At 30.6% G+C, this 57,671-nt stretch carries 59 protein-coding genes and 5 tRNA genes (1 of these 64 running past the window's edge); 54 read left to right on the forward strand and 10 right to left on the reverse strand.

What is annotated here, in order from left to right; genetic code table 11:
- The 12 genes from E0K96_RS06500 to E0K96_RS06555 form a co-directional block, all read left to right on the forward strand.
- The coding region (locus E0K96_RS06500) for a hypothetical protein (RefSeq protein ID WP_168082047.1) at positions 1–977 on the forward strand (977 nt) is incomplete at its 5' end.
- A 302-nt stretch (positions 978–1,279) separates the two neighbouring features.
- Positions 1,280–2,236 carry a type II toxin-antitoxin system death-on-curing family toxin gene (locus E0K96_RS06505; RefSeq protein WP_206080630.1) on the forward strand — a complete coding sequence of 319 codons (957 nt, stop codon included), beginning with the start codon at positions 1,280–1,282 and terminating at the stop codon, positions 2,234–2,236.
- A gap of 178 nt (positions 2,237–2,414) precedes the next feature.
- Positions 2,415–2,615: a hypothetical protein gene (locus E0K96_RS06510; RefSeq protein WP_168082049.1), complete on the forward strand. Its 201-nt coding sequence runs from the start codon at positions 2,415–2,417 to the stop codon at positions 2,613–2,615.
- A gap of 552 nt (positions 2,616–3,167) precedes the next feature.
- Positions 3,168–4,031, forward strand: coding sequence for a GGDEF domain-containing protein (locus tag E0K96_RS06515; RefSeq protein WP_206080632.1), 864 nt, complete (start codon positions 3,168–3,170; stop codon positions 4,029–4,031).
- A gap of 25 nt (positions 4,032–4,056) precedes the next feature.
- On the forward strand, positions 4,057–5,106 hold the full coding sequence (locus E0K96_RS06520; RefSeq protein ID WP_168082053.1) for a glycosyltransferase family 2 protein: 1,050 nt from the start codon (positions 4,057–4,059) through the stop codon (positions 5,104–5,106).
- 83 nt (positions 5,107–5,189) lie between these two features.
- Positions 5,190–7,310, forward strand: a complete 2,121-nt coding sequence (locus E0K96_RS06525; RefSeq protein ID WP_168082055.1) for a glycosyltransferase family 2 protein — start codon at positions 5,190–5,192, stop codon at positions 7,308–7,310.
- Positions 7,307–9,070, forward strand: a complete 1,764-nt coding sequence (locus E0K96_RS06530; protein ID WP_168082057.1) for a hypothetical protein — start codon at positions 7,307–7,309, stop codon at positions 9,068–9,070. The genes E0K96_RS06525 and E0K96_RS06530 overlap by 4 nt, the downstream gene beginning before the upstream one ends.
- A gap of 4 nt (positions 9,071–9,074) precedes the next feature.
- On the forward strand, positions 9,075–9,992 hold the full coding sequence (locus tag E0K96_RS06535) for a LysR family transcriptional regulator (protein ID WP_168082059.1): 918 nt from the start codon (positions 9,075–9,077) through the stop codon (positions 9,990–9,992).
- Positions 9,993–10,137: 145 nt separating this feature from the next.
- The gene (locus E0K96_RS06540) at positions 10,138–10,986 is read left to right on the forward strand and encodes an aldo/keto reductase (RefSeq protein ID WP_168082061.1); all 849 of its coding nucleotides are present in this window, start codon (positions 10,138–10,140) and stop codon (positions 10,984–10,986) included.
- A gap of 80 nt (positions 10,987–11,066) precedes the next feature.
- Positions 11,067–11,276 carry a hypothetical protein gene (locus tag E0K96_RS06545; protein ID WP_168082063.1) on the forward strand — a complete coding sequence of 70 codons (210 nt, stop codon included), beginning with the start codon at positions 11,067–11,069 and terminating at the stop codon, positions 11,274–11,276.
- A 32-nt stretch (positions 11,277–11,308) separates the two neighbouring features.
- Positions 11,309–11,743 carry an MmcQ/YjbR family DNA-binding protein gene (locus tag E0K96_RS06550; protein WP_168082065.1) on the forward strand — a complete coding sequence of 145 codons (435 nt, stop codon included), beginning with the start codon at positions 11,309–11,311 and terminating at the stop codon, positions 11,741–11,743.
- 286 nt (positions 11,744–12,029) lie between these two features.
- Positions 12,030–12,413, forward strand: coding sequence for a hypothetical protein (locus E0K96_RS06555; RefSeq protein ID WP_168082067.1), 384 nt, complete (start codon positions 12,030–12,032; stop codon positions 12,411–12,413).
- Between the two features lie 186 nt (positions 12,414–12,599).
- On the opposite strand, the gene E0K96_RS06560 is transcribed toward E0K96_RS06555, so the two are convergent.
- The 4 genes from E0K96_RS06560 to E0K96_RS06575 are packed head-to-tail and all read right to left on the reverse strand — an operon-like array spanning position 12,600 to position 15,194.
- Positions 12,600–13,133: a transposase gene (locus E0K96_RS06560; protein WP_370519886.1), complete on the reverse strand. Its 534-nt coding sequence runs from the start codon at positions 13,131–13,133 to the stop codon at positions 12,600–12,602.
- An 8-nt stretch (positions 13,134–13,141) separates the two neighbouring features.
- The gene (locus E0K96_RS06565) at positions 13,142–13,444 is read right to left on the reverse strand and encodes a hypothetical protein (RefSeq protein WP_168082069.1); all 303 of its coding nucleotides are present in this window, start codon (positions 13,442–13,444) and stop codon (positions 13,142–13,144) included.
- 32 nt (positions 13,445–13,476) lie between these two features.
- Entirely contained in the window at positions 13,477–14,325 is an 849-nt protein-coding gene (locus E0K96_RS06570) for an aldo/keto reductase (protein ID WP_168082071.1), read from the reverse strand.
- Positions 14,322–15,194, reverse strand: coding sequence for an aldo/keto reductase (locus tag E0K96_RS06575; protein ID WP_168082073.1), 873 nt, complete (start codon positions 15,192–15,194; stop codon positions 14,322–14,324). The genes E0K96_RS06570 and E0K96_RS06575 overlap by 4 nt, the downstream gene beginning before the upstream one ends.
- A 107-nt stretch (positions 15,195–15,301) precedes the next feature.
- On the opposite strand from E0K96_RS06575, the gene E0K96_RS06580 reads away from it, so the two are divergent.
- The 23 genes from E0K96_RS06580 (at position 15,302) to E0K96_RS06690 (ending at position 37,094) form a co-directional block, all read left to right on the forward strand.
- Complete coding sequence (locus tag E0K96_RS06580; RefSeq protein WP_168082075.1) at positions 15,302–16,201, forward strand: LysR family transcriptional regulator; 900 nt, start codon at positions 15,302–15,304, stop codon at positions 16,199–16,201.
- A gap of 15 nt (positions 16,202–16,216) precedes the next feature.
- Complete coding sequence (locus tag E0K96_RS06585) at positions 16,217–17,992, forward strand: DUF885 domain-containing protein (RefSeq protein ID WP_168082077.1); 1,776 nt, start codon at positions 16,217–16,219, stop codon at positions 17,990–17,992.
- Positions 17,992–18,591 carry a bis(5'-nucleosyl)-tetraphosphatase (symmetrical) YqeK gene (gene yqeK / locus E0K96_RS06590; protein ID WP_168082079.1) on the forward strand — a complete coding sequence of 200 codons (600 nt, stop codon included), beginning with the start codon at positions 17,992–17,994 and terminating at the stop codon, positions 18,589–18,591. The genes E0K96_RS06585 and yqeK overlap by 1 nt, the downstream gene beginning before the upstream one ends.
- Positions 18,588–19,214 carry an HAD family hydrolase gene (locus E0K96_RS06595; protein ID WP_168082081.1) on the forward strand — a complete coding sequence of 209 codons (627 nt, stop codon included), beginning with the start codon at positions 18,588–18,590 and terminating at the stop codon, positions 19,212–19,214. The genes yqeK and E0K96_RS06595 overlap by 4 nt, the downstream gene beginning before the upstream one ends.
- Positions 19,215–20,582, forward strand: coding sequence for an MATE family efflux transporter (locus E0K96_RS06600; protein ID WP_168082083.1), 1,368 nt, complete (start codon positions 19,215–19,217; stop codon positions 20,580–20,582).
- Between the two features lie 68 nt (positions 20,583–20,650).
- Positions 20,651–21,319 carry an N-acetylmuramoyl-L-alanine amidase gene (locus tag E0K96_RS06605; RefSeq protein WP_168082085.1) on the forward strand — a complete coding sequence of 223 codons (669 nt, stop codon included), beginning with the start codon at positions 20,651–20,653 and terminating at the stop codon, positions 21,317–21,319.
- Between the two features lie 75 nt (positions 21,320–21,394).
- Positions 21,395–21,471: transfer RNA gene (locus E0K96_RS06610), tRNA-Ile, on the forward strand.
- 26 nt (positions 21,472–21,497) lie between these two features.
- Positions 21,498–21,574, forward strand: a tRNA-Ile gene (locus tag E0K96_RS06615).
- A gap of 16 nt (positions 21,575–21,590) precedes the next feature.
- Positions 21,591–21,666 (forward strand) — tRNA-Ala (locus E0K96_RS06620).
- A gap of 84 nt (positions 21,667–21,750) precedes the next feature.
- Positions 21,751–22,707: a choloylglycine hydrolase gene (bsh, locus tag E0K96_RS06625; RefSeq protein ID WP_168082087.1), complete on the forward strand. Its 957-nt coding sequence runs from the start codon at positions 21,751–21,753 to the stop codon at positions 22,705–22,707.
- Between the two features lie 144 nt (positions 22,708–22,851).
- Positions 22,852–24,141 (forward strand): PTS sugar transporter subunit IIC, encoded by a 1,290-nt coding sequence (locus E0K96_RS06630; RefSeq protein WP_168082089.1) that lies wholly within the window; start codon positions 22,852–22,854, stop codon positions 24,139–24,141.
- Between the two features lie 43 nt (positions 24,142–24,184).
- The gene (locus E0K96_RS06635) at positions 24,185–24,919 is read left to right on the forward strand and encodes an alpha/beta hydrolase (RefSeq protein WP_168082091.1); all 735 of its coding nucleotides are present in this window, start codon (positions 24,185–24,187) and stop codon (positions 24,917–24,919) included.
- 11 nt (positions 24,920–24,930) lie between these two features.
- On the forward strand, positions 24,931–26,397 hold the full coding sequence (locus E0K96_RS06640) for a family 1 glycosylhydrolase (RefSeq protein ID WP_168082093.1): 1,467 nt from the start codon (positions 24,931–24,933) through the stop codon (positions 26,395–26,397).
- 42 nt (positions 26,398–26,439) lie between these two features.
- Entirely contained in the window at positions 26,440–27,282 is an 843-nt protein-coding gene (locus tag E0K96_RS06645; RefSeq protein ID WP_240924459.1) for a helix-turn-helix transcriptional regulator, read from the forward strand.
- A gap of 51 nt (positions 27,283–27,333) precedes the next feature.
- Positions 27,334–28,239, forward strand: a complete 906-nt coding sequence (locus E0K96_RS06650) for an ROK family protein (protein ID WP_168082097.1) — start codon at positions 27,334–27,336, stop codon at positions 28,237–28,239.
- Positions 28,239–28,994 (forward strand): ChbG/HpnK family deacetylase, encoded by a 756-nt coding sequence (locus tag E0K96_RS06655; protein ID WP_168082099.1) that lies wholly within the window; start codon positions 28,239–28,241, stop codon positions 28,992–28,994. Before E0K96_RS06650 ends, E0K96_RS06655 begins: the two co-directional genes overlap by 1 nt.
- Positions 28,995–29,059: 65 nt before the next feature.
- A complete protein-coding gene (locus tag E0K96_RS06660; RefSeq protein ID WP_168082101.1) occupies positions 29,060–29,809 on the forward strand; it encodes a putative ABC transporter permease in 750 nt (249 codons plus the stop codon).
- Entirely contained in the window at positions 29,796–30,812 is a 1,017-nt protein-coding gene (locus tag E0K96_RS06665) for a PTS sugar transporter subunit IIC (protein WP_168082103.1), read from the forward strand. Before E0K96_RS06660 ends, E0K96_RS06665 begins: the two co-directional genes overlap by 14 nt.
- A gap of 32 nt (positions 30,813–30,844) precedes the next feature.
- Complete coding sequence (locus E0K96_RS06670) at positions 30,845–32,305, forward strand: UDP-N-acetylmuramoyl-L-alanyl-D-glutamate--2,6-diaminopimelate ligase (protein WP_168082105.1); 1,461 nt, start codon at positions 30,845–30,847, stop codon at positions 32,303–32,305.
- Between the two features lie 38 nt (positions 32,306–32,343).
- Positions 32,344–33,738, forward strand: a complete 1,395-nt coding sequence (locus E0K96_RS06675) for a polysaccharide deacetylase family protein (RefSeq protein WP_087244808.1) — start codon at positions 32,344–32,346, stop codon at positions 33,736–33,738.
- Positions 33,739–33,837: 99 nt separating this feature from the next.
- A complete protein-coding gene (locus tag E0K96_RS06680; RefSeq protein WP_168082107.1) occupies positions 33,838–34,464 on the forward strand; it encodes a hypothetical protein in 627 nt (208 codons plus the stop codon).
- A gap of 83 nt (positions 34,465–34,547) precedes the next feature.
- Positions 34,548–35,891: a glycoside hydrolase family 1 protein gene (locus tag E0K96_RS06685; RefSeq protein WP_087936434.1), complete on the forward strand. Its 1,344-nt coding sequence runs from the start codon at positions 34,548–34,550 to the stop codon at positions 35,889–35,891.
- A gap of 183 nt (positions 35,892–36,074) precedes the next feature.
- Positions 36,075–37,094, forward strand: coding sequence for a LacI family DNA-binding transcriptional regulator (locus tag E0K96_RS06690; protein WP_168082109.1), 1,020 nt, complete (start codon positions 36,075–36,077; stop codon positions 37,092–37,094).
- A gap of 15 nt (positions 37,095–37,109) precedes the next feature.
- Here E0K96_RS06690 and gltX read toward each other — a convergent pair whose 3' ends face one another.
- Positions 37,110–38,519, reverse strand: coding sequence for a glutamate--tRNA ligase (gene gltX, locus E0K96_RS06695; protein ID WP_168082111.1), 1,410 nt, complete (start codon positions 38,517–38,519; stop codon positions 37,110–37,112).
- A 48-nt stretch (positions 38,520–38,567) separates the two neighbouring features.
- Here gltX and E0K96_RS06700 point away from each other — a divergent pair.
- From E0K96_RS06700 to E0K96_RS06715, 4 genes are all read left to right on the forward strand, one after another.
- A tRNA-Gln gene (locus E0K96_RS06700) sits at positions 38,568–38,643 on the forward strand.
- 720 nt (positions 38,644–39,363) lie between these two features.
- Complete coding sequence (locus E0K96_RS06705; protein WP_168082113.1) at positions 39,364–39,582, forward strand: hypothetical protein; 219 nt, start codon at positions 39,364–39,366, stop codon at positions 39,580–39,582.
- A gap of 1 nt (position 39,583) precedes the next feature.
- Positions 39,584–39,844 (forward strand): hypothetical protein, encoded by a 261-nt coding sequence (locus tag E0K96_RS06710; RefSeq protein WP_129737999.1) that lies wholly within the window; start codon positions 39,584–39,586, stop codon positions 39,842–39,844.
- Positions 39,845–40,020: 176 nt separating this feature from the next.
- Complete coding sequence (locus tag E0K96_RS06715; RefSeq protein WP_168082115.1) at positions 40,021–40,260, forward strand: hypothetical protein; 240 nt, start codon at positions 40,021–40,023, stop codon at positions 40,258–40,260.
- 155 nt (positions 40,261–40,415) lie between these two features.
- Here E0K96_RS06715 and E0K96_RS06720 read toward each other — a convergent pair.
- Positions 40,416–40,491: transfer RNA gene (locus tag E0K96_RS06720), tRNA-Glu, on the reverse strand.
- A gap of 289 nt (positions 40,492–40,780) precedes the next feature.
- On the opposite strand from E0K96_RS06720, the gene E0K96_RS06725 reads away from it, so the two are divergent.
- Both E0K96_RS06725 and rpmE read left to right on the forward strand, forming a co-directional pair.
- On the forward strand, positions 40,781–42,046 hold the full coding sequence (locus E0K96_RS06725) for a UDP-N-acetylglucosamine 1-carboxyvinyltransferase (protein WP_087244800.1): 1,266 nt from the start codon (positions 40,781–40,783) through the stop codon (positions 42,044–42,046).
- 101 nt (positions 42,047–42,147) lie between these two features.
- Positions 42,148–42,351 (forward strand): 50S ribosomal protein L31, encoded by a 204-nt coding sequence (rpmE, locus tag E0K96_RS06730; protein ID WP_087244799.1) that lies wholly within the window; start codon positions 42,148–42,150, stop codon positions 42,349–42,351.
- A 36-nt stretch (positions 42,352–42,387) separates the two neighbouring features.
- On the opposite strand, the gene E0K96_RS06735 is transcribed toward rpmE, so the two are convergent.
- Entirely contained in the window at positions 42,388–42,981 is a 594-nt protein-coding gene (locus E0K96_RS06735) for a cytidylate kinase-like family protein (RefSeq protein ID WP_087244798.1), read from the reverse strand.
- A 125-nt stretch (positions 42,982–43,106) separates the two neighbouring features.
- Between E0K96_RS06735 and E0K96_RS06740 the strand changes: the two genes are divergently transcribed.
- The 4 genes from E0K96_RS06740 (at position 43,107) to E0K96_RS06755 (ending at position 45,677) form a co-directional block, all read left to right on the forward strand.
- Positions 43,107–43,856, forward strand: a complete 750-nt coding sequence (locus tag E0K96_RS06740; RefSeq protein WP_168082117.1) for an MBL fold metallo-hydrolase — start codon at positions 43,107–43,109, stop codon at positions 43,854–43,856.
- Positions 43,846–44,325 (forward strand): 23S rRNA (pseudouridine(1915)-N(3))-methyltransferase RlmH, encoded by a 480-nt coding sequence (gene rlmH / locus E0K96_RS06745; protein ID WP_087936440.1) that lies wholly within the window; start codon positions 43,846–43,848, stop codon positions 44,323–44,325. The genes E0K96_RS06740 and rlmH overlap by 11 nt, the downstream gene beginning before the upstream one ends.
- Before the next feature lie 394 nt (positions 44,326–44,719).
- Positions 44,720–44,974 carry a hypothetical protein gene (locus tag E0K96_RS06750; RefSeq protein WP_206080634.1) on the forward strand — a complete coding sequence of 85 codons (255 nt, stop codon included), beginning with the start codon at positions 44,720–44,722 and terminating at the stop codon, positions 44,972–44,974.
- Entirely contained in the window at positions 44,958–45,677 is a 720-nt protein-coding gene (locus E0K96_RS06755; protein WP_087298187.1) for a glucosamine-6-phosphate deaminase, read from the forward strand. The genes E0K96_RS06750 and E0K96_RS06755 overlap by 17 nt, the downstream gene beginning before the upstream one ends.
- A gap of 53 nt (positions 45,678–45,730) precedes the next feature.
- Here the strand turns inward: E0K96_RS06755 and E0K96_RS06760 are convergent, their stop codons facing one another.
- Positions 45,731–47,119, reverse strand: a complete 1,389-nt coding sequence (locus tag E0K96_RS06760) for a C40 family peptidase (RefSeq protein WP_168082175.1) — start codon at positions 47,117–47,119, stop codon at positions 45,731–45,733.
- A gap of 163 nt (positions 47,120–47,282) precedes the next feature.
- A complete protein-coding gene (locus E0K96_RS06765; protein ID WP_168082121.1) occupies positions 47,283–49,343 on the reverse strand; it encodes an elongation factor G in 2,061 nt (686 codons plus the stop codon).
- Positions 49,344–49,483: 140 nt separating this feature from the next.
- Between E0K96_RS06765 and E0K96_RS06770 the strand changes: the two genes are divergently transcribed.
- The 4 genes from E0K96_RS06770 to galE are packed head-to-tail and all read left to right on the forward strand — an operon-like array spanning position 49,484 to position 51,516.
- A complete protein-coding gene (locus E0K96_RS06770) occupies positions 49,484–49,771 on the forward strand; it encodes a hypothetical protein (protein WP_087244791.1) in 288 nt (95 codons plus the stop codon).
- A complete protein-coding gene (locus E0K96_RS06775; RefSeq protein ID WP_087244790.1) occupies positions 49,768–50,250 on the forward strand; it encodes a peptidylprolyl isomerase in 483 nt (160 codons plus the stop codon). The genes E0K96_RS06770 and E0K96_RS06775 overlap by 4 nt, the downstream gene beginning before the upstream one ends.
- 1 nt (position 50,251) lies before the next feature.
- A complete protein-coding gene (locus E0K96_RS06780) occupies positions 50,252–50,515 on the forward strand; it encodes a thioredoxin domain-containing protein (protein WP_168082123.1) in 264 nt (87 codons plus the stop codon).
- A complete protein-coding gene (gene galE / locus E0K96_RS06785; RefSeq protein ID WP_087244788.1) occupies positions 50,512–51,516 on the forward strand; it encodes a UDP-glucose 4-epimerase GalE in 1,005 nt (334 codons plus the stop codon). The genes E0K96_RS06780 and galE overlap by 4 nt, the downstream gene beginning before the upstream one ends.
- A 610-nt stretch (positions 51,517–52,126) precedes the next feature.
- On the opposite strand, the gene E0K96_RS12110 is transcribed toward galE, so the two are convergent.
- Positions 52,127–52,897, reverse strand: a complete 771-nt coding sequence (locus E0K96_RS12110) for a hypothetical protein (RefSeq protein WP_206080636.1) — start codon at positions 52,895–52,897, stop codon at positions 52,127–52,129.
- 163 nt (positions 52,898–53,060) lie between these two features.
- Here E0K96_RS12110 and E0K96_RS06795 point away from each other — a divergent pair, with 163 nt between their 5' ends.
- The 5 genes from E0K96_RS06795 to nrdG all read left to right on the forward strand — a co-directional run.
- The gene (locus E0K96_RS06795) at positions 53,061–53,891 is read left to right on the forward strand and encodes an ABC transporter ATP-binding protein (RefSeq protein ID WP_168082125.1); all 831 of its coding nucleotides are present in this window, start codon (positions 53,061–53,063) and stop codon (positions 53,889–53,891) included.
- Positions 53,891–54,613: an ABC transporter permease gene (locus E0K96_RS06800; protein ID WP_206080638.1), complete on the forward strand. Its 723-nt coding sequence runs from the start codon at positions 53,891–53,893 to the stop codon at positions 54,611–54,613. Before E0K96_RS06795 ends, E0K96_RS06800 begins: the two co-directional genes overlap by 1 nt.
- Positions 54,614–54,683: 70 nt before the next feature.
- A complete protein-coding gene (locus E0K96_RS06805) occupies positions 54,684–54,953 on the forward strand; it encodes an acylphosphatase (protein ID WP_087244784.1) in 270 nt (89 codons plus the stop codon).
- A 241-nt stretch (positions 54,954–55,194) separates the two neighbouring features.
- Positions 55,195–57,375, forward strand: a complete 2,181-nt coding sequence (nrdD, locus tag E0K96_RS06810) for an anaerobic ribonucleoside-triphosphate reductase (protein WP_087304237.1) — start codon at positions 55,195–55,197, stop codon at positions 57,373–57,375.
- Positions 57,376–57,377: 2 nt separating this feature from the next.
- Positions 57,378–57,671 carry the 5' portion of an anaerobic ribonucleoside-triphosphate reductase activating protein gene (nrdG, locus tag E0K96_RS06815; protein WP_087244404.1) on the forward strand. It continues 228 nt past the right edge of the window, so only the first 294 of its 522 coding nucleotides appear in the window; it begins with the start codon at positions 57,378–57,380; its stop codon lies off the right edge, out of view.

Below are 57,671 nucleotides of genomic sequence, written 5' to 3' on the forward strand. Positions count from 1 at the left end.
ATTATTTAAATGGAGAAATACCATTTTATGAGCTTGAAAGTTATATTCCATTTCATCTACCAATTGAATCTCTAAAAACAAAAATTGAATTCATTAAAAACCTAAAAGAAATATATGTGGAGAAAATAACAAGAAATAAAGGAACCGAATATGAATTGTATTATACTAAAATTAAATTACAATTTTATGGTTTTATTTGTGCAAAAAGAGATTGGTGTGGACCAAGTATTGAAAAATATGAAAAGAATTATTTATCGAATAAGTTTTCTTCTGTAGTTAATGAATTTTTGTTATGTGTGTCAATAATAGATAATTACAATTATTATCCTAGAGTTTACAGTACTTATTTGCAAACTTTTATTGCTACTCAAATGATTGATGTGAATAAAAATTTTACATTTAGCAATCATACTGATTTTGGGAATGGACCTATTATTAGTAATAGAAAGAGTACTTTTTCTGAAGAAGATATAAATTCTTTAAGTATGATACTAAATGATTCAAAATTTAAACTGTATAAAAAATTAATTATTTTGTGTAAAAATGATTTAAGTGTAGGATTATTTACTGAAGCTTTTTTCTTGATTAATAGTGCTTTAGAATCAATGGTCTATCATTTTGCAACAGAGATTACCAATAAGGCTAATTGCGAAAATGAATTTAATGAATTTCTAGAACCTACTTCAATTTGTGATAAATGTGAATATAGACAAGCACAGGATGGAGAGTGTAAGGCTAATAGCACTCCGCCTAATCTATTTAATACGATCAAATTTTTAAAGGATAAGTCATTGATAACATCAAAAAAAAGCAAATTTTTAATTAATTTGATTAAAGATATTAGGTGTGATCAAGTTCGAAATGATTTAATCCATGGAAGACTAGACATTGTGAAAATTGAAATAGTTAATGAATCATTGAATAAACTCAGTACTTTAGAAATGGAACTAGAGAATGTTTTTAATAAAATTAAATAAATGGATATTTCAGTAGCTATAAAAAATAAATTAACATAAATAAATTTTTGCTTAATTAAATTAAAGTATTGAAGATTTAAGTTATTTTTGGGTTGTGTTGACAATACAACAAGTAAGCGACAAATAGACTTAAAAGCCTTTGTTTTATAAGGTTTCGGAGTTCTCAAAATGTTAATCAAAACAAATACGGAAAAAGATTCAAGATTATATCTTGGTCTTTTTTTGTGCTTGTTAATGAAATAAATGTAAATAAATGATATAATAAGCTAATTAAGAAAATTTCAGATGAAGAAGGTGATATTATGATTAATATAGTAGAAAGAAATGAAGTTGTACAATTTAAAAATGGAGATTTTGTATTAGATGTTACTATTGATTCTAATAAGGAAACAGTATGGTTAAATAGAGAACAATTATCACAATTGTTTGATAGAGATATCAAGACAATAGGGAGACATATTAATAATGCATTAAAAGAAGAATTAGATAATTCAACTGTCGCAAAATTTGCGACAGTTCAAAAAGAAGGCACTCGTCAAGTGACTCGACAAATTGAATATTATAACTTAGATATGATAATAAGTATTGGATATAGAGTAAAATCTAAAAATGGTATTCTTTTTAGAAAATGGGCTAATAATATATTAAGAGAATACTTATTAAAAGGATATGTTATAAATGATAGACATTTTCAAGATATTGAATATGTTACAAAAATGCTGGATCAATATAAAGAAGCAGGTGGGAAATTACCATCGAGTGATGCTATGTTAGAATTTTTAAAAGCTTATCAAAGAGGTTTTAAAATATTAGATGATTATGATCATCATACTTTAGAAGTACCTGAAGGACAAAAAGATGTTTATGTTATTCAATATGATGAATGTATAAAATTGATACACAATACAATGTTTGCAAACCAAGGAGATCAATTTGCAATTGAAAGAGATGATTCATTTAAAAGTAGTATATCAACCATATATCAAAGTTTTGGAGGAAATGACTTATATCCAACACTTGAAGACAAAGCAAGTGCATTATTATATTTTATTGTTAAAAACCATAGCTTTATTGATGGTAATAAAAGAATAGGGGCAACAATATTTTTATATTTTTTAGAAAAGAACAATGCATTATATAAAAATGCAAAAGAAAGAATTAATAATGATGCTTTAGCGACTTTAACGATATTAGTCGCAACGTCAAGACCAGAAGATAAAGATATTATGATGCAACTTATTAAGACAATTATCAAATAAGAGGAATATTCTTTAATAATGAAATGTTTTAACCATAATTCATTTTTGGCATCTTTTAGTTAATTGAAAGTGTTAATAAAATCAATGAATTTGGGATGTTATTTGAGTAAAACAATAGTTATAATTGTTATGAGAGGATGAGAGAAGCGTTTAAAATTGATGAAAGGCAAGAAAGTATATGAGTAAGAAAAAGAAAAAAACATACGAAGAAGATTATTTATACGAATCCAATGATATATTCGCATGTATTACAGGTTATACTTCAAATGGTTTTCCTTATGGTATAACATGGGAAGAAATGGATGAACTTGAACAACAGGAAAACAGAAATCAAAAATTTGATGAAGAAGAAATAGATGAAGATTTCATACTATTTTAAAGATAGTCAAAGATCAAAAAGGATAGGAAGCATGTTCAAATTATTAAAAATCATTAACTTTGCTTTATTAAAAATGTAGTGAATCTTATATTAATGTGTTTTAAGAAGGAGAAATCCTTCTTTTTTTGTAGGTATATAAATTTTATATGGGTTTATATATAAGATTTATATTATGCAAGCTTGTTTATATGCGCTATAAATAGACATGTATATTTCATATACAAGAAAGGGTCTGCTATGAATGAAAATAAACTTTATAAAAAAATAGTTTTTTATTTTTGTCTGTCTAGTTTTCTTTTATGTATTTTGCTTCTTTGTTTTATTCATCAGTCTTATCTATATGATACAGTCATCGTTATTTTTGTGCTGATGATTATTTTTTTGAATTTAAGTATTTTATATATGATACTTTTTAAGTATTTGAAAAATCATATACAAAAGTTTATATATCAAAATTTTTCTTATCTACAAAAGAATATCCAAAAACTTATCAAAGGCAAAGATTTAAAGTTACTTGATTTTCATCATCAGAAAATAGAAATATTGAATCAGATGTTTTACAAATATAAAAATACAAGTCATACAAATAAGCCAATCATTGATCTTTCACATCAAGATATAGCTATGTTTACATGTTTGCATAGAAATCAAACAACTCACTTTTCTATGAATATGCAATCTTTATTAGGACTTGATTTTCAACAATGGCAGACATTAAGAAGATCACCAGATCAATTTCAAAATTATATTATCAATTTACAAAAACAGATGAATGATGATCATATGGTGGAAGTAAATGAAAAATTTTTATCCATTTATATTTATCCTTTAGAACATGAATTTCTTGGTATTATCATAGATAGAACACAGGATATGATAAAAAAGACATATCTATTGAAACAACTAAAAGAAATAGAAAGTAAGTCACAAATAGATTCACTGACTCAAATATATAATCGCAAAGGATTTGAGTTACATGTCCAAAATTGTTTATGCCAGAATCATTCCAAAGGCATGCTGGTGGCTTTAGATGTAGATAATTTTAAATGTATCAATGATAATTGCGGACATCAGGAAGGAGATAAAGTATTGCAGTTAATTGCTCAGTTTTTAACAGAAAATTCCTCGTCCCAGGATATTATTGGAAGAATTGGTGGCGACGAATTCCTGATCTTTATTCCATATACATTATCAATGGTTTCCTTGGAAAAAAAGCTTCAATATTTTATAGAAGCATTTAGAAAGACTTTAAGTCACTATTATCAGGATTATCATGTTTCTATAAGTATGGGTGTTGCTTTTGTGAGTTCATCCATCAATGATTATCCTACTTTATATCATTATGCAGATAGTGCATTATATCATGCTAAAAAAACTGGAAAAAATAAATATTTTATCCATCATGATAACATTTAATATCTAAAAATAGAAAGAGGTCTTTATGAACAATACATGTCTTTTAATTCCGGCATTAGAACCACAAGAACATTTTATTGATTATGTAAAAAAATTAAAACAAATCCCACATCTTCATATTGTTGTAGTGAATGATGGCTCTCATCAGGATTATGATATCATTTTTAACAAAATTGCAAGACTGCCACAGTGTTATGTGATTCATCATCCTCAAAATCTAGGAAAAGGTGAAGCCTTGAAAAGTGGATATCGTTTTATTCAAAAACATTTATCATTTTGTCAAAAAATCATCTGTGCAGATTGTGATGGACAACATGCTGTGATAGATATTCAAAAGATGATTGCAAAGATGTATAGTGACGAAAGTTTATTTATGTTAGGCATGAGAAATTTTTCTTTTCGTCATGTTCCTATAAAGTCATGGTTAGGTAATCGTATGGCTTCGCTACTTTTATGGATGTCTACGGGTCATTATATTCAAGATACACAAACTGGGCTAAGAGGTTATGATTATCAATTGCTTGATTCACTTTTAAAAATTAATGGGCAAAGATTTGAATATGAAACAAATGCATTGGTCATTCTTTTAAAACAAGTAAATTTGAATACAATTCCAATTCAAACAATTTATTATCATCACAATCAACATACACATTTTCGACCTATTCAGGATACGTGGCTCATTATCAAAAGTCTTTATTCTTCATTTTATTTATATACGCTTTTATCTTTTCTATGTTTTATGATCGATTGGCTAGTATTTATATTCTTATCTTCTTTATTCATTTTCTTTTTCCAATCATCTTTAACAGTTATTTTTTGTAGTAGTTTTATTTCCCGCTTTCTATCCATCATTTGTCATTATCAACTCGTTCAAAAGCATGTTTTTCAACCAGTTAATCAAAAACAAAGTATGAGTCGTTATATGGCTTTATGTATATTCATTGTATTTTTATCATCAATAGGAACATATTGTCTTCATTTTCTTTTATCAACTCCAATGAGTAAGATACTGATAGATGGGTGTTTGTTTTTTCTATCTTATGCCATTCAGAAAAAGTGGGTCTTTTCATGATGAATAAAAGAAATATAATATTTATCTTATCAATACTATTTTCATCTCTTTATTTAATATGGAGACTGTTTTGGACATTACCATTGGATCAAAGTATTGGTGAAATCATATTTGCTATTATTTTACTTTTATCTGAAATCATAACGACTTTCACCAGTTTTGAACTGATTATTCAAAAAATGAAAAATAGGACAAAGGTTCTAATACCACCAGTCCTTCAAAAAGAAGATTATCCAGAAGTAGATATTTTTATAGCAACACACAATGAAAGTGTTGATCTGTTATACAAAACAATAAATGCCTGTACCTTCTTAGAATATCCTGACGATCAGCTTGTGCATATTTATGTGTGCGATGATCAAAATCGTCAGGAAGTGAAAAGATTGGCAGAACACTTTGGGGTTCATTACATTGGTATAGATAATAATCAACATGCCAAAGCAGGAAATTTCAATCATGCATTATCTTTGACACATTCACCTTTCATTGTGACTTTTGATGCTGACATGATTCCCGAAAGAACTTTTTTAATGAAGACTGTTCCTTATTTCTTTATTCCAGATGCAACATCTTCTTCATATTTACCTATTGCCTTAGTTCAAACACCTCAAAGTTTTTATAATCAGGATTTATTCCAATTTCATTTGTTTTCAGAAACAACGATTCCAAATGAACAGGACTTTTTCTCAAAAGAAATTAACGTATTAAGAAACGCTCATTTTGGCGCAACTTATACAGGAAGCAATACTGTTATCTTACGTGAAGCACTGGAAAAGATAGGTGGTTTTCCATATCACACAATTACGGAAGATTTTGAAACCAGCATACGTCTACAAAAGGCAGGTTATTGGACTTATTCAACGCAAGAATCTCAAGCATCAGGATTATCAACCACAACAATTCCAAGTATGATTAAACAAAGAATACGATGGGCACAAGGGGTCATTCAAAGTATCTATAATACAAATGCTTGTATGACATCTTCACTTTCAGTCTCTTTAAGATTATCGTATCTCAGTGCCTTTCTTTATTGGTGGTCTTTTTTAACTCGTATGGTTTTTATTTTAGCACCTATTTTGTTTGCATTATTTGATTTACAGTTTGTTCAATGTCAATTTCATGAATTGCTTATTTTTTGGTTACCATCCGCTATTTTTTATCATCTTTCTTTAAATAACTTATCAACTCAAACAAGAAATCAAAGATGGAGTCAAATCATAGATACCATTTTAGCTCCATTTTTAATTATTCCTGTTTTTTTAGAAACATTAGGTATTCACCAAAAAACATTTAAAGTTACGAATAAAAAGAAAATGACAATGCATACACGATCATTATTGTATATGATTCCACATTTGGTTTTGATTGTTCTCACTATACTTGCCATCATTCGTTATGGAGCAGGTAAATATGGAAGTGCCTTATTTTACAGTAGTATTATTTTATTTTGGCTTTTTTATAATTTGATCACACTTTGTTTTGCTATCTTCTTTATGTTAGGAAGACCTTCATATCGTGCATATGAACGCTTTATGATACAAGAAACAATTGAACTTGATTTTCATGATCAGATATATCAAGGAACAACTATAGATTTATCCTATGTCAGTTTGGCTTTTTCATTGCCTTTACCGATTTATGTTCCAACCCATTCTTCTTTTTATGTTGAAATCAAGACTGAAAAATATCAAACAAAATTATTGGTACAACTTTTATATGTCAAAGTTGTTCAAGGGAAATGGATTTATGTTGTCACTTTTCAAGATGCAAAGGAAGAAGATTATCGTCAATATCTTCAAATTATTCATGATCGCAAGCATTCTTTACCATCGCATATTGATGAGTGGTCTACTTTGTATGATGATCTTTATCGTAACATTCAATTACGTTTTCAAAAAAGACAACAAGAACAAAGACAGACATTTCGGATTCCTGTTTATCAAAAACTCTCTTTTTCAAATGGTAGTGAAGCTTTTATCATTGATTTTAATTATCATTACTTTCTTGTGAAAGATTTTCATGGGAATCCAAAAGATCAACTTATTTTGCATTGGCAAGATTTAACTTTTCATCTACGTTTAAAAAAGAAATTAAAGCATCAACATTATCTTTTAGAAGTCATAAACCTTGATGAACTTTTGTTAAAGAAAAAAGAGTTAAATATGTTGATAAAAAAATTAATAGATAAGGAGAACAATGAATGATACTTATTTTTCTTTTTTCTTTGGTAGGTTACATATCTTTTATATCTACGAAAATAGAGAAGACATATGCTCCAGTTGTGACTTTTAGCTTTATAGGGCTATGTGTTTATTTAGGAGGATTGCTTGATAAACTTCAAATCATAGCATATCTGATTTTATGGTGTGGAGTATTTTTAGGAATATATATGGTGAAAAAGAGGAGAATGAAAAAATTATCTTTTCCCTATTGTTCATTATTGACTTTATGTTTTATAACAATAACAGTTATTTTTTTAGTGGTATCACTATTTTTAAAAATGGATCATTATGATAATTTTTCTCATTGGGGAATCGTTGTCAAAAATATGTTAACAAATCATCGTTTTCCTGAAGCTTATGATGCATTGATTACTTTTAAGGATTATCCATTAGGAATGTCTTCATTTATTTATTATTTTTGTTTATTTTTAGGAAATAATCAGGGCATAATGATTATGAGCCAGACTATGTTTATATTTTCTTGCTTTTATGCAATATTTGGAATCATTGAGGAAAAGAAAAGATTTTTGCTTTATGTGATACTATCAATGGGATGTTCTTTTATGATTTATCTGAATATGACGATTCGTATTCAAAACTTACTCGTAGATTTTATATTACCATTATTGACTTTAGCGACATGCTCATTCATATATCATAAACGTTATGATATCAAGAAGGTAGCTTATTTGCTGATTCCTCTGCTTGCTTTCATGACAGTGATGAAAGAAACAGGTGTCTTTTTTATGATAATATCTTATCTTTATTGGCAATGGTATTGTTGGCGTAGTTCCTATTCTTTATTAGAACGACTGATGTTATCAGGAATGGTTTTCATAGCAGCTTTATTACCCTGGCTGTTATGGCAATATAATGTTTATATAACTTTTGGGGATATGACACATAAATTTGATCTATTATCAGAATCTTTACCAAAAAGTCAATATTCTTATCTCATGACTTTCTTTTTTCAGTCACTTTTTCATTTATCAAATCGTTCTACACAGGTTTTTCTCTTTTTTGAAATTCTTTTTGTGGGATTATTTATTTTTAATCGTTGGATATTCTCAAAGCCATGGCAATTACAAAAAATATGGTTTGTAACTCATATGGTTGTCATTATTTATATTGCAGGGTTATTAGGTATGTATTTGTTTTCTATGCCTCAAGATGAGGCTATTCGTTTGGCTGGGATGGAACGCTATGTTTGTAGTATTGTGGTGTTTTTTGTTGGAGCGATGACGATGGGTATTGTTGTTGATATGGAACGTTCATTTTATATTCAATTAAAAGATGGAAATAGTTATAAAGCTTTTTATTCACCACAAACAAAAAAGCTTTATCAAAATACAACACTCGTTTTTATGATGATCACTTTATCATGTGTATATTCTGAAATCTGTGAACTGATAATGATTCAAAAAGCCCATGCTTCATCAATTGCTGGTCAAGTTGAACAGCTGGTAGGAGATCACTGGTATCCTCAGGAACAGTTTGACACATCACAATATCTGGTTGTGGCCTCTGATAATCAACAGCAGGTTTCTCAATATCAATTAAAATATACTATGAAATATTTTTTATATGCTCCTTATGTTGAGACATTGTCTTATTTGCATCAGAATGTAGATATAGAAAGTTATGATTATGTCATTATTTTTAATCAAGGGTATGTTGCTGATGAGGTTTTAAAACAATATCCTCATTTTTATACGAAGGGAATTTATAAGATAAAGAGATGAAATGATGGAAAAAAATCAATTAGAACAATTTGTCACTGTTGTGGAATCTGGAAGTATTAGTAAAGCTGCGAAAATATTATATTTAGCACAACCGAATTTGAGTAAAACAATGCAACTGCTTGAAGAAGAAATGGGACAGAAATTATTATTAAGAAGTCATAAAGGTGTAGAAACAACACCTATTGGCAAAGAACTGTACTATCATGCTAAAAATATTTTAGAACGTTTTGATATGATTGATGAATGGAAAAATATGCATCAGAAAACATTACCATGTTATTTAAAAGTATCCATATCGTCACTCTTTTTAGATAAACGTATTTTACATGAGTTTTCTAGACAGACAGACTCTATGGAAACTTATATTCAATTCCATGAAACAACACCTAAGTCTGTTTTAGAAGATATTGTGACAGGAGAGGCAGAACTTGGTATTGTTATCTTAAATGATCAGATTTTACCTGCATTTCAAAAGATTGCAGAAGCTAAAGATATTCAAGTAGAAGTTATAGACCGTCAACCTTATTGTTTACATTATCATCGTCATTATGATCTGGAAAAAAATTTATCACAGGACTTAAGATTTTTAAACCACTATATCTGGATTCATTTTCCATTAGATTTTTTTGGCTACTTAAATGCTTCTTTATCACAATATGGATTTATGATTCTAGAATCACAAAAAAGTATAGTGAGTAATAATTATCATGCTATCATTCAAATGCTTTGCTTTTTAGATGCATTTTTATTTGGGAATATCTGGCAAAAAGAAGAGTTTGCTAAAACAAATATTGCAACAATACCTTTATCTTATATACATATTCAACAAAATTTCATTATACTTTCTAAAAAAAGAGAAACATTATCACCAACAGCTTTGACCTATTTAAAATGTATTAAAGACATTTATCAATTTGATTGATGTTATATACTTTTGTAAAAAAATGATTTATTCAGTATGCATTTGAGTTATAGTACAATGACATATTGATATTGTACTTTCTGATTTGTTTTTTATAAAATAAAGATGTCAAGAAAAGGTAATGATATGAAAGTGAGGAAAAAACATGAATGAAAAAGTGATTTTAAATAATGGTGTAGAAATGCCAAGTGTAGGATTAGGAACATTTTTAATGAAACCAGAAGAGGCAGAAGAAGCAGTTTACAATGCATTGACATCGGGACATAGATTGATTGATACAGCCAATGCTTATATGAATGAGCGAGCAGTTGGTAGAGGTATGAAACGTAGTGGACTGAAAAGAGAGGATATTTTCTTAGAAACAAAATTATGGCCTACTGTCTATAGTAAAGCAACAGCTATTGATGAAACATTAGAAAGATTAGATACTGATTATATTGATTTACTTCTTCTTCATCAACCTACTGCTGATTATAAAGCAGCATATCAAATGATGGAAGAAGCTGTCAAAGCTGGAAAGGTGAGAGCGATTGGTTTATCTAATTTTGAAGGAGAACCATTACAGGAAATTTTAAAGATTTGTGAAATCAAACCAGCAGTCATTCAGGTTGAAGCTCATCCTTATTATCCACAAAATGAATTAAAAGACATTTTAAAAGAACATGATATCAAAATTCAAGCATGGTATCCTTTAGGACATGGGGATCGTACTTTACTTGAAGAACCATTATGGAGTGAGCTTGCTGAAAAATATGGAAAAACAAATGCACAGATTATTTTAAGATGGCATGTTCAAAGTGGAAATATTATTATTCCTGGAAGTAAGAATCCAGAGCATATTAAAGATAATGCTGATATCTTTGATTTTGCATTAACAAATGAAGAAATGCAAAAGATTGCTAAATTAAACAAGAATAAAAGATATTATATTCCAAATCCTGAGTTGCTTGCAAGTTATGCAACAATGGAATTAAAACCAGAACTAGATGTTTAAAAAAGTTATTGAGTATTAAAGTGAATGGGCTTTAATACTTTTTTATAGCCGCATGTTATAATATAAAAAAGGTGTTGGCAATGGATATGGTAGAGAATATTTTTCATAAGAGAAAAATTGTTTATTCAAAATTGATCACTTATGGATTTCTTAAAGAAGGTCATGAATATGTTTTCAAGAAAAAATTATCTCAAAGCGGATTGATAATGTCTGTTGTTATTTTAGATACAGGGCAGATAACGGCACAAGTTATTGATCCATCAACAAATGACCCTATACTTTACATTTAACATATCAGGCAAAAGGAGAATTTGTACATCAGGTGAGAACAGAATATCAGGAAGTTTTAATGGATATTGCTGATCAATGTAGTAAAATGGATGTTTTTCATGCGCCAATCACAAAATCAATTATAGATTATGTCAATCAAAAATATGGAAATGAATTAGAATTTCTTTGGAAAAAGGTTTCAGATAATGCAATATGGCGTAGAAGTGATAATCAAAAATGGTATGCGGCTCTTATGATTGTATCAAAGCGTAAATTAGAAATAGATTCTGATGAGTTAGTAGAGATTATTGATTTAAGAGAAACACCTGAAGTTATAGAGAATTTAATAGATTATCAACATTACTATCCAGGATGGCATATGAATAAAAAGCACTGGTATACAATTCTTTTGGATGGGTCAGTTTATTTCGAAGACATCTGTCATAGAATTGATAGGAGTTATGATTTAACGCAAAAGTCAAAATAAATAATTTTTATAATGCTTTTTCTCTATAATTTTGCTTTCTTTGACACTCCATAGTACAATAAAGATAGAAAATATGTTTTATAAAGTGACGTGATCATATAAAAATATTGAAAAAATCATCATTATTATACTTACTCTATTTGTTGTATGGATAATAGTTGTTCTCCGTCAGCTCTATAATTCAGAATCTTATCATTCTTATTTTTTCAAAGAATGGAATGAATTTATAGGATTTACTTATGATTATAAAGAGCAGAAACCTGTTGGTGTTGTTTACAATGATGATGTGAATTATATTTATTTTCTGAAAGATAGATATTCTCAAGATCATCACAATCAATACATCAAAAAAGTCAAGGAATATCAATGGGATTATCAAGGATATCAGTGTATAGTAGAATTAAATAAAAATACTGTCTTGATCAGATATGGACAAAAAAGTGCCTTTCTATTTATGAAAGTTGATGATTTTTGGATTCGTCAATTTATTGATTTTACAGAGCTATCTGGAAATCTTGATTTTGAAAATTTTCACGACATTCAAACAATTATGACTCCATATATGGAAAGAATGTTAGATATTTATAAAAATCATCACCAACAGATTCAAAATGGTTGTGAAGAATTATTGAAAAGCGATGATAAAGTAAAAGGGGCTGTAACGAAATAACTTTTTAAAGAGTTGATTTTGTTTCAGCTCTTTTCTTTTTCTGTTTTTAGGCAATAAAAAAACATCTTCTCTCTTCTTCTGATCTCAAGATGCAATATTTTTGTTGATTCTTCTTCTGTTTTCCCTATTTTTGGGCGCAATATCCCTATATCGTTCAAAATTTGTTTTTTTCATGTGCATATCTTTTTAATTGAGAAGCAATTTCTCCCTTTCTTCCTTCTCCCTTTTCAAGCGATATTTATGATATTTCCTTAAATTATAGCCTAGACACACAATGAGAAATTCCATTTTTGCATTTTTCAATCCTCTTCTCGTGAATCTTGTGAATTTCATGTCCTGCTTGATGACTCCAAATGCTCCTTCGACCTGTATGCTTCTCTGTCTCTTTAATTCTCTTCCAAATTCCGTTGACAGATTTTCATCTACAACTGCATAGAATTCATCCAGCACGGCATCTCTTGTCAGGACTTTCTGATGCCTCTTGTTTTGACAGCATTCATCCATGAACGGACATCCTTCACAGCTCTTTTCACTTGTCATCTTTTGTTTGATTCGCAGATATTCTCCACGTTCATCATGGACATCCCCTATGTTTCTATCAAATACATGTCCATTTGGACATATCCTGTTTCCTTTTTTATCCTTTTCCCAGTTCAATGAATTGAATTTTTTATTCTTGAATTCCTTTTCGTTCTTTTTGGCATACATTGCATACTTCATGTAGAGATTCATTCCATTTGACAGGCAATGCATATAGTTATCATAGTACCACTTGCGACATATTCAGTTGCACCCATCAGTTCATCATTATTGATAACACGACTGGCAGATGAAGACATATCTGTTCCATCAGTTTCAGGCATTGTAAAATAAGCGATTAAAATCTTTACATCATTTTGGATTGGGTTTGTTTCTGGTGTAGAAGTTGTTTCGTTTTGAGATGTATTCTCTAGCGTTGATGGCTGACTTTGACAAGCTGTTAAACTCAACAGCGAGCCAGCGCATAATAGACTGATCCATAATTTCTTCATATGAAGACCTCCTTAATCTGATATCATGTTGTTTAATCGTGAATCTTTAATTGTGATAATCTGACTTCATTGGCAGAATCTTCAGGATTGTGTGTTGGTTTACCTGTATCTAAAGCACGCATTTTTTCCATTTCTTCGGCATTTAATTCGAAATCAAAAATATCAATATTTCCTTTCATTCTTTCAGGATTTGTAGATTTTGGTAAAGAAATCACACCTTCCTGATAAATCCAACGTAAGATAATCTGACCAGCATTTTTATGATATTTGTCAGCTAATTCACAAATAACAGGATTTTCTAATAATTCTTTATTACCATGTCCTAAAGGATACCATGCTTCTAAAAGAATATGATTTTCATCCATCACTTTTCTAAGTTCTCTTTGTTGAACAAATGGGTTAAATTCTACCTGATTCACTGCAGGCATGACTTTCATACCATCCTTAAATTGATTCCATAAGCTGACAGTGATATTAGAAATACCAATAGATTTTAATTTTCCTTCTTCATAAGCTTCTTCTAAAGCTTTCCATGCTCCTAAATAATCACCATATGGCTGATGTAATAAATAAAGATCAATGTAATCTACACCAAGCAGTCTTAATGAATTTTCAATACCTTTTTTCGCATTTTCATATCCATAATCCTGTAACCATAATTTAGAAGTAATAAAAATATCTTGACGATCAATACCACTGTCTTTGATTGCTTTTCCAACATCGCTTTCATTCATATATCCAGCAGCTGTATCAATATGACGATATCCAGCTTTTAAAGCAGCTAATGTGGCATCGTAAGTTGGTCCATCGTTTGGAATCATAAAAACGCCAAAACCGACGGCAGGAATATGTTGTTTGTTGTTGAGTTCAAATGTTTTCATATGTGTATCTCCTTTGTTGAATTTTCATGAATTTTAAATTTGTTTAAGTTTTTAGCAGTTGAATAACATTGATAATCAATGATTTCACTATGACCAAGATTGAGTTTATTCATTTCTATAAAATCATCCTGATCTAATTGAAAATCCCATATGTCCATATTTTCAATCATGCGTTCTTGATGAATTGTTTTCGGAATCGCAATAATTCCTTGTTGGATTTGCCATCTTAATACAATTTGGGCAACTGTTTTATGATGTTTTTTCGCTATTTTTAATAATATTGGATTTTCAAAAATATGTCTTTGACCTTCATTCAATGGTCCCCAAGCCTGTGTTATACATTGATATTGTTCAAACAGGTAATGAGCTTTTTTTTGTTGAAAGAATGGATGATATTCGATTTGATTAATCATCGGTTTAATAGAACAGTTCATATATAAATCCACAAATCTTTCCAGACTAAAATTACAGACACCCAGTGCTCTGATTTTTCCTTTCATATATAATTCTTCCATGGCTCTATAAGATCCATAGTAATCACCATAAGGTTGATGAATCAGATACAAATCAATATAATCTAAACCTAAATTTTCTAAAGATGTCTGGAAAGCTTTCATTGTCTTTTCATAACCAGCATCTTGAACCCATACCTTGGTTGTGATAAAGAGTTCTTTTCTAGGAATTTGAGATTTTTGTAAAGCTTTACCAATTTCTTTTTCATTTAAATAAGCAGCCGCACTGTCAATAAGACGATAACCACTTTCTAAGGCATGAAGAATACATTTTTCAGTCTGTAAAGGTGGAATCTGAAATGTTCCATAACCTAACATAGGCATCATGACACCATTATTGAGTTTTTGATATTGCATTGACTTCCTCCTTTCACTTGTTATTTTAGAAAAAGAGCTGAAAAAAGTACAATATCAATATTTTATTGTGCTATAATTAAAATGCATAGTGAAGTGGAGGTGTATTCATGATTGAATTTTATCAGTTAGAACAGTTATTAACGATTGCGAAAGTGGGAACAATTTCTAAAGCGGCTGAAGTTTTACTTATATCGCAACCAGCTTTAACACGTTCGATTCAACGTCTGGAAGACGAATTAGGTGTTCAGCTCTTTGACCGTAAGAAAAATAAAGTTGAATTGAATGCAAATGGGAAATTGGCTGTGGAACTTTTTGAGAAACTTTTAAATGATAAAGAAAAGATTGTGAATACTTTGCAGGCTTATAATCGCAGCCAATACGAAGTGAAAATTGGGTCCTGTGCACCAGCACCAATCTGGGGATTACGTCATGTTTTCAAAAAATTATACCCTGAAATGCAAATTCATGATGTTCTTGATTCTCGAGAAGACATTTTACTGCAAGGATTAAAAAACTATGAATTTTCTATTATTGTTTTTCATCATTCTATTGATAATCCTGATTATGAATGTGTGCCATTATTTGAAGAAAATCTCTTTTTATCTGTACCACCAGCACATCCTTTAGCTTTATTTCCAGAAATATCATTTGATGATTTAAATGGTGAAAGTGTTCTGTTGTTGTCAAGAATAGGATTCTGGAATGAAATCTGTCAAAAAGTCATTCCTCAGTCACATTTGTTATTTCAGGAAGATGGGCAGGTTTTCAATGAATTGATTAAGGCATCGGCATTACCTAATTTTAGAAGTGATATTACAATGAAACAGGAAGGAAAATCAGAAAATCGCAAGGCTATTCCTATTAGTGATCCACAGGCACATGTGATGTATTATGGAATTTATAGAAAAACAGATAAAAAAATATTTTCATCACTACTAACAGAAGTTCAAAACTTACATTGGGAAGATGTCAGTCAAGTCACGGAAAGTGTAGATAACAACAAATAAGAAATGAGGAAAAATATGAAATATTTAAAAAAGTCAATCCAGTTTTTATTGTCCATAACATTATTCTTTTGCATGGTAGGATGCCAGCAAGATAATGTGACAGTTCAAAAAGAGTTTGATCAATTTTTAAATCAGGAATTTGTAGAAACGATGGAAAACGATTATGTGACTTTACATACTTATGTGACTCATCCAGAAGATTTTGGAATTGATATGAGTCAGGTAGAAGTTGGACTAGGCATGGGTGCATCTCAAGATGACCAGCAAAAACTCAAACAGGAGTTAAATGATACCTATGAACAATTAATGGAATTTGATTATGATGCTTTAACTGAAGCTCAAAAAGATTCTTATGATATTTATAAAACACAATTATCAATTGATAAAAAATTAAGTGATGAAAAATTTGATTATTATGGTTCTTTATTTGCCAGTATGACCGGTTTACATTATCAATATCCAACTTTATTGACTGATTGGGACATACGAAATGAAGAAGATTTACAAAATATGATTGTCATGGTTAAAGATATTTTACCCTATACGCAAGAAGCTTTAGATTATACAAAAACACAAGCTCAAAAAGGTTTGTTAATGATTGATTTTGATTCAGTTTTAACTTATTGTCAAAGAATTTTAGATCAAAAAGATCATAGTCCTGTTTTACAGGCTGTTTATGAAAATATAGAAAATCTAGATATCACAAAGCAAAAGAAAGAAGATTATAAACAACAAATGGAAGACGCTTTTCAAACATCTTTCTTTCCAGCTTATCAAGAAATCATAACTACTTTATCTCATCTTAAAGATGGTACCAATAATGAGCAGGGACTCGCTCATTTCAAAGATGGTAAAGAATACTATGCTTTATTATTACAACAAAGCAGTGGAACTGATCAAACAGTAGAAGAAGTCAAAAATATGATGGAAGATGCTTTTCATCAGCATATGCAACGTCTGGTTGTATTAGCTATTCAAAATCCTGAGCTTTATGAAGATTATACAAATGGGAATTTCCCTCAAACAAATTTCCAGAGTTACGATGAAATTTTGAAGTTTATCAAACAGAATTTATCGCAAGATTTTCCTGAAGTTGATCAACTGTCATATCAAATTCAAGATGTCAATGAAAATTTAGCTTCTGATTCAGGGGTAACAGCTTATTTTAATATTCCTACATTAGATGGAACACAAGTGAAACAGTTGCGAGTCAATCCTAAAACAAATGATGTCAAGACGATATCTACTTATGCAACAGTGGCACATGAAGGGCTAACAGGACACATGTATCAATATGCGTATATGTATGAAAATCAGACAAACAATTTTAGAAAAGCCATTGCCAGCTGTCAGGCTTATAGTGAAGGCTATGCGACATATGCACAATATGAATGTTTAAAATATTTAGAAGATGAGATTGATGAAGATGTTTTGCAGTTATATAAAGAAGCAGAATTGTTGAATAATAGTTTAACGATTTTGATAGATATTGGTATTCATTATGAAGGATGGAGTCAAAGTGATGTTCTTGATTTTTTAGAAGACAATGGAATGGTTTTAGATGAAGAGTCTTTGTCAGCATTATATAAACAGCTTCAAGCTAATCCAGCAGCATTTGTTCCTTATTATGTTGGGTATGAAAAAATAGCACAAATGAAAGAAGAAGCTCAAGAAACATTAGGGGATAATTTTGATCATAAGTCATTTCATGAAGCATTATTAGAAACGGGAACAGCGCCATTTGATGTCGTTGAGCGTCATATTGATCGCTATGTGGAGAATAGCCAATGATGGACTATCTTATATCACCAGATTTGAGTTTAAAAGAGAATGTTTGTCAGTTTTTTGATACATATCAATGTATTCATACGAAAGAACATAGCTTGAAAGTTGCAAATGAGAGTCTGAACCTTGCTCATAGATTTGGAGTTGATCCTCAAAAATGTTATCAGGCAGCTTTATTACACGACATCAGTGCTGTGATTTCTCACAATCAAATGATGGAAATAGCGTTACAAAATGCCTGGACAATAGATCCATCCGAAGAAAAGTATCCATTCCTACTGCATCAAAGAGTTTCCGCATTATTTGCACAAAACATCTTTCAAATTGAAGATAAAGACGTTTTATCAGCTATCACATGTCATACAACACTGAAAGCACACCCTAGTCAAATAGATCTCGTTGTTTTTCTGGCTGATAAAATACAATGGGATCAACCAGGACTTCCTCCTTATTTAGAGGTTATTGAAGAAGGAATGAAGATATCACCAGCATATAGTGCTTATTTATTTTTAAAAGAACAGTTACAACATAAACGTATTTTATATCCACATCAGTGGTTAAAAGAAGCTTATGAAGATTTATCGAAGAGAGGCAAAAAGATATGAAAAAGTATAAAGCAGTTATTTATGATATTGATGGAACAGTTTTAAATACATTAAATATGAATATGTATCCATTAATGAGAATTATTAAAGAAGAATTAAATGAAGATTGGAGTTTTGAAGACGTTTTAAAATTTGCGGCTTATCCTGGTATGAAAGTGATGGAAGAATTAAATATAAAAGATAAAGAAAAAACATATGCCAGATGGGTTCAATATGTCAATGAATATGAAGAAGGGGCAACACTTTATGAAGGATTTGAAGAGGTTTTTGTAAAACTAGAAGAAGCAGGGATTATTCAAGCTGTTGTATCTGCCAAAACAAAGGCTCAATATCAAATTGATATGGTTGAAAAAGGGTTGGATAAATATATGAAAGCTACAATATTAGCAGAAGATACTGATAAACATAAACCAGATCCAACACCATTACTAGAATGTTTAAAAAGATTACAGCTTCAACCTGATGAAGTGATTTATATTGGTGATGCTCGTTCAGATGAATTGGCTTCTCAAAATGCTCATATAGATTTTGGATATGCCAAATGGGGTAATGTCGCTAAAGAAGAAATGAAAAATGCAACAATTGTTTTAGAAAAACCATTAGATTTATTACAGCTTATATAAATGCAAAATCAAAATAACTTTGCATTAGGAAATGTATCTCAGCATATTTTACATATTGCTGGACCAATGATTGTTGCACAGTTTATCAATATTTTATATAACGTTGTTGATCGTATTTATATTGGAAGATTACCTGATGTAGCTACTCTTGCGATGAGTGGCTTAGGTTTATGTTTGCCTTTAATTTCTATTGTCATTGCTTTTGCGAATTTATTTGGTATGGGTGGTTCACCACTTTGTTCTATAGCGAGAGGAAGTGGAGATCATGATTTGGCAGAAGAAATTATGGGAAATTCGTTTTCTTTACTGATTCTTTTTTCAGTTTTGATTATGATTGTTGGACTATTGTTTAAAGAACCATTATTATGGGCTTTTGGAGCCAGTCAGAATACCATTGCATATGCAAATGATTATATGAGTATTTATTTATTGGGAACGCCATTTGTTTTGATTGGTTTAGGCATGAATAGTTTTATTAATAGTCAAGGTTTTGCGAAAATAGGCATGATGACAGTTTTATTAGGTGCTGTAACAAATATTATTTTGGATCCTATCTTTATTTTTGTTTTAGCAATGGGAGTCAAAGGTGCAGCGCTTGCGACTGTAATATCACAGTTTGTGTCTGCCTTATGGACATTCCAATTTTTAACAGGTCAAAAAACGATATTGAAATTAAAAAAAGAAAGACTGAAATTAAAAATAAAACATGTGAAAAAAATATTTGCTTTAGGGATGGCTGGATTTATGATGGGATTGACAAATTCTGTTGTCACAATTGTTTGTAATGCCACACTTCAGACATATGGTGGAGATTTCTATATTGCGATTATGACAATTATTAATTCTATTAGAGAGGTTGTATCTTTACCAGGACAAGGCTTAGCTAACGCTTCACAGCCAGTGCTTGGCTATAATTATGGAGCTAAACAATATCAAAGAGTTTTAAAAGCTATTCGTTTTACAACAATCACTTGCTTCTTAACGAGTTTTCTTTTATGGCTCAGTATTACTTTGTTTCCTCAATTTTATATTCAGATCTTTAGTCATAATCCAGAAATCATAACACATGGAACGCAAGCTATTCATTTATACTTTTTTGGCTTTTTTATGATGGCTTTTCAAATGACAGGGCAAGCTGTGGCGGTAGGATTAGGAAAGTCTAAACAGGCGGTTTTCTTTTCACTTTTTAGAAAAGTGATGATCGTTGTTCCATTGACTTTGATTTTACCTATATATATGGGTATTGATGGTGTTTTTATTGCTGAAGCTATCAGTAACTTTATTGGTGGAGGCGCATGTTATTTAACAATGATGTTGACAATTGGAAAAGATTTAAAGAAAAAACGCTTATCTGTCGCTAAAGGTTAATATAAGGAGAAAGACTCTAAGCATAAAGACATTTCTTTTTTCATATAAATAAACGGGTGATGATTCATATGAAAAAAATGATGTCTTTTATTATTCTTTTTGCTTTATGTACATGTTTATATAAACCAGTTATTCATGTTTCATCATCACAATTGTTAAATCAAAGAGTGATAGTTTTGGACCCTGGTCACGGGGGTTTAGACAATGGAGCGAGTATTGCTGGAGTCGATGAAGATGAATTAAATTTGGAAATCAGTTTTGCATTGAAAGAAGAATTGGAATCACGTGGAGCAACGGTTTATATGACAAGAACAGATGATCAGGATATGACAAGAAGAAATTATAACTATTCTAAACAGGATGATATGTATTTAAGAGCGTTAAAGATTGATGAATATCAGCCAGATTTATTTTTAAGTATTCATTTGAATTCTTCAAATTCTAGTGCCTGGGGATCACAAGTTTTTTATTATAAAAAAAGTGAGGATGGGAAAAGATTAGCTGATAGTATTCATAATCAAATGAAAACTTTAACGGGAACAAGGAAAAATATTTCATCAAGCAGTTTTTATATATTGCGTGCAACACAATCGCTGGGAGTATTGATTGAATGTGGCTTTTTATCTAATGCTAATGAAAGAGGACAGTTAAAAAGTCGCAGTTATCATAAAAAGCTGGCAACAGTGATTAGTGATGGAATACAGGATTACTTTCAGGCTTTATCTGCTCCATTATAAAAATATATCTTAAAAAATAAAAAAAGTATTGACGAAAAAAGAAGCCTATGCTAATATATTAGGGCAGTCGTTAATGGGCCTGTAGCTCAGCTGGTTAGAGCGCACCCCTGATAAGGGTGAGGTCGATGGTTCAAGTCCATTCAGGCCCACCATTAATAACTGTTATATATATATACATGGGCCTGTAGCTCAGCTGGTTAGAGCGCACCCCTGATAAGGGTGAGGTCGATGGTTCAAGTCCATTCAGGCCCACCATGTATAATTGAATAATGGGGTTTTAGCTCAGCTGGGAGAGCGCCTGCTTTGCACGCAGGAGGTCAGCGGTTCGATCCCGCTAAGCTCCACCATTATGTATGTAACCTATATGTCAATATAGGTTTTTTTGTTATTTGATAGAAATTGGTCTATAATGGTAATGAGGTGATTTTGATATGTGTACAGCATTTCAATTAAATGGGTATTTTGGTAGAAATTTAGATCTGGAAACAACATTTGGTGAACAAGTTGTATTGACACCAAGACATTATTCTTTTCCATTAAAAAATGGAACATTGTTTAAAAATCAATATGCAATGATTGGTATGGCAACGGTTATGGAAAACTATCCATTATATGCTGAAGCTATGAATGAAAAGGGATTATGCATGGCTGGCTTATATTTTCCAGGGAATGCTCGTTATTTTCCTGAACAGGCCAACAAAACCAATATAACGCCTTATGAATTGATTCCCTATATCTTAGGGCAATATCAAAGCGTACAAGAGGTCAAAAAGGTCATTGATCATTTTCATCTTTTAGATATTCCTTTCCATGAAAAATTGCCTTTAGCACCTTTACATTGGATCATTGCCGATCAAAAAGAGAGTCTGATTCTGGAATCAACAGAATCAGGATTGCAGGTTTATCAAGATGCTTTTCATATTTTAACCAACAATCCACCTTATCCGTATCATCAATGGAACGTCCATAATTATATGCATTTAACATCTTCTTATCCTCAAGATCATTTAACGGATCAATCATTGAAGCCTTATGGAAACGGATTTGGGACAATCGGTATTCCTGGTGATTTTTCACCTGCTTCACGTTTTGTGAAAACATTGTGGTTAAAGGAAAATGCAACAATGAGTGAAAGAGAAGAAGAGAATATCAGTCAGATTTTTCATATTTTAGATGCTGTCGCAATGGTCAAAGGTTCAGTAAAAACAATGCAAAATCAAGAAGATTATACGGTTTATTCTTGTTGTATGAGTATGAATGAAGGGGCTTATTATTACAAGACATATGAAAATAATCAAATTCATTGTATTCAAATGAAAAATAAAGTTTCTGCTTCACAATTATCTATCTATCCATTAAATAGACAACAAAATATTCAATATCAATAAAACTGCTTAGGCAGTTTTTTTGTTTATTATCGTTCATAAAAATATTAAAAATAAAACATTTTATATAGAAAAAGTAGGTTATACTTTGTTTAGAAAATGGAAGGGATTTAGCGCTACGAATTTCATAATAGGAGGAGGAAAAATATGGATTTTTTTAATAAGCTACAGACTGGCTTAGAAAAAGTTGTTGGTCCATTTGCAACAATGGTCGCCAATAGTAAATACATTAAAGCATTAACAGAAGGTTTTATGTATACAATGCCAATTACATTAGGGGTAGCAGTTATTGCCGTTTTGTCTAATTTGCCTATTGATCCATGGGTTGATTTTTTAAACAGTACAGGATTATATACAGTAGGGCAAGAGGTTGTATCTTTAACATTATCTTTACTTGCTATTTATGTTGTAGGAGCAATTGGATATTGTTTTACTAGAAATGAAGGTGAGCAAGGAATTATTGGAGCTGTCATGTCTACAGCAGCGTTTATTATTTTAATGCCAATTCAAACCTTTACTAATGAAGCAGGAAGTTCAGTTTCAGCTTTAGCTACCAATTATATGGGGAGTGACGGAATTTTCTTGGCATTAATTTTAGGTTTATTAATTCCAAGATTATACTGTTTTTTAATGAGTAAAAACTTGAAATTGAAATTACCAGATTCAGTACCACCAATGGTAAGTATGTCATTAGCACCTACATTTGTGGCCATGATTATCTTTACATTAGTTTTTGCCTTAAAATGGGCATGTACATTTACACCATATGGAAATGTATTCAATGTTGTTTCAACACTTATTGGTCAGCCAATTTCATATTTTGGAGCTTCACCAATATCATTAATTATTGTCTTTTCATTAATGAATTTAATCTGGTTCTTTGGTATTCATCCAAATGCTATTTTAATGCCATATATGCCTGTTTTAATGATGGCTTCTATGGCTAACACTGAAGCTTTTCTAGCCGGGGAAACAATGCCTTATCTTATTTTTGGAATTTTAGGGGCTTGTGTTCAAATTGGTGGTGCAGGAAATACATTAGGATTATGTATTGCAACCCTATTTGCAAAATCTGAAAAGTATAAAGCAATGCGTAAACTTGTTATCCCAGCTAATATTTTCAATATTAATGAACCAATCATTTTTGGTTTCCCAATTATGTTAAATCCTTTATATGTGATTCCAATGGTCTTTTCACCTGCAGCTTCAGGATTAGTTGCTTGGGCTTTAATTGGTATTTTACCAATATCTTTTAATCCGACAATTTCTATGCCTTGGGTAACACCTGGATTCATTACTGTGTTCTTCCAAGGTGGAGTCTTCATGTTGTTATTATGGTTAATAAGCTTGGCTATTCATTTTATCATGTATTTACCATTCTTCTTAATTGATGATAACAATGCTTTAAAACAAGAACAAGAATTAAAAGCAAAATAGAAGTTTGTTTAGACAAACTTATTTTTGGAAAGGAGAAAACATTATGGCAAAAATACAATGTAATGTCATTTCATATACATTAATGAGAACTGTTGATATTGATGTCATTTTACCAACAGTGACGATTCCTGAAAGTATGATTAATAAAGGAAAAATTCATCATGATTATCATAAGAAATTTCCTGTACTCTATCTTTTGCATGGATATGGAAATAATCATGCACAATGGTGTGGTTATACAAATGTTGAATTATATGCTGAAGAAAGACAGATTGCTGTTGTTATGATTTCAGGTGAAAATAAAAAATATATTGATCAAGATGAGGATTTATTTGCAGATTTTATAGAAAATGAATTACCAGAATTTATTACTCAGGTTTTCCCTGTTTCTACAAGAAAAGAAGATACTTATATTGCAGGACTTTCTATGGGTGGATTTGGTGCTCTTTATCATGGATTGAGTCATCCTGAAAGATATAGTGCAATTGGTGCATTTTCACCAGGTATTGAAATGCAGGGAAATCCAATTGATCTTTATGAAGTTTTAGATCAATGTCAACAAGAGATTCCTATTTATATGGCTTGTGGTGATAAGGATTTTCTTTATGATACGAATGTTCAATTCGTTAAAAGTTTAAAAGAAAAAAAGATGCCATTAACATGGTTGAGTGTACCAGGCTATGAACATGAATGGCGTTTCTGGGACAGGTGTATTGAAGAATTTTTAGATTGGATTCAGCGAAGTGATGCTTATGCAAATGCAAAAAGAAAAATTTAAGGAGGTAAAATATGGGATTTCCTAAAGACTTTTTATGGGGTGGTGCTACAGCAGCCAATCAATACGAAGGTGGTTATTTGAGTGGTGGTAAAGGCTTGGCGACTGCTGATACCATTACAAATGGTGATCAAAAACATCCTCGACGTATTATAATTGAACTTGAGGATGGAACAAAAAAAGAAATTAATCGTTTTGAAGATGTGCCAAAAGATGCAAAAGCTATTGTTGACGAAGATGTTTATTATCCAAGTCATGTAGCAACTGATTTTTATCATCACTATAAAGAAGATATTGCTTTAATGGGTGAAATGGGATATAAAACGTTTAGAATGTCTATTAACTGGTCACGTATTTTTCCTCATGGTGATGATGATCAACCTAATGAAGAAGGTTTAAAATTCTATGATGATGTTTTTGATGAATGCCATAAATATGGAATTGAACCACTTGTGACAATCAATCATTTTGATTTACCACTTCATTTAGCTCATCAATATGAAGGCTGGTTAGATCGTAGAACAATAGATTTCTTTATGAACTACTGTCGTACTATTTTTACGCGTTATCAAAATAAAGTTAAATACTGGTTAACTTTTAATGAAATTAATTTTTTAAGAGATTATTCTACTTTAGGTATTACAGAAGCATCCAATCCTCAAAAACAGCAACAGGCCATTTATCATTTGTTACTTGCTAGTGCAAAAGCAGTTTATTTAGGACATCAAATTAATCCGGATTTTCAGATTGGTTTAATGATTGCTAATATTTTATTCTATCCGGAAACATGTTGCCCAGATGATGCTATTGCTGAAATGGAAATGGCGAGAGATTTTAAAGATTTCTACTATGATGTTCAATGCCGTGGTTATTATCCAGCCTATAAATTAAAGGAATTAGAAAGACAGAATATCATTTTACAAAAAGAAGATGGTGATGAACAAATTCTTCTTTTAGGGACAGTAGATTTTATATCATTTAGTTATTATAATTCGTCTGTTATTTCAACACGTGGAAATAATGAAAAATCAGGTGGTAATCAGTTAGGTGGCGTTAAAAACCCATATCTTGAAGAAAGTGAATGGGGATGGCCTATCGATCCACAAGGTTTAAGACTTGTTTTAAATCGTTTATACGATAAATATCAACTTCCACTTATGATTGTTGAAAATGGTTTAGGAGCTTTAGATACAATTGAAGAAGATGGTAGTATTCAAGATGATTACCGCATTGATTATTTAAGAAAACATATTCAACAAATTCAAAAAGCTATTGATTATGATGGTGTAGATGTTATAGGTTATACACCTTGGGGTTGTATTGATCTTGTTTCTGCGGGAACAGGAGAAATGAAAAAACGTTATGGCTTTGTCTATGTTGATATGGATGATTTTGGAGAAGGTACACTTCAAAGAACACGTAAGAAATCTTTTGAGTGGTATAAAAAAGTCATTCGTACAAATGGAAAAGATCTTGATTGATGTGATGTAGAAAAATATGTTAGAATGTTGCTGGTGATAGAAATGAGATTGATTTTCGATGAAGAATATGAAGATGTTGATAGTAGTATTAGAAATTATGATGATAATAAATATTGTTTGTTTATAGATTCAGCAGGAAGTAATGAAGCACCTTCCACTATAGAAGTTCATTGGCATGAATGGCTGGAAATTGTTCACATTATTGATGGACATATGACAACTATTACACCATCTGGTTCATTTGAGGTTGGACCAGGTGATGTGATTGTCATTGGTATGCAGTCACTTCATAAAATGATTGGAAATGCAGGTCATTTTCGTTTCCAATGTTTGCATATTAATAATGGTTTTATTATACAGCACATGCCTTCTACAATATTACTTGATAAAGTATTTATGATTAAAGATTATAATGGTTTTATAGACTTGTTTTCACAAGTTATTGCTAAAATGAATCACGATGATATTATCTCCCAATTAGAATATAAGGCATCCCTTCTTTCCTTGTTGGCTCATTGTCTTCAGGAAAGTCATTATGATCCTACATCCTATCATCATGAAAATAATGATACTTTTTCAAGAATTCTTTTCTTTGTCAGTACTCATTATCGTGAAGATATATCTTTACAGTATTTATCGAATCATTTTGGTTATACAACTCAGCATATTTCATTGATGTTTAAGCGTTATTTAAATACAAACTATTATACCTATTTAACAAAGCTTCGTTTAGATAGAGCAAAGTTTTTATTAATGACATCGTCGAAACGTATTATTGATATAGCTTTTGAATGTGGTTTTTCTAGTGAACATGCTTTGATTAATCATTTTAAAAAATGGTATGCAATGACGCCCTCACAATATCGTAAACAGCAACATTCATAAAAAGCAAGGACTTTTCTTTAGAAAAAGTCCTTATTTTATAAGGAGGACAAGATGGAAAAGAAAGTACTCGTGATTGATGTGGGTGGAACTTTTATCAAATATGGTTTGATTGATGAAGAATGTCATTTAACAAAGACGTCTAAAATCAAAACACCTTATGAATCTCAAGAACATTTTTTAAAGACATTACAAAATATTTATTTATCATATAGAAATGAGAATATCCAGGGAATTGCGATGAGTGTACCTGGAAAAATAGATATTGAAAAAGGTGTGATGTTAACAAGTGGAGCACTTGTTTATTTGGAAGGTTTAGAACTTGCTGAAAAACTTTCAGCATTATGTAATCATTTACCTGTATCGGTTGAAAATGATGGCAAAGCAGCGGCTTTATGTGAATCATGGGTAGGACAGGCAAAAGATTGTCAAAGTTGTGTCGTTTTAATTTTTGGCTCAGGAGTTGGTGGTGGTATCGTTATGAACCATCAGGTTTTACGTGGATTGGATTTAATTGCCGGTGAATTTAGTCCTATTTTTGTTGATTTGCACCAAGGACAATATGAGAGTTTTGCTGGAACATATTCAACTTTAGCTATTGTCAAAAAAGTTCAAGATATCAAACAAGATGAAAACATTGATGGAGAAGCAATGATGCAGCTTTATCGTCAGCAGGATGAAGAAGTTGTTGCTGTATTAGAGGATTGGTTTGATGCTATAGCAAAATTTTGTTATAACATTGATAATATCATCAATCCTGAATGTATTTGTATTGGAGGAGGAATCAGCCAAGACCCACTGTTTGTAGAAAAAATTCAGGAAAAGATTGACAAAATCTTTACAAAGGCTTATCTGTTTAGAAAGCCTCAAGTGAAAACTTGTCAATATCATAATGATTCTAATTTGATTGGTGCTTACTATACATATTGTCAACTTTATAATAAAGGTGGTGTGAAATAATGAAATTAATTTTACGTGCAGATGATTTAGGTATAAGCGAAGGTGTAAACTACGGCATCTTAAAATCTATACAAGATGGTGTAATCAGTTGTGTGGGACTTATGCCTAATATGGAAAGTGCAAAGCATGGCTATCAATTAATTAAAGATTTAGATATTTGTTTAGGACAACATACAAATATATGTTTAGAAAAACCGGTTTGTTCGCCTGAACTTATTCCTTCTTTGGTTAATGAAAATGGCGAATTTTATTCAAGTCATGATATTAACCATCGTCAAGAAGATACAATCAATATTTTAGAGTGTGAATTGGAAATTGAAGCACAATTACAAAGATTTATTGAAATCACAGGTCAAAAACCAGAGTATTTTGAGGGACATGCTGTTTTTTCTAAAAACTATTTACAGGCTTTAGAAAATGTTGCGAAAAGACATCATCTTTTTTATGATAATCCTATGGATGAAAACTGGCAAAAAGAGCATCATATTTATTCTTTAGATTTCTTTTCGTTTGATGAAAAAGGTCTTTATGACCCATACATATATTTTGAAAGTCAACTAGCGAATATTCAAAAAAATGAATGTAGTATTGTTGTGTTTCATCCTGGTTTTTTAGATCAATATATTTTAGAACATTCTTCTTATACTTTGATTCGACCTATGGAATGTGAATTTTTATGTAGCCAATGGCTAAAAGATTGGTTGGGAAAATATCATATTCAGGTTGTTGATTTTCGTGATTATCAAAAGGAGTAAGACTCCTTTTTTTTCTTGCTTAATCATAAAAACAAAGTATAATATTTCTAGATAAGGAGTTTATTATGGAAAAATATATTAGTGCTTATATTGTAACTTTTTATATATATGGTTTTGTAGGATGGATCTGGGAATCTTTGATATGTCCAATTATGACGCGTCATAGAATTAAAAATAGTGGCTTTTTAAATGGACCTATTGTTCCAATATATGGTTTTGGAGCCATCACTGTCTCTCTTTTATTTTCTGCTAATGAAAGTTATTTATCTGTTTTTATTGAAGGAGCATTTGTGGCCTGTGTGATTGAATATATAACATCGTGGGCTATGGAGAAACTTTATCATAGAAGATGGTGGGATTATTCTGATAAGGCTTTTCATGTTAATGGAAGAGTTTGTTTAGAAGGTTTTTTGGTTTTTGGTGTTTTTAGTGTTGTTGCAGTGAAATTTGTTCAACCATATTTGTTAGAAAAAATCATGCAACATGGCTTAATTACATTGGTTGTGATAGCAACAATGTTAACGACAATATTTATCATTGATCTTATTTTTACAGTCGTATCATTAACACATTTGGATGAACGTTTAGATGAATTTATGAAGGATATAGAATCTTCAATGCAAAAATTGATTGATGATGTTGAACAAAGTAAACACAGTTTTAATGAATTAATGGATTTATGGAAAGAAAATGATATCTCAAGTTATCGTCAATGGATACATGATAAATCTATGAGTGAGCGTCGTATTATGAAAGCTTTCCCTGCATTAATGAATCATCAAAGAAAAGAGGAAAAACAGGATGGCAAGAAATAGACATGAAAATTATATTGTAAGAACATTGAATGGATTGGCATATGGCTATTTTGTGAGTGTGGTCTTTGGTATCATCTTGAAACAGATTGGGACGGCTGTTCATATCAATATGCTTTATCAATGGGGAATCATGCTTGGTTATTTAATGGGACCTGCCATTAGTATTGCAATGGGCTTATGTATTGATGCTAGAGGGATGAATTTGTTGACGGCATTGCTGGCTGGAACGATCGGTGCCGGAACAATTGTTGTAGATGGCGGTCAGATATCGCTTGTAACAGGGAATCCATTGTTGGCTTATATAGCTGTCATTTTAGCAATTGAAGTAGGGCGCTTGGTACAGGGAAAAACACCTTTTGATATTTGGCTGGTACCAGTTATGTCAATTGGCTGTGCTGGTTTGGTTGTCTGGCTTATAGGACCATTTATGCATCAAATTTCTTTCTGGCTCAATAGTGTAATGAAACAATGTGCGACTATGCCTTCTGTTTTAATGGGGATGCTGGTTGCTTTATTAGCTAGTGTCATCACAACATCACCACTTTCATCTTTACTTTTAACAAGTATAATGGTTGATTTTAATGGTGTTGTTTTAGGAGCTGTACTGGCTGGAGTATGTAGTCAAATGATTGGATTTGCTGTGATGTCAATGAATGATAATCGTTTTGGTGAAGTTTTGGCTATTGGTTTAGGGACAAGTCTTTTACAGTTTAAAAATATTGTCAAACGACCTGTTATATGGATACCACCATTACTTGCCAGTATGTTAAGTGGAATGATTTCAGTGCTTTTTTCTTTACGTTGCAGTGTGCAAGGTTCAGCTATGGGATTAACAGGATTATTAGGATTAACGGATTCATTTTCAATCATGGCAACAACTTATTGGATACCACTGTTTTTGATAGATGTTGTTTTGCCAATGGTTGTTTGTTATAGTATGTATAAAGCATTTAGAAAATTAAATTACATAAAAAATGGGGATTTACAAATATCTCAAATTTAAAGATAGATATCAAATGAGGAATGGTGAGGAAAATGAAATTAAATGAATTACTAGATGAAATGAATTATCAGTTCATTCAAGGACATTTAGATGAAGAAGTTTCACAAATAGATTATGATTCCAGAACAGTTCAATCAGGCAGTCTATTTGTATGTATTCCTGGCGCAAAGGTTGATGGACACTCTTTTATTGATCAGGTTATTCAAAAAGGAGCAAAAGTTATTGTGATTGAACATCCAGTGGAATATCAGGAAGGAATCACTTATTTATTAGTTGATAATGCAAGAAAGGCTTTAGCGTTACTTTCTTGTGCTTTCTTTCATCATCCAAGTCGTCAAATGAAAGTCATCGGGATTACTGGAACCAAAGGGAAAACAACAACATCTTATATGGTGGCTTCTATTTTAGAAAAAGCTCATAAAAAAGTCGGCATCATTGGAACAATTGGTTCTATTGTAAATGGTGAATTTAGGAAAACAAAGAATACCACACCTGAATCTTTTGAACTGCAAAAATTAATGCATGAAATGGTGGAAGCTGGTTGTGAATATTGTGTTATGGAAGTTTCATCACAGGGACTCATGTTAGACCGTGTAACAGGTATTGATTTTGATATAGGTGTTTTTACGAATTTATCACCTGATCATATTGGTGAAAATGAACATCGCTCTTTTGAACATTATATGTCATGTAAAAAACAATTGTTTCAAATGTGTCGCATTGGTTTATTCAACAAGGATGATGAACATTATTTAGATATGATAGATCATGCTCACTGTCAGATTCAAACTTATTCTATAGATCAGGAAAGTGATTTACAGGCATGTCATATCAATCTTTATCGTCAAGATAATATATTAGGTGTGACATTTGATACAAATGGTGTCATTTCAGCATCATTTCAAACGAATACACCTGGAAAGTTTAGTGTCTATAATTCATTAGTGGCGATTATGATATGTCATCTTTTAGATATAGATGTTCCTTATATCCAAGAAGCTTTAAAACAAGTCAGTGTAAAAGGACGTGTAGAAATGGTACCAGTTCCTCGTCCATATACAGTTTTTATTGATTATGCACATAATGCGTTATCTTTTGATAGTATCTTATCGACTATGAGTGAATATCATCCTCATCGTATTTATTGTGTCTATGGATTAGGTGGACATAGAGATGTGCATAGACGTTATGGAGCTGGAGAAATTGTCGCAAAATATCATGCTTTCTCTATTTTAACAGCAGATAATCCACGTGGCGAATCAGTACAAAAAATCTGTCAGGATATTATTGAGGGGATCAATAAAGAAAATGGGGAATATATTGTTATAGAAGATCGTCAACAAGCCATTCATTATGCTCTTGAGCATGCTGAAGCTCATGATATTATTTTATGTCTAGGAAAAGGACATGAAGATTATCAGATTTTAGATGAAGAACCATTACCTTTTAGTGAAAGACAAATCATTGAAGAATATTTTCAACATGAGGACTAAAAAAGACTTTTCATTCATATAGTATCTTGGTGATACATATGAAAAAAGTCTTTTTTTATACTTTTGTATTTTGTTTGATTGTCTTAATTGTTTATCTGTTTTTACAGCCACGTATAACTTTTGTGGATAAAGAAATTCATTTAGCACTATATCAGGAAGTTGAACCGCTACAATATATTGAAAAACTTTCACATATCGAAGAAGATGAAATCAAGATTGATAATCAAGTTGATAATAGTCAACTTGGTCAATATAAAATAGTCTATTCTTATCATCAAAAAGTTTTTACTTTAATTGTTTATGTTGATGATATGTTACCTCCACAATTTGAAACACAAAATAAGACAATTTTGAAAGATGAAACAATATCTGCAAAAGAATTGGTTAAAAACATTCGTGATGATTCTAAAACAGAAGTTTATTTTCAACAAAATTATACTTTTCATGAAGTGAAAACTTATAAAGTTGTAGTTGTTGTGGAAGATAGTTATGGAAATAAATCAGAGAAAAGTGCTTATGTACAAGTTCAGGCAAAAGATGAACAGCCACCAGTAGTGAGTGGTTTGACACCCATTACATTATTGATTGGAGATGAAATTGATTTAAAAAAAGATGTCATTGTTAAAGATGATCATGATGATTCACCAGTATTAACCATTGATGATTCTAAACTGAATATTCGTAAAATTGGAGAATATGAAGTTTATTATCATGTTAAGGATCAATCGGGTAATGAGGATACATTTATAAGAAAGATTGAAGTTTTAAGTCAATATGATAATCGTGAAGCTTTAAGTGATGGAAAGAAAACATGTTATTTAACCTTTGATGATGGTCCATCATCAAACACCAAAGAAATTCTAGAAATTCTAGATCAATATCATATTAAAGCAACTTTTTTTGTGACAGGAACCTCCCCTAAAGATTTTCATTATATTAAAGAAGCATATCAAAAAGGGCATACAATAGGATTGCACACATATAGTCATGATTATGAATATATTTATAGTTCTTTAAAAAATTATATAAGTGATTTAAATAAAATTAAGGATGTTGTTTATCAACAAATTGGGAAGAATGTGAATTTTATACGTTTTCCAGGTGGTTCCAGTAATCTTGTTTCTAAGAAATATAATGATGGTATCATGACACGTTTAACAAAAAAGGTTATTGATTTAGGATATCAATATTATGATTGGACTTCTATTAATGGTGATGGAGAAGGGATTAAAACGGTAGACGGTCTTAAAAAGAAAGCTATTGAAGAAATTGGGAATCGAGAAGATATTATGTTTTTGATGCATGATAGTGGAACACAAGAAAATACTGTCAAGGCACTGCCAGATATTTTAGATTATCTCATTGAGCAGGGATATGTTTTTCAGGTATTGGATGAAACTTCTCCAACGTTTCATCATCATGTTCAAAATTAAGAGATTTGTTTTCATTTCATATCAAAGAGTTTATATTAAAAATAAATAAAATCGAGATAAAAACATCTCTTTGTTGTATAATAGACAAGAGGTGTTTTTATGCTTTTAAATGAACAACAATATCAACATGCATTCAATTTACTGTGTCATACAGAACAGAAAAGTTTATTTTTATTAGAATTTGAACAATGGTTTGAGCAGGTTTTTCAATTAAAACTTTATGATTTTATTTATGATCAGACACATGATAATCAATCCAGATTGAAACTCATATTATGGAATCATGATGATCAACAAAAAATGAAGAATGGTATAAATTTTGATGAAGCAAAGCAACAGAAAATTCGTGAACAATTCTTATTACTTTGTCAAAAACATCATATATCTACAAAGTGTTCTTCGATTATCAGTTATGATACATTGGAAGATGAAATAAGAAAAAGAATTTTAAACCAGGTACAAAAAGAAATACAAAATATTCATAGACCTTATATATGGAAAATCAAAATTATTTTTGATCAAGTTCATGTTTTCTATAAAACAGATGAGCAATGTGAAGCTTGCCAGCAAACTGGTATATCTCAAGAAATCAATCAAAAAATCTTAGACATAGTCAAGCCATTGGATTCATTTTATGTTTTTCATGACAATTTTTCGTGTGTTTTTACTAGTCAACAGACATTAAATGAAAAGTATGATGGGAAAATGTTTAATTATACAAGATAGTTTTATTAAAAATTCAAGTTATTTTTCATTGAATTTCAAGTAAATTGATGAAAAAATAAAAGTAAAATAAAGGAGGATGAACGATGTTAAGAAAAGATTTTTTATGGGGTGGGGCAGTCACTGCTCATCAAAGTGAAGGAGCTTATCAGGAAGGAGGAAAAGTTCCAGCTGTCTGTGATTTAACTGTAACAGGTGATTTCTCAGATTTTAAAGATGGTATTGATAGTTATCATAGATATAAAGAAGATTTTGATTTATTTCAGGAAATGGGATTTAATGCTTATCGTTTTTCTATAGACTGGTCTAGATTGATGAGTGATGAAAATACTTATAATGAAGCAGGTTTCCAATTTTATGATGAATTTATTGATGCTTTAAAAGAAAGAGGAATGGAACCTATTCCAACTTTATATCATTTTGAAATGCCAGTTTATTTACAAGAAAAATATAATGGTTTTGCGAATAGAAAAGTTGTTGATATTTTTGTAGAATTATGCAAAAAAATTGTAGATCGATATAATGATAAGGTTAATTATTGGATTATTTTTAATGAACAAAATGGAATACTGCAAAAAGGTCCTAAAATGTTTTTTGGTGGAGTATGTCCTGAGGGGATGAATCCACAGACATTTGATAATCAAATTATGCATAATACTTTGATTGCACATAGTTTAGTCAATGATTATATTCATCAAAAAGGTGGGAAAGTCATGGGAATGGCAACTGTTGTTCAAAGTTATCCTGAAACTTGTCATCCTTTAGATACACTTGAAAGTATGAAAGCACAAAGTGAAGCTTATGTTTTCTTGGATGTATTTGCAAGAGGACATTATAATTCTTATTACTATGCAAATATGAAAAATGAAGGAACAATGCCTGAAATTCTTGATGGAGATTTAGATATTTTAAAATTAGGAAAAACTGATTATTTATCTATCAGTTACTATATGTCTACAATTTCTCATTATGGAGAACAAAGTTTAACAAATGTCAATGATGTTGTAATTAAGAAAAATCCATATTTGGAAATGTCTGATTTTGGATGGTCAATTGATCCTGTTGGATTAAGAATCACTTTACGTCAATTATACGATCGTTATGAAATGCCTATCTATGTAGTTGAAAATGGTTTTGGTTGTGATGATGAAATCAATGAAAATGGTGAAATCATTGATGATTATCGTATAGATTATATGCGTAAGCATATTGAAGAAATGAAAAAAGCAGTTGAAGAAGGTGTGGATTGTCGAGGATATCTTGTCTGGGGACCAGTTGATATTTTAAGCAGCCGTGCTAATATGAATAAAAGATATGGGATGATTTATGTCAATCGTAAAAATAATGATTTAAAAGATATGAAAAGAATGAAGAAAAAATCTTTTGATTGGTACAAACATGTCATTGAAACAAATGGTGAAGAATTATAAAAAAGCCATGTTATAACTGATATGGTAACCGCCCTTAACAGTATTTTATTAAGGGCGGACATCATATCATAACGACATGGTTTTTTCTATTTGATAATGATATACTATAAAAGATAAAAACAATTATAAAATATTTTTAAAAAGATATAATGAAAATAATAATGAGAATAAGAGGAATTAAAGATGAAGGTAACAATGAGAGATATCGCTGAAAAATTGAATATTTCGATTAATGCTGTATCCATTGCTTTAAATGATAAACCAGGTGTGAGTGATCAAATGCGTTTGCTTATTTTACGTACGGCTGATGAAATGGGATATATTAATGAAAAGCGAAAATATTTATCTGTTTTTTCTAGATCAAATATATGTATTATGATGCAAAGTTATTATGCAGATGCAGGCCATTTTTATTCCATTGTTTTAAAATCTATTGTAGAAGAGGCTAAGATTTTAGGCTATTCTTCCATTATGCACTATTTTGAAGATGCCAATATGGATATCCCTGAATGTATTTTAGAAAGAAAAGTAGCAGGTATTTTGATTGTTGGAAAAATCTCTTCTGGAAATCTAAAAACATTAAAAAATACAGGAATACCAATTGTATTAGTTGATTTTACTTCATTGTATGATGCTTGTGATTGTATACTCACTCATAATAAACAAGGTGGGTATATGATTACAAACTATGTTATTCAAAAAGGATACAAAAAGATTGGCTTTTTTGGTGATTTGAACTATTCTTTGAGTTTTCAAGATCGCTTTATAGGGTATAAGGAAGCGCTTATTCATCATCGTTTGATCAATGGGTATTGTGATGAACAATATATTCATAAATATTCTTTTTTAGAAAATATTGAAAAGCACATTCTTCACCATCAGATAGATTGTATTGTATCTCTTTTACAATCGAAAGAATTACCTGAAGTACTTATTTGTGCTAATGATTCAAATGCTTTTATAGTTATACAGGCCTTAACAAAATTAGGTTTGAAAGTTCCTGATGATATTGGAGTAACAGGATTTGATGACATACCTTTAGCACAAAAAATGATTCCCCCTTTAACAACATTACAAGTTCAAAAAGAAAGTATGGGAAAAGAGGCTGTACACAGACTGGTTGATCGTATTCAAAGAAAGGATTATATTTCAACCACAGAGTTATTAAGTGTTCATATTATTGAAAGATTATCTGTGAAGTAAATGAATTATCTGTATTTATAGAGAATCTTTAAGATTTTGAATAGCTTGATTCAGACGTTTCAATGTTTCTTCTTTTCCGAATATGTGGACTAGTTCAACGGCACCACCAGCACTAGAACGTTTATGAGTTAAGGCAGCTCTGACAGGTTCCATGATTTGACCATTTTTCATACCATTTTCTTTAGCAAGATTGATAAAGAATTGAAGAATACTTTCATCATTTTGAAAATCTGATATTTCATGAAAATGGTTTTGTACTAATAAGAGAGCATTGAGTGATTTTTCAGGATTTGTTTTAAATTTTTTATGAGAATAGACTTGAATATCAAATGGATATGCCTGATTGATAAAGTCTAATGTTTCTTGAATGATTGCATCATTGACCTGAAGTAAACGAGGTTGTAGGACACGAGAGACTTCTAATAAATGAACAGATTGATGAATAAAAGAATAGTGTGGTAATAAAAGTTTATGAAAATCCTGCAAAGGCATATTGCGTAAATACATACCATTGATCCATTTTAATTTTTCTATATCAAAAATAGCAGGAGCTTTAGAAATATGATGAATATCAAATTGTTCAATCAATTCATTTAAAGATAAGATTTCACAACCTTCAGGAGCCCATCCTAAAAGTGCAATATAATTCATAATAGCTTCAGTTAAAAAACCCTGATTTTTTAAATCATAATAAGATGCATCACCATCACGTTTACTTAATTTATGTGTTTCATCTTTATTGACGGTAGGAAGGTGAATATAAATGGGAATATCCCAACCTAATGTCTGATAAATCAGATTATATTTAGGAGTGCTGGAAAGATATTCATTTCCTCTTACAACATGAGTGATGTTCATGAGATGATCATCAATAACATTTGCAAAATTATATGTAGGATAGCCATCACTTTTAATGAGAATACCTTCATTTAAGGTTTTGTTTTCGACTTCAATATGTCCATAGACTTCATCATCAAAACTCGTTATACTTGTTTGAGGAATGGTTTGTCTAATAACATAAGGAGTACCATTTTGAATCTTTTGTTGAATTTCTTCATCACTTAAATGAATACAAGGATCTTGTTCTTTGATTTCATCTGAACAAAAACAATAATGAGCACCACCTTTACGAATTAATTCTTGAGCATAATGATGATAAATATCTAATCTTTGTGATTGGATATATGGTCCATAAGGACCACCCATTTGAGGACCTTCATCATAATGTAGACCTGTTTCTTCTAAAGTCTGATATATCAATTGACTGGCATTACTGACTTCTCTTTTTTGATCAGTATCTTCAATTCTTAAAATAAAGTCCCCATTATTCTTTTTGGCGATTAAATAACAATATAAAGCTGTTCTTAAATTACCAATATGCATGTAGCCAGTAGGACTAGGTGCAAAACGTGTGCGTATTTTCATTTTTTTCTTTACTCCTTTAAAAAAAAGATATATAATAGATTTTGTGATTGGGGTATAGCCAAGTGGTAAGGCATCAGACTCTGAATCTGACATTTCCTTGGTTCGAATCCAAGTACCCCAGCCATAGAGTTATCAAAGAATCATTCGTGATTCTTTTTTTAATTTAAATTATAAATGATATGAGTGTCAAATCTCATTTCATATAGATTGATTTTATAATCTCTATTCTTTATTATATGAGCAAAAAATTATTTTCGCAATGAAATATACATATTATCATTTTAGTATTTATAGATGTTTTAAAGGTCAATGATTAAAATCTGGACCCTTCAATTATTTAAAGTCCTATTGGCGCAGTTCTCTTTCTCTTTGAGTATTTTTATTTACTCATATAGTTCCCACTTCTAGTGTGCCACAAAGAATGATAGTGTAAATTAAAAGAATGATAAAATACGTCAATTGAAAAATGAAATTTTATTCCTAGACGACATTATGATTGGAGGAATATTTTTAATGTATTTTTGAACGTCAATTAAGTTGCTTTTATACTTATATAAATAATCATCATAAATAAGAAGTCATAAACTATGTTTTTTTAAATGAGTGTCGTAAATTAATATGTAATTTTTTAATTTTAACTACTTTTAATATAGACTTAAAAATATTTTTTCAATTCTTTTTAATTTAATTGGATATATACTAATGATATTATAATAAATACAGTTTCTAAATATGTGGATAAAAAAAGATATTTCCTTGATATTCAATGTCATATGTTTTATCTCTAATTTAAGAGTATATTTTTCTTTGATATTATGGTATATTATAAGCAGAGGTGATATTCATGGATTCTAAATTGAATGTAAATGATTTTCCAACTTCTAAGGGTATTTCTAAAATACCTACAGATTTATTAACAAAAATGATAGAAATTTATAATGATAGTATTGATGAAGAATTTGAGAATAGAACTTTAGAAAAATATAAGCTCATCAAAGAAGGAAAAATAAAGACACATACTGAAGAAGAATTTTTTACTATTTTGGAAGAATCAGGGCTTTAATGTGTATAAGGTTATTGTTTCTACAGAAGTCAGTATGTTTTTATTAGAAAATAGAATGAGAATCAAAGATGAATTACAGGAAAAAATAAATGTTTTAAAAGAAAATCCTAGATTATATCCAGTTATTCATAACAATGATATTGTAAGGTCGTTTTATATACGTTCACTAGCTTTTTCGTATATTATAGATGATAATAATAAACTAATAACAATTACTGAAGCTGTATTTATTAAATCATCATTAAAATTGAAAGTAAAATAATATGTTAGGGGTTGTTTTTTTAACTCCTTTTATTTTTTCTTTTTATATTTAAAAATCAGTAGATATAAAAATATATTATTATTAAAATCAAGATAATAATATGTGAATATATCTGTATATATTGAATATGTACGGACAAAAAAGCATACTAGGGATAAAATGTGAGGAGATGTAATATGATGAAAAAAGAAAGAATTGAATTAAGAGTCAGTAAAGAAGAGAAAAAAATAATGAATGATGCATTAGAAAATGATATGAGCATGATTGATTATATATTGAGATATGTTAATGCTCAAAGATGCTGTATAAATAATAATAGTATAAAGTTAGATAACACAAAAGATATTACCGAATGCATAATGGATTTTGATGATATTGCTAGTAAAAAAATGATGAACGATCAAGACGCATGTTGAAAAGATTGGGGGGATTTAGAATGTCTATTATAATTGTGATGAATATAAATAAGAAGTCATAAACTATGTTTTTTTCTAAATGAGTGTCGTATGAGTGTCGCGGGTACTTTTAAAATGAAAAAAAGTCCATTTTATCGGACTTTTTTGATTTCTACTGGTAGTCCGTAGGGGTTTCGAACCCCTGAATGCTAGGATGAGAACCTAGTGTGTTGACCACTTCACCAACGGACCATTTTTGACTATACTATAAGTATAGCACTCTCAAATAAAGTGTAAAGATTTTTTTGAAATAAATGCAATAAAATGATTTATAAAAGTATTAATATAATAGAGATATTTTATTAGAAATAAATATGAAATAAGATTGTGATATATCCATTTGAATGATATAATGAAGTCGAAAAATTTTTTGAAATTGTTTTGATATTAACGATATAAATGTGTATAATCTCATTAAAAGAAAAATAGTGTCATAAATATTGATTAGATATATATAAATAAGTAGAAAGGAAATAAATACATGGCAGAAGTAATTGCGATTGATGGTGGATATAAATTAAATGGAACAGTAAGAATTAGCGGAGCAAAGAATGCAACAGTAGCATTGATTCCGGCAGCAGTTTTGTCAGATGGACCAGTAGAAATATTAGGAGTCCCAGAAATTTCAGATGTTGCAGCTCTAGCAACACTTTTAAGAGAATTAAAATGTGATGTAGAAATAGATGGAGAACGTATTAAAGTAGATCCAACTCATATGGAAGATATACCTTTAGTAAGTGATGCAGTGAACAAGTTAAGAGCTTCTTATTATTTTATGGGAGCATTACTAGGAAAATATAAAAGAGTCAAAATTAAAATGCCTGGAGGATGTTATTTAGGACCACGTCCTATTGATCTTCATTTAAAAGGATTTGAAGCTTTAGGAGCAAAAATCACATATGAAGATGATACGTATTTATTAGAAGCAGAAGAATTAGTAGGAAATTCTATTTATTTAGATTTTGCTTCTGTTGGAGCAACAATCAACATTATGTTGGCAGCAGTGCGTGCTCAAGGAAAAACAGTCATTGAAAATGCAGCGAAAGAACCTGAAATTATTGATGTTGCCAATTTGCTTACAAAAATGGGAGCAAAAATCAGAGGTGTAGGAACGGATACAATTACGATTGATGGAGTTGATCATTTGAGTGGAACTTTTCATGAAATCATTCCTGATCGTATTGAAGCTGGAACATTCTTGATTATTGCTGCAGCGGCGGGTGAAAAGGTTATTGTTCAAAATATTATTCCTCAACACTTAGAAGCTTTAATTTCAAAGTTAAAAGAAATGGGAATTAAAATGGATGTTGTAGGAGATAGTATTGTTGTTTATGGTCGAGATGATGCTTTAAAACCAGTTAATGTTAAAACGCAAATTTATCCTGGTTTTGCGACAGATTTACAACAACCTTTAACAACACTTTTAACACAGGCACAGGGTGATTCGCATGTGAAAGAAACAATCTATATTGAACGTTTTAAACATTGTCCACAGCTTAATAAAATGGGAGCTCATATTGATTTAGAAGAAGCTGCCAGTGTGATTCATGGTCCAACACCATTGCATGGAACAAGAGTTGAGGCTACTGATTTAAGATGTGGTGCAGCTTTGGTTATTGCTGGACTTATTGCTGAGGGAAGAACTGAAATTACAAACGTTTATCATATTGATCGAGGGTATGATAACATTGATCATAAATTAATTACATTAGGAGCACATATTACAAGATATCATATTGATGAATAAAAAATAAAAAAACTATTGTTTTTATCGTCAAGAAATGATATTATAATTGAGCAACTTACTTTGAAGTAGCAAATATTTCAAGGCGGAAGGAGAAATGAAAAATGAAAAAAGGAATTCATCCAGATTATAAAAAAGTAAAAGTCGTTTGTACTTCTTGTGGTGCTGAATTTGAAACTGGATCAGTATTAAACGAAATTCGTGTTGATACATGTTCAAATTGTCATCCATTCTATACAGGAAAACAAAGATTTGCTAGTGCTGATGGACGTGTAGAAAAATTCAATAAAAAATACGGACTTAAATAAAAAGAACCTGCTTACGCAGGTTTTTCTTTTTCACTATTATTTATTTTTATGTTCACCTTTCTTATATAAAGCAACAATAATATCAGCTACTTCTTCAATACCAAAATCACTATTGATAGTTAAATCAAAATTCTTCAATTGACCCCATTTTTTAGTCGTATAATAATTATAATAATTACTTCTTGCTTTATCTTTTTTCATAACAAATTTTTTATAATCTTCGTGTTTTTCTTTATAGTCTTCTTTAACACGTCTTACTCTTGATTCAAATGGTGCATGAACAAAGACAGTTAAAACATCATCAAAATCTTCTAGAATATAATCAGCGCAACCACTGACAATAATACATGTATCATTTTCAGCAATATGACGGATGATTTTAGACTGCATTGCAAAAACCTGATCGTTTAATGGTAGGGTAAAAGCAGTCGAAGAAAGAGTATACATAAAACTTGATGATTTTTCTTCAGAAACTTTACGAATTGTATCAACATCAAATCCCAATTCTCTGGCAGCAAGATCTATAATTTCATTATCGTAATAAAAGATTCCTAATTTTTCTGCAACACGTTGTGCAATTAAACGACCACCAGATCCGTATTCTCTTGCAATAGTAATAATTCTAGGCATAAAATACCCCTCCTTTGATACTTCTATTTTATCACATTTTTAATTTCTTGTTAAATTTTTCATATATGAAAAAGTTGTTTTTTTATGGTTGAATTTGTATAATAGAATCACAAAGGAGTTGAACTATGGAATTTCATGTTTTAGCAAGTGGATCAAAAGGTAAAGCTACATTTATTTATGATCAGCAATGTGGGATATTGATTGATTGTGGTATTACTAGAAAACAACTTTTATTTAAATTAAATCAGTTAGGATTTCATGAAGAAGATATTACTTATGTCTTTTTAACACATGATCATTATGATCATAATAAAAATATTCATATTTTTGATACAGGAAAAATTTATAGTGCTAAAAAGAATATTAAGGATTTAGATGAATATCACACATTAGAACCTTATACGCATCGTCAATTCGGTGTCTTTGATGTTTTAACATTGAGAACATCACATGATGCCAGTGATCCTATTGGATTTGTGATTTCCAGTCAGAATGAAAAGTTATTATATATGACGGATACGGGTTATGTGTCACAAAAAAATCGTCAATATATGCAAAATTTAGATTACTATATCATTGAAAGTAATCATGACATTGAAATGTTAATGGCGACAAAAAGACCGATGTTTTTAAAAAATAGAATTCTTAATGACAAAGGACATTTAAATAATGAATATAGTGCGCATTTAATGTGTGAAATGATAGGGGACAATACAAAAGAAATAGTATTAGCTCATTTATCACAGGAAGCAAATACAAAAGAAAAAGCTCTTGCAACATATGAACAAATATTTGCTAAGGAAAATATTGCTTTTTCAAATATAAAAGTAGCAAGTCAAATTGACGTTGTATCAGGAGGAAACTATGAAAATTAAATTGATTTGTGTTGGAAAATTAAAAGAAAAATATTTAGATGATGGAATCAAAGAATATTTAAAAAGAATATCAGCTTATTCAGATATCGAAGTGATTGAAGTTGCAGATGAAAGAATACCTGAAAATCCTTCATTAGCTGAAGAAACAATTGTAAAATCTAAAGAAGGAAGACGTATTTTAGATAAAGTTAAACAAGATGATTATATGATTTTATTAGATGTTCAAGGTAAAGAATTAGATTCAATTCAATTTGCTGAACGTATTGAAGATTGTATGATTAATGGAAAAAGTACGATTGATTTTGTCATTGGAGGATCATTGGGACATGGAGAAGATGTACTAACGAGAGCGAATGCACGTATTAGCTTTTCACAAATGACTTTTCCACATCAATTAATGCGTTTGATTTTAGTTGAACAGATTTATCGTGCATTTAAAATTATAAGACATGAAACATATCATAAATAAACGCATTTGATGTGGTTATTTTTTTACAATATATTTATAATAAAAATGATGCTTGTTTATTGTGTAAAGCTATAGAAAATTCATAGAAGTGGATGAATATGAAATTTTTATATGACTGATAGTTATGAATTGATAGTCAAAGAAATAAAGAGTAAAATAAATATAGAAAGAATAACAGTGGGAGTCTGAAAATAATAATTTTGAGTAGTACATATGAGAGTTAATAATGATTCGGCATATGTTCATCAAGTCCCTATTTTGAAAATAAGGCTTTTTAAGTAGTAAGAAAAGTTTAGAGTTGTATAAATAAAAAAGTGAAAAGGTATTGTTTTAATCCCAAGATTGGAAGTTTTATTGATGAAGCTATAAATCATGGTGCATAGGAGTGATGCTGATGACAATTATTTGGTATTTTATTATTATGGGAATTTGTTTGGTAACTATTTTTATTTATTATCGTAAAAACAATAAAATCTATAATGAAAATTATATGTCAGAAGGCATAGGACTAGGAATATGTGCTGGAGCCTTATTATTTCGTGATTTAGGTGTTGCTTTAGGAATTAGTTTAGGAATGATGATTGGACTGACAATAGGGATGTTCATAAAAAAAGATAAAGGAGAATATTATTATGAAATTGGTTATTGAAAAAGATTTGAAAGCAATGAGTGAGAGTGCTATGTATATTTTGCTTGGAGCTATGCTGCAAGATAAGAGGGTGAATATTTCTTTAACTTCTGGTAGAACTCCACGTATGTTATATAAGATGATGATTCCGCTAATTAAAGATCAAGAAAAATTTAAAGACATTGAATATTATTTATTTGATGAAAATCCATATATAGGTGAAAAATATGGAACAAACTGGGCTGAGATGAAAGAAATGTTTTTTGAACCAGCACATATTTCCAAAGAACATATCCACCGTATTTCATTGGATAACTGGCAGGATTATGATTGGCAGATTAGACAGGCTGGAGGCATAGATGTGATGGTGATTGGGCTTGGACATGATGGCCATTTTTGTGGTAACTGTCCACGTTGTACACAGTTTGACAGTTACACTTACTGTATGGAATATAAAGATAAATTGGCAGTGAATCCAACTTATGGTGAAAGACCTCGACAACCTTATACGATTACAATGGGAGCTAAAAGTTTAATGCGTGTTAAACATTTAGTGATGATTGTAGATGGTCAAGAAAAAGCAGAGATATTCAAGCGTTTTATAGAAGAACCAATCAGTCAAGAGGTTCCAGCAACGATTTTGAAACTTCATCCTAATTTTACAGTGATTTGTGATGAGGCAGCAGCATCATTGTTATCTAAAAACAAAGATTTAAGATTGTAAAAGCGATAGAAAATATCGCTTTTTTGCATGAAAAAAAGACATCTCAAGGATGTCTAATATAAACGACGGCAAGTATACCATTCATTTTGCCAATAACTATAACTTAAATTAGCGACTTGGACAGGTTGCCCCGTAGATGGTGCATGAACCATTTGGTTGTTTCCAATATAAATACCTACATGGTGAACACCACTGGCTTGTCCATTACTACTAAAGAGAATAATATCGCCTGCTTGTAATTCACTTCTTGATATACCTGTTCCAGCATTGATGAGTGAACCAGTATAATGGATACGTCCTAAGTTGACTCCAGCCTGATAGTGTGACCAATTGACTAATCCAGAACAATCAAATTGTGTCCAATTAGGATTTTGAATACTGCTCCAACTGTGTCCACCACCCCATACATACATGTAACCTTGACGTGATAAAGCTTTATTTGCAATGGCTAAACCAAGTTCTTCACTAGATGTTAAGCTGTCACCAGGAGTTGTATTGTTGTTGTTTTCCTGATTATTGTTTTCATTGTTATTATTGTTATCTTCTTTTTCATCATTTTGATTTGAATTGCTTTGATTAGATTCATTTTGATCTTCACTTGGCTTTTGTGTTGATTGAGAATCAGATGGAGAAGAAGGCTTTTTATTTGGTGTTGCCTGTGTGACATTATTGACCTTTGAAGCATTTGATGCCTTTTGAATGGCTGCTAAATTCTTTTGGATAGTTTCAATAGATTCTTGATTCGCTGCTGCTTCAGAATTGTTGTTGGCAATTGTTTTATTTTGTTCAGTCAGTTTAGCCTGGAATGTTTTTTGTAGACTGGCCTGTTCTTTTTTGTCGGCTTCTAAAGAATCCTTTAGATTTTTTAAAGTTGTTTCTTGCTTTTCAACTTCTTTTAAATTTTCATTAATTTGAGCAATCAATTCATTATCATAATTTGTAATTTCTTTGATATTAATGACACGACTCATAAAATCAGAAAAAGTGTCTGCTCCAAAAATATAAGTTGTAAAGATATGAGAATTTAAAGTTGTTTGCATACTATACAAACGTTCTTGAAGTTGTTCACTTTGTTTTTCAACTTCTTTTTTGAGTTTATCTATACTATCTTGAACATAGTTGAGTTCACTTTGAGCTGTTTCTATTTTGGTATCAATTTGTGAAATTTTATCAGCAATTTTTGCAAGATCATCTTTTGTATCTTCAGCTTCTTTTTTAGCCTGAGAAGCTTCTTGTTTTAATTCTTTATTTTTTTCATATAAATAACTATTAAACTCTTTACATGTTGTTTGCTGATTGCTCGTTAATTTTGAAGAAGAGCATAGTTTAATATATTTGGATTCTTGACCTTCAAAATCAGTAGCATTGACTATATATGTTGATGCAAAAGCACAAGCCAGCATACTTAATGATAAAAGAGAGGCGACAATTTTCTTTTTCATCACAAGAGATTCCTCCTTTATTGGTATAATTCTATAATCTATTCTAAAGCATTTTTGGAAACTGTCAAATAAAATCAAGGAATTCTTATTGGAATATTATGGGAATTCATGTGATTATAACTATAAATTTTAAAAAAAAGAAGCTCCTAAGAGCTTCTGACTACTATTGTTGATGGTTTGCAATCACACGTTTGGCAACATGTTCAGGAGCAAATTCATATCCCAAAAATTCCATATCAAAGAAGCCTTGACCTTGTGTCATTGCTCGTAAATCAACAGCATAATTCATGACTTCTTCTTGTGGGGCTTCAGCTGTAATCTTAATTAAACCATCTTCTAAGATTTCACTTCCCATCACACGCGCACGTTTTTTATTGAAATGTCCCATAATATCTCCCGTAAATTGTTCATCAATATAAACGTGTAAAGTCATGAATGGTTCTAATAAAGCTGGTTTTGCTTTTTCCATAGCTTCTTTAAAACACATAATTGTAGCTGTTTTAAATGCCATTTCAGAAGAATCGACGCTGTGATATGAACCATCAATCAAAGTGGCTTTAATACCTAAAACAGGGTACTGTGCCAAAATACCATGTTTTGTTGCTTCTACTAAACCTTTTTCTACAGCAGGGAAATAAGCTTTAGGAACGGCTCCACCAAAGATTTTTTCTTCAAAGACAAAAGGAACAGTATAATCATGTAAAGGTTCAAATGTCATTTCAACATCACCATATTGTCCATGTCCACCTGATTGTTTCTTATATTTATATCTTTGTGTCACTTGACCACGAATTGTTTCACGATAAGGAATAATAATATTATCTAAAGTGACATCAATCTTAAATCTTTCTTTTAATTTAGAAACAACACTATCAATATGGATATCACCAATACCATAAATACATTGTTGTTTTGTTTCTGGATTGTTTTCAAATTTTAATGTTTTATCTTCTTCTAGAAGTTTATTAATAGCATTTGTAATTTTTTCTTCATTAGCCTTACCTACAGGTTTAATAGCTTTACCATAGTATGGTTTTGAAAATAAAATCGTTTCATAAGTCATACGATAATCTAAAGTACATAAAGTATCATTCGTTTGTGTATATGATAATTTAGATAAAGCACCAATATCCCCAGCATAGAGGCAATCTGTTTCAATCAAATCTTTACCTTTCATCACATAAAGTTTATTGATCTTTTCAGCTTCTTTTTTCTGTACATTAAATAATGTCATACCTGTACGAATAGAACCTGTACAAACTTTAAATAAAGAAATACGACCAACAAAAGGATCAGCAATTGTTTTAAAAACAAATAATGATGGAGCTAAAGATTCATCATAACCAATCAAATCATCTTCATCTGTTTCTTCATTATGCACAACCATAGAATTAACCATATCTCCAGCAGCACTAAAGAATGCCACCATCGAATTTAAAATGATTTGAATACCAATTTGATTTGTTCCACATAAAACAGGAATCAATGTTTTATTCATAACACCTTGACGTAATGCCCAAGAAATTTCCTCTTTTGTAAAAGGTTCTTCATTAATATATTTTTCTAATAATTCATCATTGGTATTCGCGACAGCTTCGTCAATCATGTTTTTAATAGGCGTTATTTCGTCCCACATATTATCAGGAATAGGGCAAGGATGAGTCTGTTCACCATCAAAATAACGACCTTCCATTTTCGCAACATTGACATAACCTACCATTTTATGACCTTCCATGATTGGAACTTGAATCGGTGCAATCGCTTTACCATAAGTCATTTTTAAATCTTCAAGTTTTTGATGATAGGCAGCATTAGGGTAATCTAAGCCACTAATATAAATCATTTTAGCTTTGTCATAAGCTTTATGCATTGCTTCCTTAGTACCAACACTAATACCTTCTGTAGCAGGTACAACAATTAATGCACTTTCAGCAACCTTTAAAGCCGCTTCTACTTCACCGATAAAATCAAAAGAACCAGGCGTATCTAACAAATTGATTTTACAGTTATTCCATTCAAGAGGAATAACAGATAATCCTACAGAAGAATGTCTTTTGATTTCTTCAGGTGAATAATCACTAAGGGTATTCCCGTCTTCAATTCTTCCAATACGATTTGTTAAACCAGCACGATAAGCCATGGCTTCAATCACACTGGTTTTGCCACTCCCAGAGTGACCTAACACAACGACATTTCCAATTTCGTTTGAGTGATAAGCTCTCATTATCATCACGCTCCTTTAATATTTTTTTGGAATATCTTTCTTTCATTTTAACATATTTATAATTTAATGAAAACGGTTACAGCATAATTATAGTGAAATTTATTGAAAAAGATGTTATGATAGTATCAGGAGGATAAAACATGGAAGTAGGACTGATTATTATATTGTTTTTGTCAAATGCTTTAGCATTGGACTGTCTTTATAATCATAGAATTAAAACCACGGGAGCTTTACTGATTCTCAATCTATGTTTAACTGTCGCTTTAGCATATCAATTTGAACAAATGAATAAAATAGTACATCTATTATTAGGTTTAATAGCATTAATTGTTTTATTTTTTGGTATAAAATTTTACTTACAAAAGAAAAAAGAACAAACAATACAGAAAAATGATCGAATGATTGAAGAGAAAGAGGATAAGTTATGAAAACGATTGATTTTGAAATTGAAATGGAAAATGGAGAAGTAATGTCTGGTGAATTATATCCTGAGATTGCGCCTCGTACTGTGAAGAATTTTGTTGACCTGATTGAAAGCCACTTTTATGATGGATTGATTTTCCATCGTGTCATTGCTGGCTTTATGATTCAAGGTGGAGGATATGATAAAGATATGCATATTCATGAAACACCTGCGATTAAAGGTGAGTTTAAAAGCAATGGTATTGATAATCCTTTATTACATACAAGAGGAGTGCTTTCCATGGCACGTACGATGATTAAGGATTCTGCCAGCTCACAGTTTTTTATCATGCATGAAGATGCACCTCATTTAGATGGGGAGTATGCAGCTTTTGGAAAAATCACAAAAGGGAAACATGTGATTGATGAAATCGCTAATGTCCCAACAGATGCTCGTGATTGTCCAATTGAACCTGTTGTGATTAAGACAATGAGGTTAATTTAATATGAAATTATTTTATTTAAAGAATTGTCCATATTGTCGTCAGGCATTAGCCTGGATACAAGAATTGTATCAGCAGGATATAAAGTATCAACGTGTTCCTTTAGAAATGATTGAAGAAAGTGAACAGAGTGAATTGGCTGATACTTATGATTATTATTATGTTCCTTGTTTTTTTGAAGGAACAAAGAAATTACATGAAGGCGCTATAACAAAAGAGACGATTCAAAAGATATTTGATGACTATTTAATGGAGGAAAACAAATGAGAATATTAGTAACAGGTGGCGCAGGATATATTGGAAGCCACACAGTTGTAGAATTGATGCAGGAAGGACATGAGGTTGTCATTGTAGATAACTTTTATAATTCTAAACCTGAAGCATTAGATAACATTGCAAAAATCACTGGAAAAAGACCTGCTTTTTATGAAGTAGATTGTTGTGATTTAGAAGCAATGGAAAAAGTTTTTCAAGATAATCAAATTGATGGGGCTATTCATTTTGCTGGGTATAAGGCAGTGGGTGAATCAGTTCAAAAACCAATGGAATATTATCAAAACAATTTATTGAGTACACTTGTTTTATGTCAATTGTTAAGAAAATATAATTGTAAAAATTTGATTTTCTCATCAAGTGCAACTGTTTATGGAAATCCTCACACAGTTCCTATTCAAGAAGATTTCCCATTAGGACCAACAACAAATCCATATGGAACAACAAAATTAATGATTGAAAATATATTAAGAGATATTTATATTTCAGATCATGAATGGAATATTGTTTTATTAAGATATTTTAATCCTATTGGTGCACATGAAAGTGGATTATTAGGAGAAGATCCAAATGGTATACCAAATAACTTAGTTCCATATATTTCTAAAGTTGCAGTAGGAGAATTAGAATGCTTAGGTGTTTTTGGAAATGATTATGATACACCTGATGGAACAGGAGTCAGAGATTATATTCATGTTGTCGATTTAGCTAAAGGACATGTGAAAGCTTTAAAGAAACTTGTTGGTGATCATGGTGTTTATACTTATAATTTAGGAACTGGTCATGGTTATAGTGTTTTAGATATTGTGAAAGCTTATGAAAAAGCGAACAATGTAACAATCAATTATGAAATCAAACCAAGACGTGCTGGAGATATTGCAACTTGTTATGCTGATCCAACAAAAGCAAGAGAAGAACTTGATTGGGTAGCTGAAAAAACATTAGAAGATATGTGTAAAGATGCCTATAACTTTATTACTCATAACAAAAAATAAAGAATAGATGTTGAAGCTGTTGACTATATATGTTAACAGCTTTTTTTTGATGAAATTTTACATTTATGCAACGATTAATGAAAAATGATATACTTAAAGTAGATTGAGGTGAGTTAAAATGAAGAGAAGGACTTTAAAAAAGATTTATATTTTAATATTTCCTGTTTTCTACTTGATGTTGATGATGTATTATCAATACATTCGTTATGATATATTGGTTTTTATATCCCAATATAATTATTTATTGACTATCACATGGATATTCATAGGATTAGGGATTATGACATCTGTTTGGAATGGATTGTTGTTGATGGATAAAAATGATAGGAAGATGGATGTTATATGTTTGATAGTTTGGTTTATATTGATTGTTGCGGGTTTTATTTGCTTATTTATATTGCCAGAAGTTTATCCTCCAAAGATTTATTATATGCTGATAGATGGAATCCCTTTTCTTTTTTTCCTTATAGGAAATATGATGAGTTTATTAGGATATAATTTATCTTATATCCTAATGAAGAAATAAAGAGTAATCTCAAATCTAATTATTTTAAAACATTGATATAAAAAAATACAACAATGACTAAAATGTTAGTCGTTGTCGTATTTTTTATTTTTTTGCACCACAAATACTGCAATATTGATAATCTATATATTCCTCATAATAGCCCTGATCTTCTTGATGAGAACCAACTTCTACTTTTTCTGTTTTTGTGACATTTTGATAGTTACCGTAATAAACGCCGTTATATAAACCATTTTCATCGGCATTTTTCATACCTTCGCTTATAATGTTTTTCAAATCATCCTGAGTAAATCCATCTTCAAACCAATAAGTAGGACCATTTGCAATATATGTTGGTTGTCCTAATTCGTTTGTTCCATTATAAGTGTAAAATTTTGCTCCACGAATTGTTTGTGTTTCGTAGTCTGTGACAGTCACCATTTTAGAAACCCATCTTTTTGATTTATGGTCTTTCCATACATGTTCATGGGTTGATGATGAACTTTGGTTTGTAGAAGAACTTTTATTGGTTGTTGTCTTTTGTGAGCTTTTTGAAGTTGATTGTGTTTGAGAATTCTTTTTTGATGTTTGTGTTTGAGTATCTTTATTTGTTTCTTTTGTTTTTGATGCTGAATCATTTGAAGATTCTTGATTTTGTGATGAGTTGTTATCAGATTTTATGGTTGCTGTGTCTTGTTCTTGTTTTGAATCATCTGATTGTTGATTGGCAACAACTGTCTGATTCTCTGCTTTTTTTGTAACTGTCTGATTTTTTGAAAAGAAAAAGATACAAAGACAAAATATGATGATGAAAATAATTACTGCAATTATGATCATGGTTCTCTTTTTATTTGTGACAGGTAATTTGAAATTCATATGAAAACTCCTTTCATCTTTTTTGCTTTTTTATTATAGCACAAAATCATACGATTTATCATGAATTATAATGTTATGTAAAAATAAAGGAAAGAAATGGTAAAATGATTGTCTGTTAAAAATGACTATGATACGATGAAAGTAGGAAAAAGGAGGGGCTATGATGGATAAAAATGTTATTGAGGTTAAGCAACTATCAAAAAGTTTTCAGAAGACAGTTGCTTTACAAGGATGTGATTTTTCAGTTCGAAAAGGGGAAATTTTTGGTTTTTTAGGTCCTTCAGGAGCTGGAAAGACAACAACGATTAAATTATTGACGGGACAGTTAAAAAGTGATGGAGGAGATATTCAGATACTAGGGGAGAAGCCTTTTTCTTCAAAAATAAAAAGTCGAATAGGGATTATGAGTGATAATAGTGGATTATATGAAAAGATGAGTGTTTATGATAATTTACTGTTATTTGCAAAAATCTATGATATTGATAAAAGCTGTATTGAAAAAGTCTTAGAAGAAGTTGATTTATTAGATGCTAAAAAGCAATTGGTTAGTCAATTATCAAAAGGAATGAAACAACGATTAATCTTTGCTAGAACCATTATTCATTCACCATCTCTTCTGTTTTTGGATGAACCAACAGCAAATTTAGATCCCTCAACTGCTAATGAGGTAAGGGAAATTATCAAGAAACTTAATGCGAAAGGGACGACTGTCTTTTTAACAACTCATAATATGGAAGAAGCAGATGAAATGTGTCATCGTGTTGCATTTTTGAATCATGGACACATTATTGAAAGTGGACATCCTGAAGATTTGAAACTTAAATATTCTAAAAAACAGATTCGTATGAAAACAAGTCAAGAAGACTATACGATTCCTTTAGATCTAAAACTTTTAAAACAGGAATTGGAACATATTGATGAACTATTAATGATTCATTCCATTGAACCAACTTTAAAAGAAGTTTTCTTAACATTGACTAAGGAGGAATCATAATGAATATACGTATTTGTAAAGCTTTGTTTATGAAGGATTTAAAGAATTGCTTCGTTAATAAAAATGTTTTTTTAATGTTGGCTTTGCCAGTTTTATTTGGTGTGATGTATAAATTTTTATTAGGGGATATTCTTAAGGGAGCTACAGGGAGTTTTGTTATTGTTATGTGTATTATTATGACAATTTCCATTGTCCCACTGAATGTTTTAGCCAATATGGTTGCTGAAGAGAAAGAAAAACATACTTTACGTTCTTTAATGTTGGCTAATGTCAGTGCAACTGATTTTTTGTTAAGTAAAGCTTTTGTTGCACTGGTTTTGATGTTGATTGATGGCATTCTTATTTTCCTGGTTTGTCAGGAGCCAATGGAGTATTTTGGATATTTCCTTATCTTTTATGTTTTATCATCTTTAAGTGTCTTGTTTTTTGGAGCACTGGTAGGTCTACTTTCTAAAGATCAGATGAGTGCTGGAACATTGAGTTCTCCGTTGATGATTTTATTAATGTTGCCACCTATGTTCAGTCAGCTTAATGAAATGATTGAAAAGATTGCAGTTATTTTTCCAACCACATCTTTCCAAACGCTTTATTTACAATTGTCAGTTCAACAACCCTTCTTTAATCAAAAGACAGTGATAGCTATAATTGTCTGTATAGTATGGATTCTATTAGGGGTGATAGCTTTCATGTATGGTTATAAGAAAAAAGGATTGGATGATTAGAGAAATCTCATATTGATTTCTCTTTTTTTCATTTTTATAAAATGATAAAATAGAAAAAAGAGGTGGTTATATGGTGAGAAAACATTTCATTTTTAAAGGGCGTGTACAAGGTGTTGGGTTTCGTATTACATTTTACCAACAGGCAACACGTTTGCATTTAACAGGTTGGGTTAGAAATTTAAGTAATGGTGATGTGGAAGCATGCTTACAAGGTGAACTTTCTTTGATTCAGCAGGTTATTGACTATATGCATAGTATTCGCTATATTCGAATAGAACAATGTGAAGTTGAAGATTTGGCAGTTTTAGAGAATGAAAAAAGTTTTGAAATGAAATATTAGCGATTATTTTCTTGAGAATTATGTGCTTTATACTTTTATTTTGTCGATGAATAAGCTATAATAGATTCATACAAGTTTATAAAAAGCAGATACATAAATCAAAAAGTATTGATATAATCAATGCTTTTTGATTTTGTTTGTGGAGAATTAAAAAAATCTTGAGTGATGGTGTATATTCCTTTTATTCAAAAGATGAATGTGATAAACTTACAGATACAATAAGTGAGGAGGAAGGGTTTTTATGAAAATTATTAAACGTAATGGATCTGAAGTCTTATTTGATCAAACGAAAATTACTGCAGCGATTGAAAAAGCCAATAATGAAGTTGTAGAAACAGATAGATTATCAGACGAAGATATTGATAATATTACAAATAATGTGAAGTATCAATGTGAAAAAATGAAAAGAGCGCTAAATGTTGAGGAAATTCAAAATCTTGTTGAAAATGAAATTATGAAATTGAATGCTTTTGCAGTGGCAAGAAAATATATTACATATCGTTATATGAGAGCATTAGTGCGTAAATCAAATACAACAGATGAACAGATTTTAAGCTTGATTGAATGTGCTAATGAAGAAGTTAAACAAGAAAATTCTAATAAGAATCCAACTGTTAATAGTGTTCAAAGAGATTATATGGCTGGGGAAGTCAGCAAAGATATTACAAAACGTCTATTATTACCAGGACATATTGTGAAAGCTCATGAAGAAGGAATTATTCATTTCCATGATTCAGACTATTTTGCTCAACATATGCATAACTGCTGTTTAGTTAATCTTGAAGATATGTTACAAAATGGAACTGTCATCAGTGAAACAATGATTGAAAGACCTAAGAGCTTTTCTACAGCCTGCAATATTGCAACACAGATTATTGCTCAGGTCGCAAGTTCACAATACGGGGGACAAAGTATCAGTTTATCTCACTTAGCTCCTTTTGTTGATGTCAGTCGTCAGAAGTTTAGAAAAGAAGTAAGAGAAGAATTTGAACAGGAAAATATTCCTGTTAGTGAAGAACAGATTAATGAATTGGCTGAATATCGTGTGCGTAAAGAAATTAATCGTGGTGTCCAAATGATTCAATATCAGGTTATTACGTTAATGACAACAAATGGGCAAGCACCATTTGTAACTGTCTTTATGTATTTAAATGAAGTTCCTGATGGACAAATCAAAGATGATTTAGCTTTAATTATTGAAGAAACATTAAACCAAAGAATTTTAGGTGTTAAAAATGAAAAAGGTGTTTATGTAACACCAGCCTTTCCTAAATTAATCTATGTTTTAGAAGAAGATAATATTAGTGAAGACAGCAAATATTGGTATTTAACTGAATTAGCAGCAAAATGTACAGCGAAACGTATGGTTCCAGATTATATTTCTGAAAAGAAAATGTTGGAATTAAAGGTTGATAAAAATGATGAAGGACATTGTTATACATGTATGGGATGTCGTAGTTTCTTAACACCATATGTTGATCCTGAAACAAATAAACCTAAATATTATGGGCGCTTCAATCAAGGTGTTGTGACAATCAATCTTGTGGATGTTGCCTGCTCTTCTAAAGGTGATATGAAAGAGTTCTGGCGTATTATGGATGAAAGATTGGATTTATGTAAAGAAGCGTTAATGTGTCGTCATAATCGTTTAAAAGGAACTGTCAGCGATGTGGCACCTATTTTATGGCAATATGGTGCTCTAGCAAGACTTAAAAAAGGTGAAACAATTGATAAATTATTATATGGTGGATATTCAACAATATCATTAGGTTATGCGGGTCTTTGTGAATGTGTCAAATATATGACAGGAAAATCACATACTGATCCAGATGCAACACCATTTGCATTAGAAGTAATGCAACATTTAAATGATGCCTGTGCAAAATGGAAAGAAGAAGAAAATATTGATTTTAGTTTATATGGAACACCAATTGAATCAACAACATATAAGTTTGCAAAATGTTTACAAAAACGTTTTGGAAAAATTCCAGGGGTTACAGATAAAAACTATATTACAAATAGTTATCATGTTAATGTTACTGAAGAAATTGATGCTTTTACAAAATTAACATTTGAATCACAATTCCAGAAATTATCACCAGGAGGAGCTATCAGCTATGTTGAAGTTCCAAATATGCAAGATAATATTGAAGCCGTTTTAGCTGTTATGAAACATATTTATGAACATATTATGTATGCAGAATTAAATACAAAGAGCGATTACTGCATGGAATGTGGTTATGATGGAGAAATTCAAATCAAAGAAGATAAAGATGGAAAATTGATTTGGGTATGTCCAAACTGTGGTAATACAAATCAAGATAAAATGAGTGTTGCTAGACGTACATGTGGATATATTGGAACACAATTCTGGAATCAAGGGCGAACACAAGAAATTAAAGAACGTGTTCTTCATTTATAAGCATGAAGTATGCAACAATTAAAACAGTAGATATAGCCAATGGAACAGGAGTGAGAGTTTCACTCTTTGTTTCTGGCTGTACTCATCGTTGCCCTGAATGTTTCAATGAGATCGCATGGGATTTTAATTATGGACAGGAGTTTAACCAAGAAACAATTGATTTGATTTTAAAAGCATTAGAACCAAGTCATATTGCGGGATTAACGCTTTTAGGCGGAGAACCTATGGAACTTGTTAATCAGGAGGGGTTGTTACCTTTATTACAACAAGTTCGAAAAATGTATCCTGATAAAGAT

This window comes from Massilimicrobiota sp. SW1139 (assembly GCF_012027715.1).
Classification (GTDB): Bacteria; Bacillota_I; Bacilli_A; order Erysipelotrichales; family Coprobacillaceae; genus Allocoprobacillus; species Allocoprobacillus merdigallinarum.

What these genes read in the sequence shown, in the direction of transcription:
- E0K96_RS12110 (WP_206080636.1), bottom strand. Translation starts at nt 52,897, where the DNA reads ATGAATTTCAAATTACCTGTCACAAATAAAAAGAGAACCATGATCATA.
- nrdD (WP_087304237.1), top strand. Translation starts at nt 55,195, where the DNA reads ATGAAAATTATTAAACGTAATGGATCTGAAGTCTTATTTGATCAAACG.
- E0K96_RS06600 (WP_168082083.1), top strand. Translation starts at nt 19,215, where the DNA reads ATGCAAAATCAAAATAACTTTGCATTAGGAAATGTATCTCAGCATATT.
- E0K96_RS06780 (WP_168082123.1), top strand. Translation starts at nt 50,252, where the DNA reads ATGAAATTATTTTATTTAAAGAATTGTCCATATTGTCGTCAGGCATTA.
- E0K96_RS06630 (WP_168082089.1), top strand. Translation starts at nt 22,852, where the DNA reads ATGGATTTTTTTAATAAGCTACAGACTGGCTTAGAAAAAGTTGTTGGT.
- E0K96_RS06660 (WP_168082101.1), top strand. Translation starts at nt 29,060, where the DNA reads ATGGAAAAATATATTAGTGCTTATATTGTAACTTTTTATATATATGGT.
- E0K96_RS06540 (WP_168082061.1), top strand. Translation starts at nt 10,138, where the DNA reads ATGAATGAAAAAGTGATTTTAAATAATGGTGTAGAAATGCCAAGTGTA.
- E0K96_RS06510 (WP_168082049.1), top strand. Translation starts at nt 2,415, where the DNA reads ATGAGTAAGAAAAAGAAAAAAACATACGAAGAAGATTATTTATACGAA.
- E0K96_RS06770 (WP_087244791.1), top strand. Translation starts at nt 49,484, where the DNA reads ATGGAAGTAGGACTGATTATTATATTGTTTTTGTCAAATGCTTTAGCA.
- E0K96_RS06750 (WP_206080634.1), top strand. Translation starts at nt 44,720, where the DNA reads ATGACAATTATTTGGTATTTTATTATTATGGGAATTTGTTTGGTAACT.
- E0K96_RS06685 (WP_087936434.1), top strand. Translation starts at nt 34,548, where the DNA reads ATGTTAAGAAAAGATTTTTTATGGGGTGGGGCAGTCACTGCTCATCAA.
- E0K96_RS06795 (WP_168082125.1), top strand. Translation starts at nt 53,061, where the DNA reads ATGGATAAAAATGTTATTGAGGTTAAGCAACTATCAAAAAGTTTTCAG.
- bsh (WP_168082087.1), top strand. Translation starts at nt 21,751, where the DNA reads ATGTGTACAGCATTTCAATTAAATGGGTATTTTGGTAGAAATTTAGAT.
- E0K96_RS06715 (WP_168082115.1), top strand. Translation starts at nt 40,021, where the DNA reads ATGATGAAAAAAGAAAGAATTGAATTAAGAGTCAGTAAAGAAGAGAAA.
- E0K96_RS06560 (WP_370519886.1), bottom strand. Translation starts at nt 13,133, where the DNA reads ATGAAGTATGCAATGTATGCCAAAAAGAACGAAAAGGAATTCAAGAAT.
- E0K96_RS06705 (WP_168082113.1), top strand. Translation starts at nt 39,364, where the DNA reads ATGGATTCTAAATTGAATGTAAATGATTTTCCAACTTCTAAGGGTATT.
- E0K96_RS06800 (WP_206080638.1), top strand. Translation starts at nt 53,891, where the DNA reads ATGAATATACGTATTTGTAAAGCTTTGTTTATGAAGGATTTAAAGAAT.
- E0K96_RS06530 (WP_168082057.1), top strand. Translation starts at nt 7,307, where the DNA reads ATGATACTTATTTTTCTTTTTTCTTTGGTAGGTTACATATCTTTTATA.
- galE (WP_087244788.1), top strand. Translation starts at nt 50,512, where the DNA reads ATGAGAATATTAGTAACAGGTGGCGCAGGATATATTGGAAGCCACACA.
- E0K96_RS06725 (WP_087244800.1), top strand. Translation starts at nt 40,781, where the DNA reads ATGGCAGAAGTAATTGCGATTGATGGTGGATATAAATTAAATGGAACA.
- E0K96_RS06650 (WP_168082097.1), top strand. Translation starts at nt 27,334, where the DNA reads ATGGAAAAGAAAGTACTCGTGATTGATGTGGGTGGAACTTTTATCAAA.
- gltX (WP_168082111.1), bottom strand. Translation starts at nt 38,519, where the DNA reads ATGAAAATACGCACACGTTTTGCACCTAGTCCTACTGGCTACATGCAT.
- E0K96_RS06605 (WP_168082085.1), top strand. Translation starts at nt 20,651, where the DNA reads ATGAAAAAAATGATGTCTTTTATTATTCTTTTTGCTTTATGTACATGT.
- E0K96_RS06575 (WP_168082073.1), bottom strand. Translation starts at nt 15,194, where the DNA reads ATGCAATATCAAAAACTCAATAATGGTGTCATGATGCCTATGTTAGGT.
- E0K96_RS06735 (WP_087244798.1), bottom strand. Translation starts at nt 42,981, where the DNA reads ATGCCTAGAATTATTACTATTGCAAGAGAATACGGATCTGGTGGTCGT.
- E0K96_RS06565 (WP_168082069.1), bottom strand. Translation starts at nt 13,444, where the DNA reads ATGAAGAAATTATGGATCAGTCTATTATGCGCTGGCTCGCTGTTGAGT.
- rpmE (WP_087244799.1), top strand. Translation starts at nt 42,148, where the DNA reads ATGAAAAAAGGAATTCATCCAGATTATAAAAAAGTAAAAGTCGTTTGT.
- E0K96_RS06570 (WP_168082071.1), bottom strand. Translation starts at nt 14,325, where the DNA reads ATGAAAACATTTGAACTCAACAACAAACAACATATTCCTGCCGTCGGT.
- E0K96_RS06665 (WP_168082103.1), top strand. Translation starts at nt 29,796, where the DNA reads ATGGCAAGAAATAGACATGAAAATTATATTGTAAGAACATTGAATGGA.
- E0K96_RS06585 (WP_168082077.1), top strand. Translation starts at nt 16,217, where the DNA reads ATGAAATATTTAAAAAAGTCAATCCAGTTTTTATTGTCCATAACATTA.
- E0K96_RS06765 (WP_168082121.1), bottom strand. Translation starts at nt 49,343, where the DNA reads ATGAGAGCTTATCACTCAAACGAAATTGGAAATGTCGTTGTGTTAGGT.
- E0K96_RS06690 (WP_168082109.1), top strand. Translation starts at nt 36,075, where the DNA reads ATGAAGGTAACAATGAGAGATATCGCTGAAAAATTGAATATTTCGATT.
- E0K96_RS06755 (WP_087298187.1), top strand. Translation starts at nt 44,958, where the DNA reads ATGAAATTGGTTATTGAAAAAGATTTGAAAGCAATGAGTGAGAGTGCT.
- E0K96_RS06680 (WP_168082107.1), top strand. Translation starts at nt 33,838, where the DNA reads ATGCTTTTAAATGAACAACAATATCAACATGCATTCAATTTACTGTGT.
- E0K96_RS06775 (WP_087244790.1), top strand. Translation starts at nt 49,768, where the DNA reads ATGAAAACGATTGATTTTGAAATTGAAATGGAAAATGGAGAAGTAATG.
- E0K96_RS06670 (WP_168082105.1), top strand. Translation starts at nt 30,845, where the DNA reads ATGAAATTAAATGAATTACTAGATGAAATGAATTATCAGTTCATTCAA.
- E0K96_RS06640 (WP_168082093.1), top strand. Translation starts at nt 24,931, where the DNA reads ATGGGATTTCCTAAAGACTTTTTATGGGGTGGTGCTACAGCAGCCAAT.
- E0K96_RS06595 (WP_168082081.1), top strand. Translation starts at nt 18,588, where the DNA reads ATGAAAAAGTATAAAGCAGTTATTTATGATATTGATGGAACAGTTTTA.
- E0K96_RS06580 (WP_168082075.1), top strand. Translation starts at nt 15,302, where the DNA reads ATGATTGAATTTTATCAGTTAGAACAGTTATTAACGATTGCGAAAGTG.
- yqeK (WP_168082079.1), top strand. Translation starts at nt 17,992, where the DNA reads ATGGACTATCTTATATCACCAGATTTGAGTTTAAAAGAGAATGTTTGT.
- E0K96_RS06515 (WP_206080632.1), top strand. Translation starts at nt 3,168, where the DNA reads ATGTTTTACAAATATAAAAATACAAGTCATACAAATAAGCCAATCATT.
- E0K96_RS06655 (WP_168082099.1), top strand. Translation starts at nt 28,239, where the DNA reads ATGAAATTAATTTTACGTGCAGATGATTTAGGTATAAGCGAAGGTGTA.
- E0K96_RS06740 (WP_168082117.1), top strand. Translation starts at nt 43,107, where the DNA reads ATGGAATTTCATGTTTTAGCAAGTGGATCAAAAGGTAAAGCTACATTT.
- E0K96_RS06535 (WP_168082059.1), top strand. Translation starts at nt 9,075, where the DNA reads ATGGAAAAAAATCAATTAGAACAATTTGTCACTGTTGTGGAATCTGGA.
- E0K96_RS06635 (WP_168082091.1), top strand. Translation starts at nt 24,185, where the DNA reads ATGGCAAAAATACAATGTAATGTCATTTCATATACATTAATGAGAACT.
- E0K96_RS06805 (WP_087244784.1), top strand. Translation starts at nt 54,684, where the DNA reads ATGGTGAGAAAACATTTCATTTTTAAAGGGCGTGTACAAGGTGTTGGG.
- E0K96_RS06545 (WP_168082063.1), top strand. Translation starts at nt 11,067, where the DNA reads ATGGATATGGTAGAGAATATTTTTCATAAGAGAAAAATTGTTTATTCA.
- E0K96_RS06645 (WP_240924459.1), top strand. Translation starts at nt 26,440, where the DNA reads ATGAGATTGATTTTCGATGAAGAATATGAAGATGTTGATAGTAGTATT.
- E0K96_RS06520 (WP_168082053.1), top strand. Translation starts at nt 4,057, where the DNA reads ATGAACAATACATGTCTTTTAATTCCGGCATTAGAACCACAAGAACAT.
- E0K96_RS06505 (WP_206080630.1), top strand. Translation starts at nt 1,280, where the DNA reads ATGATTAATATAGTAGAAAGAAATGAAGTTGTACAATTTAAAAATGGA.
- E0K96_RS06760 (WP_168082175.1), bottom strand. Translation starts at nt 47,119, where the DNA reads ATGAAAAAGAAAATTGTCGCCTCTCTTTTATCATTAAGTATGCTGGCT.
- rlmH (WP_087936440.1), top strand. Translation starts at nt 43,846, where the DNA reads ATGAAAATTAAATTGATTTGTGTTGGAAAATTAAAAGAAAAATATTTA.
- E0K96_RS06675 (WP_087244808.1), top strand. Translation starts at nt 32,344, where the DNA reads ATGAAAAAAGTCTTTTTTTATACTTTTGTATTTTGTTTGATTGTCTTA.